This window comes from Nonomuraea sp. NPDC049480, from assembly GCF_044465905.1.
In the GTDB taxonomy this organism is placed as follows: Bacteria; Actinomycetota; Actinomycetes; order Streptosporangiales; family Streptosporangiaceae; genus Nonomuraea.
Genome location: NZ_JBITMD010000005.1, coordinates 334,094 through 389,426, shown reverse-complemented (window position 1 = coordinate 389,426; position 55,333 = coordinate 334,094). Strand labels below are relative to the sequence as shown.

The 55,333-nt window shown below is 72.0% G+C and carries 55 protein-coding genes and 1 riboswitch (1 of these 56 only partly in view); of the genes, 25 read left to right on the top strand and 30 right to left on the bottom strand.

The window, feature by feature from the left end; all coding sequences use genetic code 11:
* Window positions 1–226, bottom strand: the start of a protein-coding gene (locus ACIBX3_RS17900) for a lactonase family protein (RefSeq protein ID WP_397118134.1). It extends 677 nt beyond the left edge of the window; only the first 226 of its 903 coding nucleotides appear in the window; its start codon is at window positions 224–226; its stop codon lies beyond the left edge, outside the window.
* 31 nt (window positions 227–257) lie between these two features.
* Here ACIBX3_RS17900 and ACIBX3_RS17895 point away from each other — a divergent pair, with 31 nt between their 5' ends.
* Window positions 258–1,169 (top strand): GNAT family N-acetyltransferase, encoded by a 912-nt coding sequence (locus tag ACIBX3_RS17895; protein WP_397118132.1) that lies wholly within the window; start codon window positions 258–260, stop codon window positions 1,167–1,169.
* Here the strand turns inward: ACIBX3_RS17895 and ACIBX3_RS17890 are convergent.
* A complete protein-coding gene (locus ACIBX3_RS17890) occupies window positions 1,138–3,321 on the bottom strand; it encodes an MMPL family transporter (protein WP_397118130.1) in 2,184 nt (727 codons plus the stop codon). The two genes, ACIBX3_RS17895 and ACIBX3_RS17890, sit on opposite strands and share 32 nt — an antisense overlap.
* A gap of 94 nt (window positions 3,322–3,415) precedes the next feature.
* On the opposite strand from ACIBX3_RS17890, the gene ACIBX3_RS17885 reads away from it, so the two are divergent.
* Window positions 3,416–4,009: a TetR/AcrR family transcriptional regulator gene (locus tag ACIBX3_RS17885; RefSeq protein ID WP_397118128.1), complete on the top strand. Its 594-nt coding sequence runs from the start codon at window positions 3,416–3,418 to the stop codon at window positions 4,007–4,009.
* On the opposite strand, the gene ACIBX3_RS17880 is transcribed toward ACIBX3_RS17885, so the two are convergent.
* From ACIBX3_RS17880 to ACIBX3_RS17865, 4 genes are all read right to left on the bottom strand, one after another.
* The gene (locus ACIBX3_RS17880; protein WP_397118126.1) at window positions 4,006–5,028 is read right to left on the bottom strand and encodes an alkaline phosphatase PhoX; all 1,023 of its coding nucleotides are present in this window, start codon (window positions 5,026–5,028) and stop codon (window positions 4,006–4,008) included. The two genes, ACIBX3_RS17885 and ACIBX3_RS17880, sit on opposite strands and share 4 nt — an antisense overlap.
* A 134-nt stretch (window positions 5,029–5,162) precedes the next feature.
* Complete coding sequence (locus ACIBX3_RS17875; protein ID WP_397118124.1) at window positions 5,163–5,774, bottom strand: methyltransferase domain-containing protein; 612 nt, start codon at window positions 5,772–5,774, stop codon at window positions 5,163–5,165.
* On the bottom strand, window positions 5,771–6,412 hold the full coding sequence (locus tag ACIBX3_RS17870) for a TIGR04282 family arsenosugar biosynthesis glycosyltransferase (RefSeq protein WP_397118122.1): 642 nt from the start codon (window positions 6,410–6,412) through the stop codon (window positions 5,771–5,773). Before ACIBX3_RS17870 ends, ACIBX3_RS17875 begins: the two co-directional genes overlap by 4 nt.
* Before the next feature lie 152 nt (window positions 6,413–6,564).
* Window positions 6,565–7,032 (bottom strand): Dps family protein, encoded by a 468-nt coding sequence (locus ACIBX3_RS17865; protein ID WP_397118120.1) that lies wholly within the window; start codon window positions 7,030–7,032, stop codon window positions 6,565–6,567.
* A gap of 118 nt (window positions 7,033–7,150) precedes the next feature.
* Between ACIBX3_RS17865 and ACIBX3_RS17860 the strand changes: the two genes are divergently transcribed.
* Both ACIBX3_RS17860 and ACIBX3_RS17855 read left to right on the top strand, forming a co-directional pair.
* Window positions 7,151–7,996, top strand: coding sequence for a helix-turn-helix domain-containing protein (locus ACIBX3_RS17860; protein ID WP_397118118.1), 846 nt, complete (start codon window positions 7,151–7,153; stop codon window positions 7,994–7,996).
* The gene (locus tag ACIBX3_RS17855) at window positions 7,993–10,443 is read left to right on the top strand and encodes a VIT domain-containing protein (protein ID WP_397118116.1); all 2,451 of its coding nucleotides are present in this window, start codon (window positions 7,993–7,995) and stop codon (window positions 10,441–10,443) included. Before ACIBX3_RS17860 ends, ACIBX3_RS17855 begins: the two co-directional genes overlap by 4 nt.
* 156 nt (window positions 10,444–10,599) lie before the next feature.
* On the opposite strand, the gene ACIBX3_RS17850 is transcribed toward ACIBX3_RS17855, so the two are convergent.
* Window positions 10,600–10,863: a YciI family protein gene (locus tag ACIBX3_RS17850; RefSeq protein WP_397118114.1), complete on the bottom strand. Its 264-nt coding sequence runs from the start codon at window positions 10,861–10,863 to the stop codon at window positions 10,600–10,602.
* Between the two features lie 73 nt (window positions 10,864–10,936).
* On the opposite strand from ACIBX3_RS17850, the gene ACIBX3_RS17845 reads away from it, so the two are divergent.
* The 3 genes from ACIBX3_RS17845 to mmuM all read left to right on the top strand — a co-directional run bounded on the left by ACIBX3_RS17845 (window position 10,937) and on the right by mmuM (window position 13,349).
* Window positions 10,937–11,590, top strand: a complete 654-nt coding sequence (locus tag ACIBX3_RS17845; protein ID WP_397118112.1) for a Crp/Fnr family transcriptional regulator — start codon at window positions 10,937–10,939, stop codon at window positions 11,588–11,590.
* 62 nt (window positions 11,591–11,652) lie between these two features.
* The gene (otsB, locus tag ACIBX3_RS17840) at window positions 11,653–12,486 is read left to right on the top strand and encodes a trehalose-phosphatase (protein ID WP_397118110.1); all 834 of its coding nucleotides are present in this window, start codon (window positions 11,653–11,655) and stop codon (window positions 12,484–12,486) included.
* Window positions 12,483–13,349 (top strand): homocysteine S-methyltransferase, encoded by an 867-nt coding sequence (mmuM, locus tag ACIBX3_RS17835; protein WP_397118108.1) that lies wholly within the window; start codon window positions 12,483–12,485, stop codon window positions 13,347–13,349. Before otsB ends, mmuM begins: the two co-directional genes overlap by 4 nt.
* A 127-nt stretch (window positions 13,350–13,476) precedes the next feature.
* Here the strand turns inward: mmuM and ACIBX3_RS17830 are convergent, their stop codons facing one another.
* Window positions 13,477–13,905, bottom strand: a complete 429-nt coding sequence (locus tag ACIBX3_RS17830) for a DoxX family protein (RefSeq protein ID WP_397118106.1) — start codon at window positions 13,903–13,905, stop codon at window positions 13,477–13,479.
* A gap of 81 nt (window positions 13,906–13,986) precedes the next feature.
* Here ACIBX3_RS17830 and ACIBX3_RS17825 point away from each other — a divergent pair, with 81 nt between their 5' ends.
* A complete protein-coding gene (locus tag ACIBX3_RS17825) occupies window positions 13,987–14,445 on the top strand; it encodes a MarR family winged helix-turn-helix transcriptional regulator (RefSeq protein ID WP_397118104.1) in 459 nt (152 codons plus the stop codon).
* Here ACIBX3_RS17825 and ACIBX3_RS17820 read toward each other — a convergent pair.
* The gene (locus ACIBX3_RS17820) at window positions 14,442–15,149 is read right to left on the bottom strand and encodes a lysophospholipid acyltransferase family protein (protein WP_397118102.1); all 708 of its coding nucleotides are present in this window, start codon (window positions 15,147–15,149) and stop codon (window positions 14,442–14,444) included. The two genes, ACIBX3_RS17825 and ACIBX3_RS17820, sit on opposite strands and share 4 nt — an antisense overlap.
* 160 nt (window positions 15,150–15,309) lie before the next feature.
* Between ACIBX3_RS17820 and ACIBX3_RS17815 the strand changes: the two genes are divergently transcribed.
* Together ACIBX3_RS17815 and ACIBX3_RS17810 are read left to right on the top strand one after the other, a co-directional pair.
* Window positions 15,310–16,068 carry an alpha/beta hydrolase gene (locus ACIBX3_RS17815; RefSeq protein ID WP_397118100.1) on the top strand — a complete coding sequence of 253 codons (759 nt, stop codon included), beginning with the start codon at window positions 15,310–15,312 and terminating at the stop codon, window positions 16,066–16,068.
* A 46-nt stretch (window positions 16,069–16,114) separates the two neighbouring features.
* A complete protein-coding gene (locus ACIBX3_RS17810; protein WP_397118098.1) occupies window positions 16,115–16,576 on the top strand; it encodes a hypothetical protein in 462 nt (153 codons plus the stop codon).
* Window positions 16,577–16,579: 3 nt separating this feature from the next.
* On the opposite strand, the gene ACIBX3_RS17805 is transcribed toward ACIBX3_RS17810, so the two are convergent.
* Genes ACIBX3_RS17805 through ACIBX3_RS17775 form a run of 7 tightly spaced genes read right to left on the bottom strand, consistent with a single transcriptional unit; the run spans window position 16,580 to window position 22,269 of the window.
* Complete coding sequence (locus ACIBX3_RS17805) at window positions 16,580–17,725, bottom strand: hypothetical protein (protein WP_397118096.1); 1,146 nt, start codon at window positions 17,723–17,725, stop codon at window positions 16,580–16,582.
* Window positions 17,726–17,763: 38 nt separating this feature from the next.
* Window positions 17,764–18,459, bottom strand: a complete 696-nt coding sequence (locus ACIBX3_RS17800; protein WP_397118094.1) for an endonuclease/exonuclease/phosphatase family protein — start codon at window positions 18,457–18,459, stop codon at window positions 17,764–17,766.
* Window positions 18,460–18,465: 6 nt separating this feature from the next.
* A complete protein-coding gene (locus ACIBX3_RS17795; RefSeq protein ID WP_397118092.1) occupies window positions 18,466–19,398 on the bottom strand; it encodes an ROK family glucokinase in 933 nt (310 codons plus the stop codon).
* A 14-nt stretch (window positions 19,399–19,412) separates the two neighbouring features.
* Window positions 19,413–19,811, bottom strand: coding sequence for a hypothetical protein (locus ACIBX3_RS17790; protein WP_397118090.1), 399 nt, complete (start codon window positions 19,809–19,811; stop codon window positions 19,413–19,415).
* Window positions 19,812–19,848: 37 nt separating this feature from the next.
* Window positions 19,849–21,003: an ArsA family ATPase gene (locus ACIBX3_RS17785; protein ID WP_397118088.1), complete on the bottom strand. Its 1,155-nt coding sequence runs from the start codon at window positions 21,001–21,003 to the stop codon at window positions 19,849–19,851.
* 1 nt (window position 21,004) lies between these two features.
* Window positions 21,005–21,442, bottom strand: coding sequence for an SRPBCC family protein (locus ACIBX3_RS17780; protein WP_397118087.1), 438 nt, complete (start codon window positions 21,440–21,442; stop codon window positions 21,005–21,007).
* Window positions 21,443–21,501: 59 nt separating this feature from the next.
* Window positions 21,502–22,269, bottom strand: coding sequence for a metallophosphoesterase (locus tag ACIBX3_RS17775; RefSeq protein ID WP_397118085.1), 768 nt, complete (start codon window positions 22,267–22,269; stop codon window positions 21,502–21,504).
* Between the two features lie 208 nt (window positions 22,270–22,477).
* On the opposite strand from ACIBX3_RS17775, the gene ACIBX3_RS17770 reads away from it, so the two are divergent.
* Window positions 22,478–24,226 carry an AMP-dependent synthetase/ligase gene (locus ACIBX3_RS17770; RefSeq protein WP_397118083.1) on the top strand — a complete coding sequence of 583 codons (1,749 nt, stop codon included), beginning with the start codon at window positions 22,478–22,480 and terminating at the stop codon, window positions 24,224–24,226.
* A gap of 41 nt (window positions 24,227–24,267) precedes the next feature.
* Here the strand turns inward: ACIBX3_RS17770 and ACIBX3_RS17765 are convergent, their stop codons facing one another.
* A complete protein-coding gene (locus tag ACIBX3_RS17765; protein ID WP_397118081.1) occupies window positions 24,268–24,570 on the bottom strand; it encodes a hypothetical protein in 303 nt (100 codons plus the stop codon).
* Here ACIBX3_RS17765 and ACIBX3_RS17760 point away from each other — a divergent pair.
* Window positions 24,554–25,267: an aldo/keto reductase gene (locus ACIBX3_RS17760; protein ID WP_397118079.1), complete on the top strand. Its 714-nt coding sequence runs from the start codon at window positions 24,554–24,556 to the stop codon at window positions 25,265–25,267. The genes ACIBX3_RS17765 and ACIBX3_RS17760 overlap by 17 nt on opposite strands.
* Window positions 25,268–25,321: 54 nt before the next feature.
* Here the strand turns inward: ACIBX3_RS17760 and ACIBX3_RS17755 are convergent, their stop codons facing one another.
* Complete coding sequence (locus tag ACIBX3_RS17755) at window positions 25,322–26,095, bottom strand: DeoR/GlpR family DNA-binding transcription regulator (RefSeq protein WP_397118396.1); 774 nt, start codon at window positions 26,093–26,095, stop codon at window positions 25,322–25,324.
* A gap of 184 nt (window positions 26,096–26,279) precedes the next feature.
* Between ACIBX3_RS17755 and ACIBX3_RS17750 the strand changes: the two genes are divergently transcribed.
* Genes ACIBX3_RS17750 through ACIBX3_RS17740 form a run of 3 tightly spaced genes read left to right on the top strand, consistent with a single transcriptional unit; the run spans window position 26,280 to window position 29,355 of the window.
* On the top strand, window positions 26,280–27,566 hold the full coding sequence (locus ACIBX3_RS17750) for an ABC transporter substrate-binding protein (RefSeq protein ID WP_397118077.1): 1,287 nt from the start codon (window positions 26,280–26,282) through the stop codon (window positions 27,564–27,566).
* The gene (locus ACIBX3_RS17745; protein WP_397118075.1) at window positions 27,566–28,441 is read left to right on the top strand and encodes a carbohydrate ABC transporter permease; all 876 of its coding nucleotides are present in this window, start codon (window positions 27,566–27,568) and stop codon (window positions 28,439–28,441) included. The genes ACIBX3_RS17750 and ACIBX3_RS17745 overlap by 1 nt, the downstream gene beginning before the upstream one ends.
* The gene (locus ACIBX3_RS17740; protein WP_397118073.1) at window positions 28,438–29,355 is read left to right on the top strand and encodes a carbohydrate ABC transporter permease; all 918 of its coding nucleotides are present in this window, start codon (window positions 28,438–28,440) and stop codon (window positions 29,353–29,355) included. The genes ACIBX3_RS17745 and ACIBX3_RS17740 overlap by 4 nt, the downstream gene beginning before the upstream one ends.
* Here the strand turns inward: ACIBX3_RS17740 and ACIBX3_RS17735 are convergent.
* The 5 genes from ACIBX3_RS17735 to ACIBX3_RS17715 all read right to left on the bottom strand — a co-directional run bounded on the left by ACIBX3_RS17735 (window position 29,352) and on the right by ACIBX3_RS17715 (window position 34,467).
* A complete protein-coding gene (locus ACIBX3_RS17735) occupies window positions 29,352–30,446 on the bottom strand; it encodes a glycosyltransferase family 4 protein (protein ID WP_397118071.1) in 1,095 nt (364 codons plus the stop codon). The genes ACIBX3_RS17740 and ACIBX3_RS17735 overlap by 4 nt on opposite strands.
* A gap of 8 nt (window positions 30,447–30,454) precedes the next feature.
* Entirely contained in the window at window positions 30,455–31,831 is a 1,377-nt protein-coding gene (locus tag ACIBX3_RS17730; protein ID WP_397118069.1) for a M48 family metallopeptidase, read from the bottom strand.
* Window positions 31,832–31,844: 13 nt separating this feature from the next.
* The gene (locus tag ACIBX3_RS17725; protein ID WP_397118067.1) at window positions 31,845–32,645 is read right to left on the bottom strand and encodes a hypothetical protein; all 801 of its coding nucleotides are present in this window, start codon (window positions 32,643–32,645) and stop codon (window positions 31,845–31,847) included.
* 78 nt (window positions 32,646–32,723) lie between these two features.
* A complete protein-coding gene (locus tag ACIBX3_RS17720; protein WP_397118065.1) occupies window positions 32,724–33,233 on the bottom strand; it encodes a C40 family peptidase in 510 nt (169 codons plus the stop codon).
* A 73-nt stretch (window positions 33,234–33,306) separates the two neighbouring features.
* Window positions 33,307–33,467, bottom strand: a riboswitch (cyclic di-AMP (ydaO/yuaA leader).
* 286 nt (window positions 33,468–33,753) lie between these two features.
* Window positions 33,754–34,467, bottom strand: coding sequence for a class I SAM-dependent methyltransferase (locus ACIBX3_RS17715; protein WP_397118063.1), 714 nt, complete (start codon window positions 34,465–34,467; stop codon window positions 33,754–33,756).
* A gap of 70 nt (window positions 34,468–34,537) precedes the next feature.
* Here ACIBX3_RS17715 and ACIBX3_RS17710 point away from each other — a divergent pair, with 70 nt between their 5' ends.
* Window positions 34,538–35,464 carry a LysR family transcriptional regulator gene (locus ACIBX3_RS17710; protein ID WP_397118061.1) on the top strand — a complete coding sequence of 309 codons (927 nt, stop codon included), beginning with the start codon at window positions 34,538–34,540 and terminating at the stop codon, window positions 35,462–35,464.
* Between the two features lie 470 nt (window positions 35,465–35,934).
* Here ACIBX3_RS17710 and ACIBX3_RS17705 read toward each other — a convergent pair whose 3' ends face one another.
* Window positions 35,935–36,909, bottom strand: a complete 975-nt coding sequence (locus ACIBX3_RS17705; protein WP_397118060.1) for an NlpC/P60 family protein — start codon at window positions 36,907–36,909, stop codon at window positions 35,935–35,937.
* A 95-nt stretch (window positions 36,910–37,004) separates the two neighbouring features.
* Complete coding sequence (locus ACIBX3_RS17700; RefSeq protein ID WP_397118059.1) at window positions 37,005–38,327, bottom strand: NYN domain-containing protein; 1,323 nt, start codon at window positions 38,325–38,327, stop codon at window positions 37,005–37,007.
* A gap of 144 nt (window positions 38,328–38,471) precedes the next feature.
* On the opposite strand from ACIBX3_RS17700, the gene ACIBX3_RS17695 reads away from it, so the two are divergent.
* A complete protein-coding gene (locus tag ACIBX3_RS17695) occupies window positions 38,472–39,572 on the top strand; it encodes a phosphotransferase family protein (protein ID WP_397118057.1) in 1,101 nt (366 codons plus the stop codon).
* Here ACIBX3_RS17695 and ACIBX3_RS17690 read toward each other — a convergent pair.
* Window positions 39,523–40,203: a response regulator gene (locus ACIBX3_RS17690; protein WP_397118055.1), complete on the bottom strand. Its 681-nt coding sequence runs from the start codon at window positions 40,201–40,203 to the stop codon at window positions 39,523–39,525. The genes ACIBX3_RS17695 and ACIBX3_RS17690 overlap by 50 nt on opposite strands.
* A complete protein-coding gene (locus tag ACIBX3_RS17685) occupies window positions 40,200–41,426 on the bottom strand; it encodes a sensor histidine kinase (protein ID WP_397118053.1) in 1,227 nt (408 codons plus the stop codon). Before ACIBX3_RS17685 ends, ACIBX3_RS17690 begins: the two co-directional genes overlap by 4 nt.
* Before the next feature lie 109 nt (window positions 41,427–41,535).
* On the opposite strand from ACIBX3_RS17685, the gene ACIBX3_RS17680 reads away from it, so the two are divergent.
* The 6 genes from ACIBX3_RS17680 to ACIBX3_RS17655 all read left to right on the top strand — a co-directional run bounded on the left by ACIBX3_RS17680 (window position 41,536) and on the right by ACIBX3_RS17655 (window position 48,547).
* On the top strand, window positions 41,536–41,763 hold the full coding sequence (locus tag ACIBX3_RS17680; RefSeq protein WP_397118051.1) for a hypothetical protein: 228 nt from the start codon (window positions 41,536–41,538) through the stop codon (window positions 41,761–41,763).
* Entirely contained in the window at window positions 41,760–42,248 is a 489-nt protein-coding gene (locus ACIBX3_RS17675; protein WP_397118049.1) for a PH domain-containing protein, read from the top strand. The genes ACIBX3_RS17680 and ACIBX3_RS17675 overlap by 4 nt, the downstream gene beginning before the upstream one ends.
* The gene (locus ACIBX3_RS17670; protein WP_397118047.1) at window positions 42,245–43,864 is read left to right on the top strand and encodes a PH domain-containing protein; all 1,620 of its coding nucleotides are present in this window, start codon (window positions 42,245–42,247) and stop codon (window positions 43,862–43,864) included. The genes ACIBX3_RS17675 and ACIBX3_RS17670 overlap by 4 nt, the downstream gene beginning before the upstream one ends.
* A gap of 174 nt (window positions 43,865–44,038) precedes the next feature.
* A complete protein-coding gene (locus ACIBX3_RS17665) occupies window positions 44,039–44,707 on the top strand; it encodes an ABC transporter ATP-binding protein (RefSeq protein WP_397118045.1) in 669 nt (222 codons plus the stop codon).
* 22 nt (window positions 44,708–44,729) lie between these two features.
* Window positions 44,730–45,542 (top strand): ABC transporter ATP-binding protein, encoded by an 813-nt coding sequence (locus ACIBX3_RS17660; RefSeq protein WP_397118043.1) that lies wholly within the window; start codon window positions 44,730–44,732, stop codon window positions 45,540–45,542.
* A complete protein-coding gene (locus ACIBX3_RS17655) occupies window positions 45,539–48,547 on the top strand; it encodes an FtsX-like permease family protein (protein WP_397118041.1) in 3,009 nt (1,002 codons plus the stop codon). The genes ACIBX3_RS17660 and ACIBX3_RS17655 overlap by 4 nt, the downstream gene beginning before the upstream one ends.
* Here ACIBX3_RS17655 and ACIBX3_RS17650 read toward each other — a convergent pair.
* From ACIBX3_RS17650 to ACIBX3_RS17640, 3 genes are all read right to left on the bottom strand, one after another.
* Complete coding sequence (locus ACIBX3_RS17650; protein WP_397118039.1) at window positions 48,544–50,001, bottom strand: hypothetical protein; 1,458 nt, start codon at window positions 49,999–50,001, stop codon at window positions 48,544–48,546. The genes ACIBX3_RS17655 and ACIBX3_RS17650 overlap by 4 nt on opposite strands.
* Window positions 50,002–50,274: 273 nt before the next feature.
* Window positions 50,275–51,711, bottom strand: a complete 1,437-nt coding sequence (locus tag ACIBX3_RS17645) for a serine/threonine-protein kinase (RefSeq protein ID WP_397118037.1) — start codon at window positions 51,709–51,711, stop codon at window positions 50,275–50,277.
* On the bottom strand, window positions 51,701–53,203 hold the full coding sequence (locus tag ACIBX3_RS17640; protein WP_397118035.1) for a serine/threonine-protein kinase: 1,503 nt from the start codon (window positions 53,201–53,203) through the stop codon (window positions 51,701–51,703). The genes ACIBX3_RS17645 and ACIBX3_RS17640 overlap by 11 nt, the downstream gene beginning before the upstream one ends.
* A gap of 74 nt (window positions 53,204–53,277) precedes the next feature.
* On the opposite strand from ACIBX3_RS17640, the gene ACIBX3_RS17635 reads away from it, so the two are divergent.
* A complete protein-coding gene (locus tag ACIBX3_RS17635; protein ID WP_397118033.1) occupies window positions 53,278–55,002 on the top strand; it encodes a DEDD exonuclease domain-containing protein in 1,725 nt (574 codons plus the stop codon).
* Between the two features lie 17 nt (window positions 55,003–55,019).
* Window positions 55,020–55,307 carry an Lrp/AsnC family transcriptional regulator gene (locus ACIBX3_RS17630; RefSeq protein ID WP_397118031.1) on the top strand — a complete coding sequence of 96 codons (288 nt, stop codon included), beginning with the start codon at window positions 55,020–55,022 and terminating at the stop codon, window positions 55,305–55,307.
* Window positions 55,308–55,333: the final 26 nt, after the last annotated feature.

The following is a 55,333-nucleotide window of genomic DNA, read 5'->3' as shown; positions in this document are numbered from 1 at the left end:
CGGCCACGTGGCAGGGGCTGTGGCCCTCGCTGGGCCGCTCGTCCAGCGGCTCGAGCCCGTCGCGGGCGTCGTAGGCGGTCAGCCAGCCGCGCTCGAGCTCGCCGGCGGCGTACAGCACCGGCAGGGAGGGGTGGGCGGTCAGGAACGAGGGCGCGGCGACTCGGGTGAGGTCGCCGCCGATGGTGACGATGCCCGGGCCGTATCCGCCGATGCGCAGTTGCTTCACAGGGGCGATCCTCTCATGGTTGACTGGAGCAATGAGTTCGTTGACAGAAGCAAGGGTCTCCGAGGTCCGGGCCTTCAACCGGTTCTATACGAAGGTCATCGGGGTGCTCCAGGCGGGGATGCTGGACTCGCCGTACTCGCTGACCGAGGTGAGGGTGCTGTTCGAGCTCGCGCACGCCGAGCGGCTGGAGACCGGCGAGCTGCGCGCCCTGCTCGACCTGGACGCGGGTTACCTCAGCAGGATCCTGGCCCGCTTCGAGGGCGACGGGCTGGTCGAGCGCGAGCGGTCCGCGACCGACGCGCGCAAGCAGCTCGTACGCCTGACGCCCGCGGGCACGAGCACCTTCGCCGAGCTCGACCGGCGCTCGGCCGGCGAGATCGAGCGGCTGCTGTCCCGGCTGCCGGACGCGGACCAGGAGCGGCTGGTCGCCGGCATGGCGGCGATCCGCGGGCTGCTGGCCGCGCAGCCCGCGCGGGAGCCGTACGTGATCAGGCCTCCGCGCACCGGGGACCTGGGCTGGGTCGTCTACCGGCACGGCGAGCTCTACAGCCGCGAGTACGGCTGGGGGACGGCGTTCGAGCAGACCGTCGCCAAGATCGTCGGCGATCTCGACTTCTCCAAGGACGCCGGGTGGATCGCCGAGGTCGGCGGAGAGCGCGCCGGGTGCGTGTTCTACGTGCGCGAGGACGAGGTGACGGCCAAGCTGCGGATGCTGCTGGTCGAGCCCTCCGCGCGCGGCATGGGCATCGGGCGCCGGCTGGTGGAGGAGTGCCTGCGGCACGCGAAGGCGGAGGGCTGCAAGCGGATCACGCTGTGGACGCGCGGCAGCCTGGTGAGCGCGCGGCGCATCTACCAGGCAGCCGGATTCGAGCTGGTGTCGGAGGAGAAGGGGGCGGAGAACGGGATCGAGCTCACCGAGCAGTGGTGGGCACGCGATCTCTAGGACGCGGCCACCAGTTGAGCGGACCCGCCAGCCGCATCAGGCTCGGCACCAGCACCGCCCTGATCACGGTCGCGTCCACGAGCACGGCCACCGCCATGCCGACGCCCAGCATCTGCACGAACATCACCTCGGCGGTGGCGTACGCGGCGAAGGTGAGGGCCAGGATGCCGCCGGCCGCCGTGATCAAGGGTGCGCCCCGCTGCAGGCCGGCGGCCACCGCCTGTTCGGTGTCGCCGGTCCTGTCGTACTCCTCTTTGATGCGCGACAGCAGGAACACCTCGTAGTCCATCGACAGGCCGTAGGCCACGCAGAGCATGAGGATCGGGATGCTCGCGTCCAGCGTGCCGGTCGCGGTGAAGCCGAGCAGGCCGGACAGGTTGCCGTCCTGGAAGATCCAGACGAGGGCGCCGAACATGACGCCGAGGCTGAGGACGTTCAGCAGGGTCGCCTTGAGCGGGATGATCAGACTCCTGGTCATGAGGAACAACACCAGGAACGTCACGCCCAGCATGAGAGCCAGCACCAGCGGCAGCCGGTCCACGACCGAGGCGCGGTAGTCGGCCAGCTCGGCCGGATAGCCGCCGACCAGGACCTCGAACGGCGGCTCCACTGAGCGCACGGTCTCGACGAGCCGTACGGGGTCGTCGGCCAGGGCCGCGGCGGACGGGACCACCGACAGCCACGTGCCCTCCCCGCGGAACCTGGCCGGATCGCCGTCGCCGACGCGCCGCCCGTCGGCGTACGAGCCGGCGGCGGAGTCGACCTGGGCGACGCCCTGGAGCCTGGACAGGGCCGTGGCGTACGGCGCGGCCTCGGCCGTCACGGGACCTCGGGAGACCAGCTGGATGGCATCGGTCTCCTCGGCGGGGAACGACTGGCGAACGACCTCCTGGGTCTGCCGGGAGGACGCCTCCAGGGGCAGGACGCGGTCGTCGGCCACACCGAAGCGCAGGCCCAGGAACGGCGAGGCGAGCACCAGCAGCAGCGCGGTGGCCAGGCCGCCGGCCACCAGTGGCCGTCGCATCACCCGGGTGGCCATCCCGTGCCAGAACCCCCAATCGCGCTCCGGCCTCTCCGGCCTCTTGGGCAGCATCGTGCCGCCGGCGGTGGCGAGCACGGAGGGCAGCACCAGGACCGCCGCGACCAGGCCGCCGATGACGACGGCGATGCCCGCGTACGCGAAGGAGCGCAGGAAGTCGAACGGCAGCACGAACAGCACGGCCAGCGACGTGGCCACGGTGAGCCCGCTGAACAGAACGGTCCGGCCCGCGTGCTCCACCGCGCCCGCCACCGCAGCCGCCCGGTCCTTGCCGGCCCGCGTCTCCTCGCGGAAGCGCTGGATCACGAACAGGCAGTAGTCGATGCCGAGGCCGAGCCCCATGGCCAGGGTCAGGTTCAGGGCGAACGTGGAGATGTCGGCGAACGCCAGGGCGCCGTTCAGCAGCGCCAGCCCGATCACCATCGCGAAGAGCCCGGCCAGGATCGGCACCAGGGCCGCCATGGCGCGCCGCTGGTAGAGCCAGAGCAGCCCGAACGCCATCGGGAAGATGATCAGCTCCGCCCGGACGAAGTCCTGCCGGGACAGCGGCACGGTCTCCCTGAAGACCTCCTCCCCTCCCCCGGCCCGCACCTGGAGCAGGTCCGTGCCCCGGGAGATGTCGGGGACGAGCCTGGGCAACACCTGGGCACGCACGTGGTCGGCGTCGCCGGGGATGCGGACCACGATCAGCGCGTGCCTGCCGTCCTCGCTGCGCATCGTGGCCGGCTTGCCGCGGGTCCAGTAGGAGGCGGCCTCGGCGACGTCGCCGGCGCGGGCGATCCGCGCGGTGAGCTCCCTGCCCGCGGCCTCGACGGCCGGCTCGTCCACCGTGCCGGTCCGCGCGGTCACCAGGAAGATCATGTCGGGGCTTCCCGTGCCGAACCGCTCGGCGAGCGCGGCCTGCGCCCGGTCGGACTCCGAACCCGGCGCCTCGAACCTCGACAGCGACAGCCTCGGCACCGCGCCCGCCGCGAGCGCCCCGGCGGCGACCAGGGCGAGCAGGGCCAGGGCGAGGACGAGCCGGCGGCGGCGTACCAGGAGGAAACCGAGCCTGCGCAGCGGCGGGCCGGTCGTCGTCTCGTGGACGGGCCTGGCCCGGGTGTTGACGGTCATCGGACTCCCCGATCAAAACTCGGTAAACTACTCGTGTTTGCCTTCCCGGAACAGAAATACAAGTAAATGCTCGCATTTGTCAACGAGGTGACCCATGGCTGAACGCACGGTCCGCCGGCAGGCGCGCGGCCTGAAGCGCATGGCGGAGATCCTCGACGCCGCCGAACTCGTGATCGCCGAAATCGGCTACCCGGACATGACGACCAACCAGGTGGCCGCGCGGGCGGGGATGTCGCCGGGGTCGCTCTACCAGTTCTTCCGCAACAAGGAGGAGATCCTGGACGGGCTGGTGTCCCGCTACACCGACGACCGCCGGCAGTTCTGGGCCATGAAGCTGGCGGAGGTCACGCCGGACGTCCCGGTGGAGGTGCTGGTCGGACAGCTCGTGGACGAGAGCGTGCGGTTCAAGAGCCGGTCACCGGCCTACTGGTCGCTGCTCTACGGCTCCGCCACGGGCGACCGCTTCGCCGCGGCCTCGCAGCGGCTGCACGAGGACATCTCCCGGCAGCTCACGGCCATGCTGCGCCGCCTCCGGCCCGAGTTGCCGGAGGAGCGGGCCGAGCTCATGGGCACGATGACGCTGGCCATGGTGAAGACCGTGATGCCGATGATCACCACCGCCACGTCCGAGCGGAGCGCCGAGCTGGTGGACGAGCTGAAGCTCGTGCTCGTCCGCTATCTCGGCTAGGCGCGGAAGGGGCCGCTCACCTCGAACGTGTGACCCTCCGTGCGGCCACGCCTGGCCGAGAAGTAGAGCCGGTCGCCGCGCGGCGAGAACGCCAGCCCGGTCAGCTCGGCCCCCGCGTGCCCCTCCAGCCTGAGGAACGGCGTGACCGCCCGGTCAGGCGCGATGACGTCGATCTGCGTCGTCTCCCTGGCCACGTAGAGGTCGCCGGACGGCGCCGCGGTGATCGCCCGCACGCCCTCGCACAGCCGGTCGAGCGTGGAGGTCTGCGCGTCGTACGCCCACAGGCCGGTGCCGCCCTTGGTGGTGAAGTAGCAGACCCCGCCCGCGTAGTGGCAGGCGTCGCCGCCGTCGAAGCGGCGGGCGTCCTCGACCTGGTGGCGGGTCTCCTGCAGCAACGCGGCCGGCGACGGCACCACCCGCCAGCGGCCGGAGACGCACAGCACCTCCAGCGTGCCCTCGGTCAGGTCGCCCCAGTCGCCCGGCCGGAACCGGTAGAAGCAGCCGTCGGGCTCGTCCTCGGTCATGTAGACCACGCCGCGCTCGGGGTCGCAGGCGGCCGCCTCGTGTTTGAAGCGCCCCATGGCCAGGCGGGGCCGGGCGGCGCGGGCGCCGTAGGGGTCGCACTCGAAGACGCGGCCGCGGTGGCCGAGCTCGCACGACAGCCAGGTGTGCCACGGCGTGGCGCCGCCGGCGCAGTTGAGATCCGTGCCCGACAGGATGCGGTAGGCGTCGCCGATGCCGCCGTCGGCGCGGAAGCGCAGCGCGGACGCGCCGCCGAGCAGGGGCAGCTCGGAGTTGGACACGTAGATCCAGCCGTCGCCGTCGGGGAAGCAGGCGCCGCCGTCGGGCGCCGCGTGCCAGGTGAGCCCGGCGACCTTCTGGCCGGAGCGGGCCACGACCCGCCCGGTGAACCCCGAGGGCAGCGCGAGACCGTCGGCGCCCGGCAGGCCGAGCGGCCCGTACGGGCTGGCGCCGCCCGGCAAGAGCGGGCCCGTGCGGAGGAGAGTCTTGTGGGACATCGTGGGGCCTCCCTCTAGGTGCCACGCTAGTCGACCGCACCGACATGAATGGCAGGGACTCGCGACATCAAACTCTGCGCAAACCCCGTGGGCGCTCCTCGCCTCCGCCGGTCGCCGGTGACGCCGCGTGCGCGCTAGCGGAGGCAGGCGAACCAGCGGCCCGCCTCCTCATGACGGTCGGTGACCGTGAAGCCGCTCGCGCGGGCCACGGCGGGGGCGTCGGAGGCCGAGACGCCGGCCCAGCGGAACCAGGCGCCGGTGACGGCACCGTGGCGGAGCCGTACACGTTCGGTCGTGCTCGGTGTGCCCGGCGGGGCCAGCTCCGCGATCACCTCGCCGCCCGGGCGTACCAGCTCGCGCATCCTGCGCAGCAGGGCCACGGGGTCGCCGCCGATGCCGATGTTGCCGTCCGCCAGCAGCGCCGTCGCCCAGCGGCCGGCGCCCGGCACCCGGCCGAACACGTCCCGGCACAGGGCCAGGCCGCCCGCCTGCCGGGTCAGCCGTACGGCGTGCGGGGTCACGTCGATGCCGAGCGCCGCCACGCCCCTCTTCGTGAGGGCGACCGTCAGCCGTCCGGGGCCGGAGCCGACGTCCAGGGTGGGGCCCGCGCAGCGCGACAGCATGGCCTCGTCCCCGTCGATGGGCTCCAGCCAGCGCATGGCGTCGAGAGGGCGGCGGCGGCCGTCCTCGTACTCGATGTCGATCTCGGCTCCGGACAGCGACTCCGCGTAGAGATGTCCGATCACCTGGCGGCTCCGGCGCCGAGGCGGGCCAGGGTGGCGGCGAAGCGGGTGTGCGGCGCTTGCCCGGCGACCTCGCGGGCGTCGGCGGCGTCGTCCACGTCGGTGAGCAGCGGCATCGTGGCCACGGAGAGCCCGCGCAGGCGGCGTAGCTGGGCGGCGCCCGTGCCGGCGGTGGACATGGGCACGCCGAGGAGCAGCGCGGGGTCGGGGCGGCGCAGTCCGAGCAGCCAGAAGCCGCCGTCGGCGGCGGGGCCGAACACGGCGTCGTGCGCCTGGAGCGCGGTGGCCGCACGGGTCAGCAGGGCGGGGGTGAGCTGCGGCGTGTCCATGCCGACGAGCAGGACGGGGAGCCGGCGGCGGGCGTACACGTCCTCGAAGGCCCAGGCCAGTCGCTCGTCCAGGCCGCCGCCGCGCTGCGCGATCATCTCGAACCCGGCCGGGGCCACGCCGGGCACGGGGTCGTCGATCACCAGCACGCGGGCGGCCGCGGGGGTGGCGGCGACGGCGTCCAGGGTGTCGCGGAGTGCGTCGGCGGCCAGCTCGGCCGCCTCCTCCCGGGTGTACGGCGGCGTGAGGCGCGTCTTCACCCGGCCGGGGCGGGGCCGTTTGGCGAGCACGATGATCTGCGTGCGGTTGTCCATACCCCGGCACGCTAGATCCACAAGAGATGATCACCTCTTACGTGCCGCTTACGGCATGGCGGAACAGGGGTTCGCGGGCATGAGAAAGCCCGGGCCGTCCGCACGGCTCCGGGCTCCGTCGGCGCGCGGCCTGCCGGCGCCCGCCATTCTCGTCAGCGCTGGGCCTGGAACATCCAGTGCTGCTTGTCGATGTCCTGGGCCACGGCGATGAGCAGGTCCTGGCTCACCTTGTCGGCCTCGTCGGTGGCCTCGATGCGCTCGTACATGCGCTTGCTGATGCTGTCCAGAATGTCCGTCATCGTCGCGACGACCTTGCCGTCCTCCAGCCAGCCGCTCTCCGGCTGCGCGAGCTTGGTGGACTTGGCGATCGTGGCGGCGCGGCCGTCCGGGTTGGCGCCGAGGGCGACCGAGCGCTCGGCGATGGTGTCCATGTGCCTGCGGGCGAGCTCGGTGACCTCGTCGAGCTGGAGGTGGATCGGCCGGAAGTGGGAGCCGATGAGGTTCCAGTGCGCCTGCTTGGCGATCAGCGACAGGTCGACGAGATCGACCAGGGTGCTCTGCAGGACGTCCGCGACCTTGTTCCTGGCGTCTCCGGACAGCGGACCGGTAATCGTGGCCATGTCGTACTTTCCTCCCCGCTTGTCGGATTTATCCATCTATTTACAACTCAATCCCCGTGCCCAATCTTCCGGCCCCCTAACGTTGACAGTGTAATAGTGACAGTGTCATTGTGGAGGCATGAGCGACACCTGGACGATCGGCGAGCTGGCCGAGCACGCGGCCCGGGCGCTGCGTGCCGGCGCCCCGCCGGCCAACGGCCGGGTCCGCGACGTGCCCGGAGAGCGGCTGATCAGGTGGTATACGACGATCGGCCTCGTCGACCCGCCCCTGACCCGGCGCGGCCGCGTCGCCCGGTACGGGCGGCGGCACCTGCTGCAACTGGTGGCCATCAAGCGACTGCAGGCGGCGGGGCTGTCGATCGCCGAGATCCAGGCGGCCCTGGCGGGCGCCACGGACCGGATGCTGGAGGACGCGGCCGATGCGGCCGTTGCGGCGGACCCGGCGGGCACGGCCGGCCACCCGGAGACCGCGGCCACGCTCGACGCGCCGTATGGCGAGGGACAGCGGGGAAGCCCGCCCGCGCAGGACGACCGCACGGCGCCGGGCGATCTCGCGAGACCAGGTGGTCATGCGCGGCCGGGCGGCATCGGCGACCTGGCGGCATCGGACGGTCATGCGCGCGAGCGCTTCTGGGCCCAGCGACCCGGCACGGATGCCGGGCATCACGCCGCCGGGTCGGCGGCGGACGCCCGGGCAGCCGAACGCGTCCGAGGCGCCGCGACGCCCCACGACGGCACAGCTGGTCCGGCGGACGGGCGGGCGGCACCCGTCACGCGCGACGGGCACGCCGGGCCGCGGGGAGAGCGGGGCGACGCCGGTGCACTGGTCGCGGGTGTCAGGTTGGGTGATGGGGTGAGGCTCGTGTTGGACGTGGGGCGGACTCCGTCCGAAGCGGATGTTCATGCGGTGCTGGCGGCGGCAGGGCCGCTGCTCGCGGTGCTCGAAGATAGGGGACTGATATGAAGATCACTTCGCTGGAGCCCGCGCGGTGCCTGCCGGTGCCGGACGCCGGGTTCGGCGCGCTGCTGACCGAGCGCGGCAACCTGCCGCTGGAGAGCGTGGACGTGACAGCCGGCATCTCGGGGCTGATCGCCGGGGTCGAGGTCACACAGGGGTTCAGGAACCCGTTCGACGTCACGCTTGAGGCCACGTACGTCTTCCCGCTGCCCGACCGCGCGGCGGTGACCGGCTTCCGGATGGAAGCCGACGACCGGGTGATCGAGGGCGTGCTCAAGGAGCGCGCCCAGGCCAGGGCCGACTACGACCGGGCGCTGCGCGAGGGGAAGCGGGCGGCGATCGCCGAGGAGGACCGGCCGGACGTGTTCACGATCAGGGTGGGCAACATCCTGCCCGGTGAGCACGTATCGGTCCGGCTGACGATGAGCCAGCCGCTGCCGTACGAGGACGGCGCGGCCATGTTCCGGTTCCCGCTGGTGGTGGCGCCGCGCTACATCCCGGGCACCCCGATCGACGGCTCACCCGCGGGCGACGGCGTCGCGCCGGACACCGACGCCGTCCCGGACGCGTCCAGGATCAGCCCGCCCGTCCTGCTGCCCGGCTTCCCCAACCCGGTACGCCTGTCGCTCGCCGCGACCGTCGACGCCGCCGGGCTGGAGCTGCGCGAGCTGGCCTCCAGTCTGCACGTGGTCGAGGAGGAGGGCGCCACGGTGCGCCTGCGGCCGGGCGAACGGCTCGACCGGGACTTCATCCTGCGCATGTCGTACGAGACGTCCACGTCGTTGCAGCTCGACGGCCCGGCCGAGCAAGGGGGCACGTTCGCGCTCACCGTCGTGCCCCCGCCGCTGGAGTCCACGCGCACGCCGCGTGACCTGGTGCTGCTGCTCGACCGGTCGGGCAGCATGGGCGGCTGGAAGATGGTGGCCGCCCGCCGGGCCGCCGCGCGCATCGTCGACACGCTGACGCCGCAGGACCGGTTCGCGGTGCTGACGTTCGACTCAGTGGTGGAGCGGGCGTTCGAGGGGCTTGTGGAGGCGTCGGACCGCAACCGGTACCGCGCCGTCGAGCACCTCGCCCGGGTGGACGCCCGCGGCGGCACCGAACTGCTGGAGCCGCTGCGCCAGGCCGTCGCGCTCCTGGGCGCCCAGGCCGAGCGGGAGCGGGTCGTGGTCCTGGTCACCGACGGCCAGGTGGGCAACGAGGACCAGATCCTGGAGCAGGCGGGCGGCGCGCTGTCGGCCATGCGCGTGCACACGGTCGGCATCGACCGCGCTGTGAACGCCGGCTTCCTCGGGCGGCTCGCCGGGCTCGGCGCGGGCCGCTGCGAGCTGGTCGAGTCGGAGGACCGGCTCGACGCCGCCATGGACCACATCCACCGCAGGATCGGCGCGCCCCTGGTGACCGGCCTGTCGCTCAAGGGCCTGGAGGTCGAGCCGGACACGGTGACCCATCTCGGCTCGATCTTCCCCGGCGTGCCGCTGCGCGTGTACGGCCGCTACCGCGAGGGCTCCTCGCTGACCGTGCACGGCATGACCGCCGGCGGGCCGTGGGAGGAGCAGGTCACGGGCGTGACGGTGGACAATCCGGCCATCCGCGCCGTCTGGGCCCGCGCGCACCTGCGGGAGCTGGAGGACCGGTACGCCATGGGCGAGCACGACCTGGAGTCGCGCATCGTGCGCACGTCGCTGGACAACGGCGTGCTCTGCCGCTTCACGGCGTACGTGGCGGTCGACACCCGGAAGGTCGCGGAGGGCGGCCCCGAGCACCGCGTCATCCAGCCGGTGGAGCCGCCCAGCGGCTGGGAGCCGCCGCGGAGCCAGCCGATGATGGGCGGCGGATTCACGGCGCACGCGGCGCTGATGGCCTCGCCGGCGGCCGCACCGAGGATGCGGCCGCCGCAGTCCGGGTTCGGGGCGGCCGAGATGGAGCAGGGATTCGTGGCCGGTGCCGACCAGGGATTCGTCGCGGGCGGCGGGGCACCGGATGTCACCGGTCAGCAGCCGCCGATGCCCGCCCCCGGGGCTCCTGCCGGTGGCCCGCGCGGCCGTGGCCGCCCGGGCATGCCGCGGTTCGGGCCCGGCCCGCGGCCCGCGCACCGGCTGGAGTCGGTGAGGCCGCAGCTGGTGGCCGAGCTGGACCGGCTCAAGGCGCTGCCCGCGCCCGACCTGCTGTACCTGGCCGACCTGGGCTCGCGCCTGGGGGCGCTCACGGAGTACCTGGGCGGGAACGAGCAACTGGCGGCGCTGGCCCGGGAGCTGGAGGCGGCCGAGCTGCCGGGGGCGGACGCCCAGGCCCTGCACAACCGCGCCATCGAGGTCCTCACGGCCTTGATCGGCGGTTCTCCGGGACATGAGGGCCGGCCGGGTGATGGCCGCCCCGGCCCTGGCGGGCTCCCCGGCGGCGGTCCTTCTTCCGGCGGCGGCCGTCGCGGCCCCTTCTGGAAGCGCACGTGACGTCCGTCCGGAGATCCGGCTGAAACCCGCGGCTCCCCGCCCGCCCGCTCGGCGGAGGGCGGGGCCGCCGGCCCCGGGCCGGCGGTTCACTGCGCGGTGGCGGGGTTCCTGCGAACAGGCAGGCCACCGCGCAGTGGAGAGAGCAGTCCCCGTGGGTCACATGATCGTGATCCACTCCTTCAGCAGCACGATCTCGTAGCCGTTCACCTCCGTGTACGGGTCCCGCCGCAGGATCTCCCTCACCTCGGCCTCGTCCGCCACCTCGTAGACGTGCAGCGCCCCGCTGTCGTCCGCCCACGGCCCGGCGGTCACCAGCCGCCCCTCCTCCTTGAGCCGCCGCAGGTGGTCCCGGTGCGCGGGCCGGGCCGCCAGCCGCCGCGGGTCTCCATCGAAGGCCAGGTGCACCACGTATCTCGCCATGCCCGGCACGCTAGGGCGCGACAGGCGCGGGACTCAGCATCGCGGGGCACCGGCGGGGTGTATATCGGGATACATGACGTACACGCTGGCCGACCTGCCGATGTTCGGCGAGCTCGGCGAGGAGCGGCTGCGCGGGCTGGCGGCGCTGGCGCGGCGCCGCAGCTACCCGGCCGGGCAGGTGCTGTGCACCGAGGGCGACCCGGCCGATCAGCTGATCGTGCTGCTCGACGGCCGGGTGAAGGCCGGGCGGGTGAGCGCGGAGGGCCGGGAAGTGGTGCTGGCCGTGGAGGCGGCGCCGGTGGCGTTCGACAAGACGGCCCTCCTGGTGGACGGCCCGCATCGGGCCACGCGGACGGCCATGACGCCGGTGGAGGTCGCCTACCTGCCGCGCGCGACCGTGCTGGAGCTGGTCGCCGGCGAGCCGTCGGTCGCGGCGCGGCTGCTGCGTACGCTGGCCGCGACCGTACGCGACCTCGACGACCGGCTCACCGACGCGACGGTGCGGGACGTGCCCGCGCGGGTGGCCACCTGGCTGGTGCGCCGGTGCGCCGGCGGCCGGGTGCCGCTCCACGCCGGCCAGGCCGGGCTGGGCGCCGAGATCGGCGCGACGAGGGTGAGCGTCAACCGCGCCCTGCGCTCGTTCGAACGCCGCGGGATGATCGAGATCGGCGCCGGGGAGGTGATCGTCTTGGACCGTCCCGCCCTCGCCCGGCTGGCCGCCATCTGACCAAGACCGGATGCGGACGCGCGGCTGTCCGAGCCGGTCAGCGTGTTCTATCGTCACTGAGCATGGCGACCTCTCGCGCCCCGCTCCGCTTCGTCGAAGCGGTGTCCTCCACCGTTGCCGAGAGCCGCAGAGCCGGCTTCTTCTTCGACTTCGACGGCACGATCGCGCCGATCATGCGGGACCCCGGCGCGGTGTTCCCCGTGGCGGGCGCGGTGGAGCGGCTGCGGGCGCTGGCGGGCCTGGTGGGCAGGGTCGCCGTGGTGTCGGCCCGCCCGGCCGCGTTCCTGCGCGACAGGTTCTCGGGCGTTCCCCAGGTGCGCCTGTTCGGCCTGTACGGCATGCAGACCGTCGTCGACGGCCAGGTACGCACCGACGCGGAGGCCGAGCCGTGGGCCCCGGTCATCCGCCGCCTGGCCGCTGACGCCGCCCGCGACCTGCCCGGCGAGGTCCTGGTCGAGGACAAGGCGCTGCTGGTGGCGCTGCACTACCGCGCGGCTCCGGCGTTGCGCGGCGCGGTGGAGCGGTGGGCCAGCGCCAAGGCGGCGGAGCTGGGCCTGCGCGAGCAGCACGGCCGCATGGTGGTCGAGCTGCGGCCGCCGGTGGAGGGCGACAAGGGCACGGTCATCTCCCGCGAGACCGAGACGCTGACCCGTGCCTGGTATTTCGGCGACGATCTCTCCGACGGCCGGGCGTTCGACGCGTTGCGCTGCCGCGAGGAGCGGGATCCGGCGTTCATGGGCGTCAGGGTCGCGGTGGCCAACGGCGAGACCGGCGACGAGCTGGCGCGCCGGGCGGACTTCACGGTGGACTCCCCCGAGGACACACCGGTCCTGCTCGACCAGGTGATCAGCGCCTTCCCCGGCCACCCTCCGATGGCTCTTACCCTTGATGGGTGACCACACTTGTCCTGGACGGCGGCCTGTCCACCCATCTCGAACGGCTCGGCGCCGACCTCAGCGACGACCTCTGGTCGGCGCGGCTGCTGCTGGAGCGGCCGGAGCTGATCCGGCAGGCGCATGCCGACTACTTCACGGCCGGGGCCGACGTGGCCACGACCGCCAGCTACCAGGCCACGCTCCAGGGCTTCATGCGGCGCGGGCTGGACGCGGCGGAGGCCGAGTCCCTGATCAGGCTGTCGGTGCGGCTGGCCGGGCAGGCGCGGGACGAGGCCGGCCGCGGTCTGGTGGCCGCCTCCGTGGGCCCGTACGGCGCCTACCTCGCCAACGGCGCCGAGTACACCGGCGACTACGATCTCGACGAGGACGGCCTGTACGCCTGGCACCTGCCACGCTGGGAGATCCTCGCCTCGGCCGGCGCCGACCTGCTGGCCTGCGAGACGATCCCGTCCTACCCGGAGGCGCGGGCCCTGGCCCGGCTGCTGGAGCGCACGCCGGGGGTCAAGGCGTGGGTGAGCTTCTCCTGCCGGGACGGCGAGCGGCTCAACGACGGCACGCCGATCCGCGAGGCGGCGGCGCTGTTCGGAGGGAACCCGAAGGTGGTGGCCGTCGGCGCCAACTGCACCGCGCCGAGCCACCTCCCGTCGCTGATCGGGCACCTGGCCGACGGGCTGCCCGTCGTGGTCTACCCGAACTCGGGCGAGACCTGGGACGCCGGGCACCGCCGCTGGCTGGGGCTGGCCGATCCGCTGGAGTTCGGGCAGGCGGCCAAGGAGTGGCAGCGGGCGGGCGCGTCGCTGATCGGCGGCTGCTGCCGTACGACGCCGGAGCACATCACGCAGATCCGCGCCCACGTGTCCTGACCCCCACTCCTGCACGAGCAGCCCGCCGCCGGGCGCCCGGGCACGTCATCGCGCCCGCGTCACGACGACGGCCCCGCGCACGCCTGGCTGCAGGAGCGGGTGCGCGGGGCCGGCGGGGTCAGTCAGACTAGACGGACACCGTCTCCGAGCCGCGGCGGCGGCCCAGCACACGGTCGACCGCCAGCGCGCCGCCGCCGGTGAACCCGATGGCCAGGCTCGCCGCGGCGAGCGCCAGGACGAACTCGTAGCCGCCCTCGCCGGCGCTGAAGCCGCTGGCGGCGTGCACGAAGACGATCGCGCCGATCATGTCGAGGGCCAGCAGCGTGCCGACGATCGGCAGCGCGGCGCCGAGGATCAGCGCGAGGCCGCCCGCGACCTCCAGCACCGCCACGGCGGGAGCGGCCACGCCGGCCAGCGGAATGCCGGCGGACTCGAAGAACTTGGTCGTGCCCGCGATTCCCATGGTCGCGAACTTCTGGTAGCCGTGCACGAGGAAGATCACCCCGATGGCGATCCTCGCGAGCAGCAGGGCGACGGGACGCGCTTGGTCGACCATGTGACCTCCTTGACAGATTCGTTCAGATTTGAATGACAACTTTAGCGTGGAAGTTCAAATCCGAACAACCCGTAGGATGTGATGGTGGACACCCGATGGCTTGATGCGACGGAGATGGCGGCCTGGCGCGCCTTCCTGTCGGCCTCTCACCTGCTCGAGAGGCGCATTGAAGAGCAGCTCAAGTCGGCTGCCGGGCTGACCCATCCGCAGTACGAGATCCTGGTGCGGCTCGCCGACGCCCCCGGCAACCAGATGCGGATGACCGAGCTGGCCAGGGTCGTGGTGGTGTCGAAGAGCGCGCTGACGTACCAGATCACCCAGCTGGAGAAGGCGGGCCTGGTGGAGCGGGCCACGTGCCCGTCGGACGACCGGGGCGTGCTGGCGGTGATCACCCAGGCGGGCATACGGTGCCTGCAACGGGTGGCGCCAGGGCATGTGGAGGTCGTGCGGGCCTACCTCATCGACCAGCTCAGCCGCGAAGAGCTGCGCACGATGACGAGGGCCATGGAGAAGGCGGAGCAGGCCTTGAGGCCGTCCTAGGTCTTCGCCGCGGCGGCGCGGGCCGCGCGCTCCATCTCCACCCGGGCGCTGGCGGCGTACTTGTCGACGTATTCCTGCCCGGACAGCTCCATCAGCGCGTACATGATCTCGTCGGTCACCGCGCGCAGGACGAGGCGGTCGTCCTCCATGCCGTAGTAGCGGGAGAAGTCGAGCGGCTTGCCGAACTTGACGCCCGGCCGGATGCCCAGCTTGGGGAAGGGCCGGCCCGGCGGCATCATCTCGAAGGTGCTGACCATGGCCCACGGGATGACGGGCGCGCGGGATTCCAGCGCCAGCCGGGCCACGCCGGTCTTGCCCTTGTAGAGGCGGCCGTCGGGCGAGCGGGTGCCCTCGGGGTAGATGCCCAGGATGTTGCCCTCGCGCAGGATGCGCAGGCCGGTGCGCAGCGCCGCCTCGCTGGCCTTGCCGCCCGAGCGGTCGATGGGCACGGTGCCGACGCCGCTGAAGAACAGCCGGGTGAAGAAGCCCTTGATGCCGCGTCCGGTGAAGTAGTCGGACTTGCCGAGCGAGATGACCTTGCGCTTGAGGTGCAGCGGGCCGAAGAAGTGGTCGGCGAACGACAGGTGGTTGCCGGCCAGGATCACCGGCCCCTCCCTGGGCACGTTGTCCACGCCGTCGGCCCACGGCCTGAAGACGAGGTGGAGGATCGGCCCCAAGATGGCCTTGACCACCCAGTAGAACACCCCGGCACCTCTTCTCCTGCACGTTGTCGGCGGGCAGAGTCATCTTCCCATCCCGCGGGCCGTGCTCCTACACCAGCTCTCGCACAATCCCCCCCGAACGTGCGACGATCGGGCCGTTCCAGAGGAAATCGCTGGAATGAAACAGCATGGAGGAGCTGTTATGCCGCTCATGCCAGGCGCGGAGCCCTACCACCACGACGGAGGCCAGATCGGCGTGCTGTTGTGCCACGGGTTCACCGGCACGCCTCAGTCGTTACGGCCGTGGGGGGAGTTCCTGGCCGCGCGGGGGGTGAGCGTCTCGCTGCCCCGCCAGCCGGGGCACGGCACCCGGTGGCAGGAGATGAACCGGACGCGGTGGGAGGACTGGTACGCCGAGGTGGAGAAGGCGTTCGAGGACCTCCGGGGCCGCTGCGCGGAGGTGTTCGTGGCGGGGCTGTCGCTGGGCGGCTGCCTGGCGCTGCGGCTGGCCGAGGTGCACGGCCCGGCGATCAGGGGCGCCGTGCTGGTCAACCCGTCGATCGCCAACGACGTGCCGCTGCTGAAGCTCGCTCCGCTGCTGAAGTGGTTCGTGCCGTCCGTGCCCGGCGTCGCCAACGACGTCAAGAAGCCCGGCGTGACCGAGCTGGCGTATTCCCGCACCCCGGTGAAGGCGGCCGCGTCGCTGCCCGGGCTGTGGGCGCTGGTGCAGGCCGACCTGGCGAAGCTGACGCAGCCGCTGCTGGTCTTCCACAGCGTGGACGACCACGTGGTGAAGCCGACGAGTGTGGCGATCATTCGCCAGAAGGTCCCGCAGGCCACGATCGAGGAGCTTACCGATAGCTACCATGTTGCGACGCTCGACAACGATGCCGACAGGATCTTTGCCGGTAGCCTCGACTTCATCCGGACACATGCCTCGGTACCCTTGCAGAGGGACTGATCGCACCCAGGGGGAAGTCGCGATCGCTGTGGAGAGGCCCATCTAGGTGACGCCCCAGAGTGACGAGGACGAGGTCTGGCGGCAGATCGTCGCGTCCTTCAACGACACGGCCGAGCGCGACTCGGCCGACCAGCCATGGCCGGACAGCGAGAACGTCCCAGCCGAGCCCACCCGGCGGGTGGTCAAGCCGTCGGAGGAGCTCGAGGAGGACCTCGACGACCCCGAGGACAAGCACGACGACGGCGAGGAGGAGGGGGAAGAGGGGCACTACGTGCCCCCTCCTCCTCCCCCGCTGCCCAAGCTGGACCTGGCGACCAAGCTGGCCTGGGTGGCGCTGTTCGGCGGGCCCGCGTACCTTCTGGTCGCCGCGATGGCGAACTGGCACATGGAGGGGTGGGCGCTGTTCACCGCGGTGGCGGCGTTCATCGGCGGGTTCGTGGCGCTGGTGGTGCGCATGGGCGAAGGCCCGCCCAACGACTCCGGATGGGACGACGGGGCGGTTCTGTAGGGCTCAGGACTTGGCCTCGGTGGTCCTGGGGGCGAAGGACTCCACGACGTCGGTGTAGCGGTCGGCGGTGTCGACCGCGTGCCCGACGGCCCAGACCGCGCTCTTGCCCGCGAGGTAGGCCACGGCCTGCAGGCGGACGCTGCTCCGGTTGCTCTTCCCGCCGCCGCGGATGATCTCGCAGTCGCCCTTCTCGCAGCGCACCATGAACGGCTCGGCCGCTCGCTCCGGGTCGTAGCCGGCCATCCAGAAGCGGCCCTTGCCGTCGCCGGTGACGCCGTAGAGCCGGGCGTCGGAGTCTGGCAGGCGCTGCTCCTTCCAGCGCTTGCCGTTCCAGGTCAGCATGAGCGGGGAGATGTCGCCCGGACCGCGGTAGACGCCGCCGACCGCCACCGCCCGCTTGGCGCTGTCGGCCTGGATGTCGCGCAGGTAGCCGCCGGGGATGGAGGGCAGCGGCATGGACTTCCACGTGCCGCCGGAGTAGTGGACGACCAGCGGCTCGGTGCCGGTGTCACCGACGGCGAACCCGCCCGCCACCGCGTACAGCGCGCCCTTCTCCTTGATCTGCTGCACGTTCCAGGTGTTGCCCTGGCCGGTGAGGATGAGCCCCTGCTTGTCGCGGCTGCCGACCGCCACGACCTTGCCCGGCTTGGCGTCGACGCCGCCGAGCCAGTCGCCGGCCCGCAGCACCTGGTCGCCGGTCCGCAGCACCTGCGGCCTGACCCGGTCGAACCCGGTCACGTCGCCGTGCGCGATGTACGGCAGCCCGTCGTGCCCGTCGCCCACCGCCCACACCTCGGACGGCGCGGCGGCGGCCAGGCTGCGCAGGTTGCCGGCCGCCGTGGCGTCGCGGATGGCGACCTCGGACCATCGGGCACCGTTCCAGTGGCGGATCGTGCCGCGGTTCTTCCACACGTCCCAGATCTCCTGCTGGCCGACCGCCCACACGTCGGCGGAGGAGATCGCGAGCACGTCGGAGAGCGAGCCGTCGGCCTGGAGGCGCACGCTGGTCGACTGCTGCCACGCCTCTATCGTGGGGGGGCGGCGAGGATCGGCATGCGCGGCGGGCGCGACCTGCGGCAAGGCCGCCGACGTCGACAGGAACGCCGCCAAGAACAAGGAGAGCGCACGCCGCTGAGAGCGACGGGTCATGGTGCAAATGCTACGGGCTGACCGGCCCTTCTTGCCCGTTAGTGCCCAACTCGCAACTCCGCGACGACGGGAAGATGGTCGCTGGCCCCTGCCAGATCGGCGATTCCGGCGTCCACTCCCCCGCACGACACGACACGCGTGTCGCGCGCGGCGAACACCCCGTCGATGCGTACGGCGGGCCGCTCGGCGGGGAAGGTCAGCCCGTCCCCCTTCGGCGCCACCGCGTAGCAGTCGGCCAGCCGCCCGGCCAGGTAGCGCCAGGCCGGCTGGTGCGGCTGCTCGTTGACGTCGCCGCCGAGCACGATCGCCGCGCCGTACGGGGCGGCCGCGCGCTCCATCAGCGCCACCGCCTCGGCCGCGTGGTGCACTCTGGCCGGGTCGTTGAGGTCGAGATGGAGCGAGCCGACGGCCAGCCGCGCCCCCTCGGCCTCCACGACGGCGACCGCGAGCCCGCGCAGCTCCAGCCCGAGGAAGACCCGCAGCGCGTGGCTCTCGGCCCGCAGGACGCGCACGCGGGGGCCGGCGAGCACGGCCACGCCGCCCAGCCTGCCCGGGGTGGCCAGCCGCATCCCTGCCGCGGCGGCCAGCGCGCGGCGCCTGGCCCGCCAGCGGTAGAACCTGGGCGCCTCCTGCACGCACAGCACGTCGGCGCGCATGGCGGCGATGACCCCGGTCAGCGCGGGCACGCTGTCGCGCAGCCCGTGCAGGTTGTAGGTGCCGACCCTGATCGTCACGCGGTCCTAGCGCAGCCTGGCCAGGTCGGCCGCGCCCACCACCCCTGCCGAGGCGCCCAGCTCGGCCAGCCGGATCTCGGCGAGCGGCCGGTGCCCGTGTCCGGTGATCCGCTCGGCGTAGGCCTCGCGGGCACGGTCGATGAACAGGTCGGCGGCCCTTGACACGCCGCCTCCGACGATGAAGCAGCCGGGGTCCAGCACGGCCGCCAGGTCGGCCATGCCCTGGCCGAGCCAGTCGGCGAAGGAGGCGAAGGCGGCCAGTGAGACCTCGTCGCCCAGCCGCGCGGCCTCGGTGACCTCCTCGCCCTCGATCTTGCCTCCGGCGAGGCCGAGCAGGATCTCCGCCTGCTCCGGCCGGGCCGCGGCCAGCTCCCTGGCCTCCTTGACGAGGCCCTGGCCGCTGGCGTACTGCTCCCAGCAGCCGATGTTGCCGCAGCCGCACGGCCGCCCGCCGGGCTGGACCTGCATGTGGCCGAACTCCGCGCCCGCTCCCCAGCGGCCGCGGTAGAGCGTGCCGTCGAAGACGAGGCCGCCGCCGATGCCGGTGCCCAGCGTGATGCAGACCACGTGGGACTGGCCGCGCCCGGCGCCGAACCTGGTCTCGCCCCAGGCCATGGCGTTGGCGTCGTTCTCGATGACGACCGGCAGGCCGACGAGGCCGCTGATCTTCTTCTGCAGCGGCTCATCACGCCAGGCGAGGTTGGGGGCGAAGCGCACCATGGACCGGGTCTCGTCGATGAATCCGGCCGCGCCCACCCCGACGGCCTCGATGGCCCTGCCGGCGGACAGCTCGCGAACGACGTCGGCCACCGTCTCGGCCACCACGTCGGGGCGGTCGGCGGCGGTGGGCCGCAGCGTGTCGGCGACGATCTTCCCCTGGTCGTCGACCACACCCGCGGCGACCTTGGTCCCGCCGATGTCGACACCGATCGTGAGCATGCCCTTCGTTCTCCCTATCCCAGATCTATGTGTTCCACGTTGTCGTGGCGGTCACGATTGTCGCGCGTCCGCTGCTGCGTGCTCGGGGCGGGCTTGCTCAGCGTGTCCAACGCCTCGCGGACGGCGGCGAACAGCTCGCCGCCCGCGGCCATCAGGTGCCCGGTCACGTCGGAGCCCGACTCGCGCCGCGCCGCCATCGCCCGGCAGAGCGGGCAGGCCCGGCAGATGTACTCGTCGTGGGACTCGGAGACGGCCTCTTCCCACACGTCCCGCTCCCGGCGGCCGCCGCCGGTGAACGAGTTGAACACGGTCTTGCCGACCTGGCGCGTGGCGCGTCCCTGGATCGAATCGAACAGCTTGCGCGCCTCGTCGGCGACGGTCCCGATCGGATCTCTGTTGTTGCTCTCGGTCATCTGGCCCTCCCTGACGTATGGGGTCGCTCCTCCGGGGTCAGGACTCGTCCCCCGAGCTGAACGCTACCCGCAGCACGCCGTCCCGGAGCGCCGCTCCACTGATCCTCCTGCGCGCCAGGGCCACGGGCAGCGCCAGGATCCTCCGGTACGGTCCCGCGGTGACGATCAGCTCGTCGCCCTTGCGGGCCAGGTCCACGTCGTCGCGGTCGGCCCCCGGCAGGGCGAGGGCCAGCTCGTCCGCGCTCATCCGCAGCGGCGGCTCGACGGCGGGAGGCGCGAACGGATCGCTGTCTCCGTAGAGCCCGGCGCCCACCTCGGCCAGCGCCTTCTTGCCGACGGGCTCGGCGGGCAGGTAGGGGACGACGTGGATGGGCAGCGGCGCGAACGACTGCTCCGCCTCGGCCAGCAGTCGCGACTGCGCCGCCACCCACTGGGCGCGCCACTCGTCGGCGCCGTCCGCCGGGAAGACCCGGTTGGCGATCACGGCGTCGACGCGGTAGCCGTACAGGTTGAGCGAGGTGAGGGTGCGCCGGGCCTCGGCCAGCACCACCGACTCCGGGGTGAGCACGAGCCGCACGGAGGCGTGGTCGCCGGTGAGCAGCTCGCGCACCTCCATCAGGCCGCGGTGGAAGCGCTCACCCGCGTTCATGACGTCCTCGCCGGGCGCGCTGACGCCCGCGAGGCCGCGCACGAACGGCGAGACGAGGCGCACGAGCTTGCGGCCGACCGGCATGAGCCTGCTGACGTGCCAGTCGAGGGCCTCGGGCAGGGCCAGCAGGCGCAGCGTCTCGGCGGTGGGCGCGCAGTCGACGACGATCACGTCCCAGCGGCCCTCGCGGGCGTGCTCGCGCAGCTCCAGCAGGGCGATGACCTCCTCGGCGCCCGGCAGCACCGTGATCTCCTCGGAGGTGATCTCGTCGAGGCCCAGCTCGGTCAGTACGCCCCTGGCGTATTCCTGCAGCTCGCCCCAGTGCCGCTCCAGCGACTTCTGCGTGTCGACCTGGTGCAGGTGCAGGCCGGGAGCGACCTCGCCGGGCTCGACGGCGAGCGCGTCCGCCAGCGAGTGCGCGGTGTCGGTGGAGACGATGAGCGTCTTGAGCCCGCGGGCGGCGGCGAGCGTGGCGGTCGCGGCGGCGGCGGTGGTCTTGCCGACGCCGCCCTTGCCGGTGAAGAGCAGGACTCGCGGGCTCAACTCAGCGGCCTTCGACGCGCTTCTTGAGCCCCTTGAGCGCGGTGTCCACGATCACCTTCTCCGCCTTGCGCTTGATCATGCCGATCATGGGCACGCTCAGATCGACGGTGAGCTCGTACGTCACGTCGGTGCCACTGCCCCGGTCGGCGAGCCGGTAACTCCCTCTGAGGTCGGAGACCATCTTCCCCGGCTCGGCCACCTGCCAGCTGACGGCGTCGTCGCCCTGCCAGGTGTAGCTCAGGGTGTAGGTGTCGCTGATCATGGCAGCGTCGAGCATGAAGCGCACGGTCCGCGGTCTGCCGTCCTCGCCGGTGCTGAGGACCTCCGCGCTCTTGATCGATCCCGCCCAGTCCGGGTAGGCGGGGAAGTCCGCGATGACCGCCATGACATCGGCGCGACCGGCGTCGATGGTGGTGCTCGAAGTGGTGCGATCAGCCATGCGACCACCGTAGTGCACAATCCGCCGCTTGCGGTGGACCAGGGGATGCGGCGGCCGGTTCACCACTCGAGGACGAAGGGAACGCCCCTGCCGCGGAAATGGCCCACGTTCACGCATTCGGTGCGTCCGACGCGGGCGCGGCCGTGCAGCGGGTTGTGCACGTGGCCGAACAAGGCGTAGCGCGGCTGCGTCCGCCTGATCGCCTCCAGCGTGGCCTCGCTGCCGCGCTCGAACCGCCGGGCCACGACGTCGTAGAGCAGCTCGGGCACGGCGGGCGGGATGTGGCAGCACAGCACGTCCACCTCGCCGACCGCCTCGACCCTGGCGGCGTACTCCTCGTCGCTGATCTCGTACGGCGTGCGGTAGGGGGTCCTGAGACCCCCGCCCACGAACCCGAACCGCAGGCCGCCGATCTCCGCGGTCTCGCCGTCGAGCACCCGGTGTCCGGGGCGCAGGTAGTCGGGCCACAGGCGCGGGATGTCCACGTTGCCGTACGTCAAGTAGGCCGGGGTCGGCATGGCGGCGAAGAGGGTCGCGTACTGGGCGCGGACGTTGCGCTCGATGTGCTCGCGCGGGTCCCCGTCGAGGGTCGCCCACAGCGCCGCGGACATCGCCCTGGCCTCGTCGAACCGTTTGGCCGTGCGCAGCGCGATGAACTCGGCGGCCTTCTCCGCCCCGAACAGGTCGGCGAAGATGCCCTGCGCGTGGTCGTCGTAGTCGATGAAGAGGATCAGGTCGCCCAGGCAGATCAGCGCGTCCGCGCCCTCACCCGCCACGGCCAGGGCGTCGGCCCTGCCGTGCACGTCACTGACAACATGGACCCTCATGAGGGGATCCTAGGTGCAGTGGCTGCTAGCGTGATAAATGCCCTTCATCCGATGAGAAACCTGCTTGATGGACTGCCGCTACGGTCCGGACGCGGCACAGGAGCAGGGCGGCGGTCTCAGAAGGTTTCTTGTCGGTAGCCTCAGACGAAGCTACCAACGCGTAACTTTAGGCGGTAACGTCCAGGCGTCCCCGAAGAGGAGCTGATTCGTGCGCGAGTACACCGTCCCGGTCCTGGTCGACGTGCCTGCCTCGGCGAGCCTGGCCGACACGGTCTTCAGACGGGCCGAGCAGGAGCCCGGCGCCGTCGTCATGCGCCGCAAGAGCGACGGCGGGTGGCCGGTGGTCACCGCGTCCGAGTTCCGCGACCAGGTCGTCGAGATGGCCAAGGGGCTGATCGCGGCGGGCGTGGAGCACGGCGACAAGGTGGCGCTCATGTCGCGCACCCGATACGAGTGGACGCTGGTCGACTACGCGATCTGGTCCATCGGGGCGGTCACCGTGCCGATCTACGAGACCTCGTCGGTGGAGCAGGTCAGGTGGATCCTGTCCGACAGCGACGCCAAGGCGGTGTTCGTCGAGCTGGACACGCACGAGGAGACCGTGCGCGAGGCGTCGCCCGGGCTGAAGGCCGTCTGGCGGGTCGACGGCGCGCTGGAGACCGGCGACGTCGCGGACTCCGAGGTGGACCGGCGGCGCGAGCCGGTCGGCGGCGCCGACCTGGCCACGATCGTCTACACCTCCGGCACCACGGGACGCCCCAAGGGCTGCCGCATCACGCACGACAACCTGCTGTTCACCGCGCTCAACGTGCTACGGGGGCCGCTGGAGCCGCTGTTCGCCACCAAGGACCCGGCGGCGCTGCTGTTCCTGCCGCTCGCGCACATCTTCGCGCGGATGATCCAGGTGGTGCTGATCGAGGCGGGCGCGGTCATCGCGCACACGCCGAACATGAAGAACGTCGCCCCGGACCTGCAGGACTTCAAGCCGACGTTCCTGCTGGGCGTGCCGCGCGTGTTCGAGAAGGTCTACAACGGGGCCGAGCAGAAGGCCATCGCGGGCGGCAAGGGCAAGATCTTCGCCCGCGCCGTGGACGTGGCCGAGTCCTGGAGCCGCGCGGAGAGCTCCGGCGGCGCGCCGCTGGGCCTGCGGCTGCAGCGGGCCGTCTTCGACAAGCTCGTCTACTCCAAGCTGCGCGCCGCCACCGGCGGGCGGCTCTCGGCGGCGGTGTCCGGCGGCGGAGCGCTGGGCGAGCGGCTCGGCCACTTCTTCAGGGGCGTCGGCATCGAGGTCTTCGAGGGCTACGGCCTGACCGAGACCTCCGCGCCGTGCTCGGTCAACATGCCGGGCGCCAACAAGATCGGCACCGTGGGCAAGCCGCTGCCGGGCGTCACGCTGGGCATCGCCGACGACGGCGAGATCCTCGCCAAGGGCAGGAACGTCTTCGCCGGCTACTGGAAGAACGACGAGGCCACGGCCGAGGTGATCGACTCCGACGGCTGGTTCCACACCGGCGACGTGGGCGAGCTGGACGCCGACGGCTATCTGCGGATCACCGGCCGCAAGAAGGAGATCCTGGTCACGGCGGCGGGCAAGAACGTCGCGCCGGGGCCGCTGGAGGACGCGCTTCGCGCCCATCCGCTGATCTCCCAGGCCATGATCGTCGGCGACGGCCGCCCGTTCGTGGCCGCCCTGATCACCCTGGACCCGGAGGCCCTCCCGGCCGGGTCGCCGGTGAGCGAGCTGCGGTCGGACCCGAAGGTGCTGGCGGAGATCCAGACGGCGGTGGACCGGGCGAACCTGTCGGTGTCCAAGGCGGAGCAGATCAAGAAGTTCACGATCCTGGACGCGGACATCACGGAGGACAGCGGGCACCTGACGCCCACGCTGAAGGTCAAGCGCGGGGTGGTGCTGCGCGACTTCGCCAAGGAGATCGACGAGCTGTACGGCGGCCGCTAGACCGCCGCCCGTCGCAACGGCGCGGCACGACCGTCTCAGGGTCAGGCCGCGCCGGCGACGACGGCGGACCGTTCCGTGGCCGCCAGGATGGCGGCGAGGGCGTCCCTGGCCGCCTGAAGCCCGGTGAGCTGCTCGTCCAGGCCCGTGAGCCGATCGCGCAGGTGGCCGAGGGTGCAGACGTCGAGGGCGTCGCCGGAGCCGGACACGCACGGCAGCACGTCCTTGATGATCCTCGTCGGCAGCCCGGCGGCCAGCAGCGTGCGGATGCGCCGCACCACGACCGGAGCCGGCGCGATCGCGCTCCTGCGCAGGGCCGTGGAGCTGGGCGTGAATCTGATCGACACGGCCGACGCCTACGCGCTGGGAGCCAACGAGGAGCTGATCGCGGAGGCCCTGCACCCGTACGCGGACAACGTGACGGTGGCCACCAAGGTCGGCGTGGCACGCCCGTCCCCTGCCGAATGGGTGCCCCTGGGACACCCTGCCTACCTGCGCCAGCAGGCCGAGCCGGCCCTGCGGCGGCTGCGCGTGGACCGGATCGATCTGCTGCAGCTGCACAGGATCGACCCCGCCTACCCGCTCGCCGACCAGACCGGGGCGCTCAAGCAGCTCAAGGACGAGGGCAAGGTACGCCACGTCGGCCTGTCCGAGGTGGGCGTGGACGAACTGCGCCAGGCGGCGGAGATCACCCCGATCGCGACCGTGCAGAACATGTACAACCTGGCCACGCGCGGGCACGAGGCCGTCGTGGACCACGCCGCCGAGCACGGGATCGCGTTCCTGCCGTTCTTCCCGATCGCGGCGGGCACGCACGCGGGTCCCGGCAGCCCGCTGGCGGAGGTGGCGGCCGAGATCGGCGTCACGCCGGCGCAGGCGTCGCCGGCCTGGCTGCTGCGCCGCTCCCCCACGGTGATCCCGATCCCGGGCACCTCCTCGATCGCCCATCTGGAGGAGAACACGGCCGCGTTGTCGATCAAGCTGACCGACGACCAGTACGACCGCCTGTCGGCCGCCGCTCTCGTCATGTCCGCCGCCGGTTGATCGCCGCTCCGTCGGTGTCACGGTAGCCGCCGGCCTGGAGGCGTGAGCGCGGGGCTAGGCGATGACGAGCTCGCCGACGTGCTCGGCCAGCGCCTCCCTGGCGGGGGGCGGCAGCCCGGCGTCCGTGATGAGCACGTCGGCCTCGCCGAGCCTGGCGATGGTGCTGATGCCGACCATGCCCCACTTGGTGTGGTCGGCGAGCACGACGAGGCGGACCGCGGCCTCCACGAGCGCGCGGTCGGTCTCGGCCTCCATCATGTTCGGAGTGGTGAAACCGGCCCTGGCGGTCATGCCGTGCACGCCGAGGAACAACTGGTCCACGTTGAGCTGGCGGATCGACGACACCGCGACCGGCCCCACCAAGGCGTCGGAGGGGGTGCGGACGCCGCCGGTGAGGATCACCGTGTGGTCGGCGCGGCCGGAGCGCTGGAAGACGTCGGCGACGCGTACCGAGTTCGTCACGACGGTCAGGGCGGGGACGGCGGCCAGGCGGTGCGCGAGCGTCCATGTGGTGGTGCCCGCGGACAGCGCCACGGCGGTGCCGGGGCGGACCAGGGCGGCGGCGTGGCGGGCGATGGCCCGCTTCTCCTCCTCCTGGCGTACGGCCTTCACGGCGAAGCCCGGCTCGTCGGTCGATCCGGCGCCAGATCCGACAACGGTGGCGCCGCCGTGCACCTTGAACAGCAGACCGCGCTCGGCCAGGAGCTCCAGGTCGCGCCGGATGGTGATGTCGGAGACGCCGAACGCCCGCACCAGCTCGATCACCCGTACGCCGCCGTTCTGCCTGACGAGGTCAAGGATCGCCTGCTGACGTTGCGGGGCGAGCATCGCATCACCAATTCCCAACAGGTTCCGACACCTTCCCGATCGCATCATGACACGATCGCGGCGTCGCGACTGTGGCTGATTCGTCATGAATCCGGGCGTTGACAGTGCGAAATGTTGGCTTTTCGATGAATGAAGATGAGTGAACTCGGGGGAATCTGAAGGGTCCGGCTAGGAGGAACCCACCATGGACCATCGACTGCCGATATCCCGCCGCAATTTACTGTTCGGAGCCGCCGCCCTCGGCGTCCCGGCCGCGCTCGTCGGATGCGGATCCGACGCCCCCTCCGCCGCCCCCGGCGGCACCGCCTCAGGCAACCTCGGCACGATCACCCTCGGTTCCAACGCCTCCGACGAGATCCCCAAGAAGTCCCTGGAAACCCAGGTCAAGGCTTTCACCCAGGCCACGGTCAAGATCAACACGGTGGATCACAACACGTTCCAGGAGAACATCAACCGCTACCTGAGGGGCACGCCGGAGGACGTGTTCACCTGGTTCGCGGGCTACCGCATGCAGTTCTTCGCCGAGCAGGGGCTCGCCATCGAGATCTCGGACGTGTGGCGGGAGATCGGCGGCGACTACACGCAGGCGTTCAAGGACCAGTCGACGGGCATCGACGGCAAGCAGTATTTCGTGCCGTCCACGTACTATCCGTGGGCGGTCTTCTACCGCAAGAGCCTCTGGCAGGAGAAGGGGTACGAGCCGCCCGCGACGCTGGACGAGTTCACCGCGCTGGCCAAGAAGATGAAGGCCGACGGGATCATCCCGATCGCGTTCGCCGACAAGGACGGCTGGCCGGCGATGGGCACGTTCGACATCCTCAACATGCGGATGAACGGCTACGACTTCCACGTCTCCCTCATGCAGGGCAAGCAGTCGTGGACCGACCCGAAGGTCAGGCAGGTGTTCGACACCTGGCGGGGGCTGATGGAGTACCACCAGCCCGCGGCGCTGGGCCGCACCTGGCAGGAGGCCGGGCAGTCGCTGGCGCAGAAGAAGACGGGGATGTACCTGCTGGGCATGTTCGTCGCCCAGCAGTTCCCGGAGGCCGACCGGGACGACCTCGACTTCTTCACGTTCCCGGAGATCAACCCTGCGTACGGCACCGACTCGATCGACGCCCCCATCGACGGCTACATGATCTCCGCCAAGGCCAAGAACGTGGACGGCGCCAAGGCGCTGCTCAAGCACCTCGCCCAGGCCTCCTCGCAGAACATCGCCACCAAGCTGGACCCGGGCACCCTCGCCGCCAGCTCCAAGGCCGACACCTCCGGCTACAGCGCCCTGCAGAAGCGCGGCGCCGAGCTGGTGTCGAAGGCCACGCACATCGCGCAGTTCCTCGACCGCGACACGCGGCCGGACTTCGCCTCCACCGTGATGATCCCGTCGCTGCAGTCGTTCGTGAGCAAGCCGAACGAGATCGACTCCTTGCTGACGAGCATCGAGAAGCAGAAGGCCAACATCTTCCGCTGATGGCCGCCAAGACCCGTCGCTACTCCGCCCGCGACGTGACCATCCTGGTCATCGGGCTGGGGGTGGCCGTCATCGTCAACGTGGGCCTCATCTGGGGGCCCACGCTGGCCTCCGCCGGGCTGTCCGGCACCGACTGGAGCGGCATCGGGCCGATCGAGTGGATCGGCGGCCAGAACTACCACGACCTGGCCGCCGAATACCCGCCGTTCTGGTCGGCCGTCCGCAACAACGTGCTGTGGCTGGGCTTCCTCGGGCTGGTGGCGACGCCGTTCGGGCTGTTCTGCGCAGTGCTGCTGGACCGGCGGCTGCGGATGTCGCGGTTCTACCAGAGCGCGCTCTACATGCCGGTCGTGCTGTCGCTGGCCGTCGTCGGCTTCATCGCGCAGCTCGTCTACTCCTCCGACTACGGCGTGCTGAACGCGGTCACCGGGCTGACCGTGGACTGGCTCGGCGACAGCTCGATCAACATCTGGGTCGTCATGCTCGCGGCCGCCTGGCGGCACGTCGGGTACGTCATGATCATCTATTTGGCCGGGCTGAAGGCGGTCGATCCGGCGCTGAAGGAGGCGGCGGCCATCGACGGCGCCACCGAGCGGCAGGCGTTCTTCCGCGTGGTGTTCCCGACGCTGCGGCCGGTCAACGTGGTCGTGCTGGTCATCACCGTGATCGAGGCGCTGCGGGCGTTCGACATCGTCTACGCCATCAACAAGGGCAGAAACGGGCTCGAGCTGCTGTCGGTGCTGGTGACCGAGAACATCGTGGGCGAGGCCAGCCGGATCGGGTTCGGCTCGGCGATCGCGGTGATCCTGCTGGCGATCTCGCTGGCGTTCATCGTCACGTACCTGACGCAGATGTTCAGGGGGGAGGAGCGATGACACTGACCGCGCCCGCCTCCGCTCCCCCGGCGCAGACGCGGCAGGCGCCGTCGCGGCGGCGGATGCGGCCGCTGCGGATCCTGCTGCACTGCTTCCTGGCGCTGGTGGCGCTGGGGTGGCTGCTGCCGCTCGCGCTGGCGGTGTACGCGTCGCTGCGGCCGTACGACGAGACCGCCCGCCTGGGCTACTTCTCGCTGCCCGAGCACCTCACGCTCGACTACTACGGGCAGGCGTGGAGCCAGGCCGAGCTGCCCCGCTACTACCTCAACACGCTGATCATCGTGGTCCCCGGCGTGCTGATCACGTTGTTCATGGCATCGTTCACAGCCTTCGCGATCGCGCGGCTGCGCATCCCGGGGCGCAAGGCGCTGCTGATCGTGTTCACGGCGGGCAACCTGCTGCCGCCGCAGGTGCTCATCACACCGCTCTACACGCTCTACACGCTGATCCCGCTGCCCGCGTGGCTGTCGGACTCGCAGTCGCTCTACGACTCCTACCTGGGGCTGATCCTCATCCACGTGGCGTTCCAGTTCGGCTTCTGCGTGTTCGTCATGGCGAACTTCATGAGCACGATCCCCAAGGAGATCAGCGAGGCGGCGCTGGTGGACGGGGCCGGGGTGTGGAAACGTTACTGGCGGCTGACGCTGCCGCTGTGCCGTCCGGTGCTGGCGGCGCTGTCCACGTTGCAGTTCACCTGGATGTACAACGACTTCCTGTGGGCGCTGGTGCTGATGTCGTCGGGCGACAAGCTGCCCGTCACCTCGGCGCTGAACAACCTGCGCGGCCAGTTCTTCACCGACTACAACCTGCTGGCGGCCGGGTCGGTGCTGGTGGCGCTGCCGACGCTGATCGTGTTCCAGCTGCTGCACAAGCAGTTCGTCGCCGGGCTCACGCTGGGGGCGACGAAAGGCTAGGGGACCGCCAGAAGGGTGTGGAAGCGGGCCGCGACCTGCTCCCACGCCCACTCCCCCGCGATCCAGTGGCGCCCGTTCACGCCCATCTTGCGGGCCTTCGCCGGGTCGCTCAGCAGCTCGACGATCGCCTGCGCGATCTCCGCCTGGTCCTCGCCGTCCACGACGATCCCGGTCTCGCCCTGCTTGACGGCGTCGGGCGCGCCGCCGGACGCCCCGGCCACCACCGGCAGCCCCGTCGCGGACGCCTCCAGGAACACGATCCCGAGCCCCTCCACGTCCACCCCGCCCCACCGGGTACGGCACGGCATCGCGAACACGTCCGCGGCCGCGTAGTAGCCGGGCAGGGCGGCGGCCGGCACCGTGCCGGTGAACCTGATCGACTCGTGCCCGGCCGCCAGCCGTTCCAGCGTCCGCCGGTACGGTCCCCCGCCCACCAGCAGCAGCACGGCGTCGGGCACTGCCCGCAGCACGCGCGGCCAGGCCCTGATGAGCCGGTCCTGGCCTTTGCGCGGCACCAGCCGCGACACGCAGACCACGACCGGCCGGCCCGCCACGCCCAGCGCGGCCTTGGGCGCGCCGGGCCGGAACAGGCCGGTGTCCACGCCGGGCGCGAGGCGGACGAGCTTGGCCGGCGGGATGGCGGCGGACAGCCGCCGGCGGGTGTACTCGCCCAGGTACGTCACCACGTCGGCGTGCTCGCCGATCCGGCGCAGCACGGCGCGGAAGCCCGGCGCGCTCGCCCACGACGCCTCGTGGCCGTGGGTGAGCATCACCACCCTCCGCGCGCCCGCCCTGCGCAGTCGCGGCGCGAGCAGGCCGAGCGGGGCCGCCGCCCCGAACACGACGGTGTCCGCCCGGTGCTCGGCCACCAGCCGGGCCACCCGGCGCGCGACGGCCGGGGTGGGCAGGATGAGGCGCGTCGGGTGCCGCACCACCCGGTACGGCTGGTGCCGGTCGAACTCCTCGCAGCCCGGCCAGTCGGGGGCGTAGACGGCCACGCCCGGCGTGCGCAGCGCGAGCCCGTGCACGAACGACTGGATGCCGCCGGGCCTGGGCGGGAAGTCGTTCGTGACGACGACCACGTTGGTCACGGCACCTGTCACGGCACTGGTACGCCGTTCAGCTTCGCCCACGAGCGGGCCAGGGCGATGCGCTCGGGGCTGGAGGGATGGGAGGCATAGAGCACATATTCCACCGCATCCGGCGACAAGTCGGAAATATTGGTAACTGCCAGGCGTTTCTGCATCGCCACGAACGTGGCCGGGTCCCTGGTGAGCTCCAGCGCGTGCACGTCGGCCCTGGCCTCGATGTGGCGGCTGATCAGGTTCTGGGCCGGTCCCATGAGGAACGATCCCAGGCCCATCAGGCCGATGAGCGCGCCGACCGCGCGGGGGTCGGCGATCGAGGTGACACCGGCGCGGCGGCGTACCGGGCCGGACAGCAGGAACAGCAGGACCGCGCCGAGACCGGCGCCGAGACCGCCGATGAGCGTGCCGTAGAGCACGTCGTCGTATTTCGCGTGGCCCAGCTCGTGCGCCACCACCAGCTCGACCTCGGGCCGCGGGGCCTTGAGCAGGTTGTCGTAGACGACGATGCGGCGCGTGGCGCCGAAGCCGGACACGTACGCGTTGAGCGCGGTCGTACGGCGCGAGGCGTCGGCGACCAGCACGTCCTCGACCGGCACGCCGTCCCGCTCGGCCATGGCCAGCAGGCTCGTCCGCAGCGGTCCCTGCGGCATGGACGTGAAGTCGTTGAACAGCGGCTCGAACACCACCGGATACACGAACGACGCCACCACCGTCAGCGTGAACGCCCCCGCGGCGGCCGGGATCCACCAGCGCTTGACCCGGCGGGCCAGCGCGACGAGCGCGAACAGCATCAGGGAGAGCAGGACCACCTCCACACCCGTGCCCTTGAGCCGGTCGCCGGCCCAGGCCGCCCAGTCCTGGGTGGACAGGCCGTAGTCGCGCAGGATCATCTCGAACCACATGCCGATCGGCCACCGGATCAGCTCGGTGAGCGCGGTGATGACGAGGACGCCCAGGATCATCCGCACCCACCGGGGGCCCTTGAGCCATCCCACCGCCTCGGCGCCGATCGGGGTGGCCGCCAGGAGGCCCGCGATGATGAGCGTGAGGGCCAGAGAGAGGTAGCTCGGGAGGGTGGTGGCCGCGTCGAACGCCTGGGACCTGGCGATCTCGGCGGCGCTGAAGTCGCGGGCCGGGTCCGGCGGTCCGGTGGCGATCACCCGCCACGGGGTGCTGAAGGCGGCCACGGCCAGGATCACGGCCCCCAGCACCAGGAGCACGATCGCGGCCTGCCGCCGCAACCGGCTCTCGCCGGCGTTCGCGCCGTCCCCTGGGGCCACGTCTCCGCCCTCGGCCGGGTCGCTCGAGTCCGGATCCCCGGCGGGGTCGCTCGAGCCCGGATCCCCGGCCGCGGGCCCGGGCTTGCGGATTTCCTGTCGTTCGCTCATGCGCCTCCCCCTTTTACGCGAGCTGGTCTCGCACGTACGCGCGCCACCGTGCCGTCAGCGTGCCCACGGAGAGCCCCAGCGAGGCGAGCGCCCGATCGACGCCGGCCGCCTGGGCATCACGGTAGAGCCTCACCAGCGTCTCCTCACCGAAGCGGTCAGCGAGGAAGCGACACGCCAGCCAGGCCTCCTGGTACGCCCGTGCGAGCCGTACGGGGTCCCGGCCGTCCGCCGCGAAGGCCGCAGGTCCGGGCAATTCGCTCGGGAGCCGCCCGGCGTGCACCTCTTCGGCCAGTTCGGCGGCGGCGGTCCGCAGGGGGAGGCCGGCGTCCCGGTAGCCGACGTAGTCGGCGAAGCCCTCGTACAGCCAGATGGGCAGGCCGTCGGTGCCCGCCACGACGTGGGTGAGCTCGTGCGCGAGCACGACGTCCTTCCCCGTGGAGTTGAGCCGGGCGAAGACCTCGGGGACGACGATCACGCGGCCGCGGCCGGCCACCGCGGCCAGCCCGTCGAGCCGTTCCACCCCTGCCAGGCGGGCGGCCTCGCGGGCGGACTCGGGGACGACGACGAGCGGTCGCACGGGGACGCGGAGGACGTCCGAGACCCGGCGCCCGGCGGTGTCGGCGCGGCGCGCCAGGTCGCCGAGGGCGGGGGAGGCCCGGCGGCCGACGACCACGGACCGCGTTCCGCGGGCCACGACGGCTTCCTCGCGCCACAGATCGCGCGCTTCAGGGGGAAATCCGGGGATGGGGGCGCTGGCGGGGACGAGGAGCAGGAGAGCGGCCACCACGGCTCGTCGGCTCACCTGCTGGGACACGATGCCCGATCGTAGTCCGCCGCGCCGGAGGACCCCGGAAATGGGACCGCCCCGCCCGATTCCTCGGGCGGGGCAGTGTCACATGCCGGGACGGACCGCGCCGACGAACGACGACTTGCGCCATCCGCTCAGCTTGACGACTTGCACCCGTTTGCCGCTACTCGGCGAGTGCACCATCTTGCCCTTGCCGACATACATGCCCACATGGCCGAGCCCTCTGAAGAACAGCAGGTCGCCTGGCTGGAGATTCCTCCAGGAGACCTTGTTCCTGATGCGGGCGAACTGGCTGGCCGCCACGCGAGGGAGCGTCACCCCGGCCTTCTTCCAGGAGTACTGGGTCAGACCGGAGCAGTCGAACGAGCCGGGACCTTCGGCGCCGTAACGGTACGGGTCACCGACTTGACTCTTGGCCACGGCCACGGCCTTGCGGGCCTTCGATTGCTGCCGAGCGATCCTGAGGGCCTTGGCAGACTTCGCGGACTTGGCGGTGGAGGCCGCCTTCGCCGTGGTGGTCCTGGCCGAATCGCTCGTCGTTGCCGCCTCAGCCGTTGGGGCATGGAGGATCAGACCTCCGGCCGCCACGGTCATCGTGAGCGCTACACCACTCAGGGCAAGGCGGGACAGGCGGGGGTTGTGCAGAGAGGTAGACAGGATGTCTCCTTGGGACTTCCACGAATGCCTACCGGGTTAGCTGACGGATTCGGGCCTGGAAGTAGCCCTACGGCGCGTTGAGCGCCGATTCACCCCTGATCCCGGGGGAACGGGATCGTTGGTTCCCCGGCTCCGTGCCTCCTGGCTGCACGGACTCGGCGGGCCGCCGCCTGTTCAGGTGTTCTCAATGGGGATGCGCGGCGGCGACCGGCGGATCTGTATCTGTCTCACATCGGAGGTCCGATGTCGGTTCGCGGTGACATGGCTTGTCGCCGCGAGGCCAGAAGCTACGCCGAAACGTCAAGAATCAGCAAAGGGCGAGTCAGGTTGTAAAGATCAGACAGGGGGTCTTGTCAGATTTGAAACCCCTGCTGGAACACCAGGTTCCGTTACGCAAATGTGACTCTGCTCACAATTGCCGGACCACCCCTCTGTAAGGTCCCGATTGCCCCTTTTGTCACACCTTGCGCGCCGTCACCCTGAACCCCGTCGATGGGAGCGTTCCATCAGAGATCCGTTCCCGTTCGATGCGGTAAAGGTCATTGAGGAGCGCAATGCTGCCGTTTGTCACCTTTCCGCCGATATATCGCCACAAGTACGGTTCTCGCCTCAAGCTCGTGATCTCGAACCGCTCGGCAAGGGCGGCGATCATGCCGTCCGCCGGCGTGTGATCCACGTGCGCCGCGCGCCACCGCTCGGCCGGGTCGCCCCCGGGACCCTCCAGGGCGGGCGGGAAGTCCGCCACGCCTGCGGCAGACAGCAACGATCCGGTATCGTAGAACCAGACGGCCGCGGCCCGGTCGGCCCAGTCCCACGCGAACTCGTCCACGACCAGCAGCCCGTCCTTTTCCAGCAGGGCGGACACTCGATCCAGCGCCGCCTCCAGCGGATGCACGTGATGCAACGAGAGCGACATGACGATCACCTCGAACAACGATCCATCGTCGTAGCCGGGATAGCAGGCGATGTCGGCTCGTAGCGCGGGGACGCCGGCCGCCCGGGCCGCCTCGACGGCCTCCTGAGAGATGTCGATCGCGGTGACGTCATGGCCCCGTCTCATCAGCTCGGCGGCCAGCTCGCCGCGCCCGCACCCGGCGTCGAGCACCCGTCGTGGCCCCTGTGGGAGCACCTCGCTCAGCCATGTGTCCTGGTGGTTGTCCATCGTGTCCATAGATGGAGCATGACGGCGTCGAGCCATGCGCACCACTGCGGGTTGGGCATGTTACCCATAAGCTCGACGCATGCTTGATCTATGGTCGCTGAAGGTGCTGACAGAGGTCGGGAGGCTGGGTTCGTTCTCAGCCGCGGCCGAGGAACTGTCCATGACGCAGCCCGCCGTGTCCCGGCAGATCGCCACGCTGGAGCGTCAGACGGGGGTGCGGCTGTTCGAGCGGCTGCCGCGCGGGGTCCGGCCGACGGACGCGGGGCGGGCGGCGCTGGAGCAGGCCGGCGAGGTGCTCAGGGGAATGCGGCTGTTCGAGACACGCATGCGGGCCTTCGCGACGGCCGAGGCGGGCCGGGTCAGGGTGTCGGCGTTCCCGAGCGCCGCGACCACTTATCTGCCCGAGCGGTTCCGGTCGTTCGCGGGCCGGCATCCGGGCGTCGAGCTGTCCCTCACCGTCCGGTCCGGGGAGCACGACCCGTGCGCGGCCGTACTGGACGGCGATACGGACATCGCCTTGCTGACCTCGTGGGACGTGGCCGGTGCGACAGGTGTCGTTCTGACGCCGGTGCACGAGGACGAGCTGCTGGTCGCGCTGGCGGCCACTCATCCGCTGGCCCAAGGGAGCCGGGTGCGGCTCCGGGATCTGGCGGCGGAGCCGTGGATCGACGGCACCCACCCGGACTGCCTGGGGCCCATCTCGCAGTTGGCGTCGGCCCTGGGAGGGACGCCTCGGATCAGCCATGTGTGCGACGACTGGAACGGCCGGCAAGGCCTGGTGGCGGCCGGTGTGGGCGTGATGCTGTACCCGTCGATCGCCGGCTACTCCGCCGCCCGTCCCGACATCCGCCTCCTCCGCCCGTCCCCGTCCCTCCCTTCCCGCACCATCCTCGCCGCCGCCCTCCCCCCGACAGACCGCCCTCCAGCGGTCTCCGCCTTCCTCGCCGCCCTCACGACCCCCGAACCGACCGCCGCCCGGGTCCCGCCGCGCCGCCGCTCCCGGTAGCGCGTCCAGAGCCCCGGCCGCCGACCCTGTCAGGTGGTTGCCACGGCGGACGGCGGCACACGCGCGGGCGCAGGCCCGTCATTCACGCGACACGCGCACGACGGCCACCCACCCGGCGCTCGGGGCCACAGGCCTACGCCCGCCACAACCACCGCCCGGCGCCGAGGGACACGCCATACCGGCGGCTCCACCCAAACGCACACCCCACCGGCTCCTCGGCGCCAGGGCCGGGCAGGCCGGCGCGATGAAATGCTCACGCGAAGACGCTCACCCCCAGCCCTGCGGGGTGCGGCTCGGGGTGGGTCGTTGTGCGCGCGGAAGAGGTGTGGCGGGCGAAGGTGAGCCGGGGTCGGGAACGAGCGGGTGATGGGAACCGAAACCGGGCTGCGGGCGGGCCGAAACCCGGCCCCGCTGGAACCAGGCCGACCCGGCATGAAGGGCCCCGCCCCAACCGGCCGAACCGGGGGAGGCTACGGGCGGATGGCGCCCACGAGGCGGCGGCCGTACGCGGAGAGCTTGACGACCTTGACGACGTCACCAGTCTGAGGGGCGTGCACGATCTGCCCGTTGCCCGCATAGATGCTGACGTGCCCCAGCCCTTCGCTGAAGATCAGATCTCCGGGCTGCAGGTCGTTGATGTCCACCTTGCGGTTGGCTCCCCACGCCCACTGCTGCCACGTCGTACGGGGCAGCGACACACCCGCGGCCCGCCAGGCCGCCTGGGTCAGGCCGGAGCAGTCCCAGCCGCCCGGCCCCGTCCCCCCGTACACGTACGGCTTGCCGACCTGCGAGAACGCGAACCGCAGCACCGCCGCCCCGCTCCCCGACGCCGGCCCCGTGTACTTGAGCCCCACGCTGTTCGGGTTCCCGGGGTTGTAGGCGCCCAGTTTCTTCAGGAGCTTCTTCTGCTCGGCGATCAGCTTGAGGATCTCCGAGCGCTCCTTCTCCACCCCGTCCCGTTCCCGGTCCGCCGCCTCCAGCGCCTCCTGCGCCTTGTCGCGCTCGCCCTTCAGCCCGCGGTTCTCCCGGTCGAACGCGGCCAGCTTCTCGGCCCGCTCCTGCGTGATCTGCCCCGCCAGCGCCAGCCGCGCCAGGAGGTTCTCGGGGTGGTGCGCGCCGACGATCGAGGGGAGGGAGGTGACGTCGCCGCCGAGCCGGTAGTTGTCGACGGCCATGTTGATCACCTGGGAGCGCAGCTCGGCGACCGTCTCCAGCTTGCGCTTGTAGCTGTCGTTCAGCTTGGCGTAGGTGGTCTTGGCCTTCTTGTACCGCTCCGTCGCCGTGTTGTACTGGTCGACGACCTTGTCGGCCTTGTTGTTGAGCTTTTCCAGCTTGGCCTTCGCCTGGTTGATCGTGGGCTTGGGATCAGCGACGGCCGCTCCCGCGGGGGACACCACCAGCCCGAACGCGATTCCCGCGGCCACCGGTACCCAGCCAAACCTCACTGCGTCGCCTCCCAGGGAAAACATCTGGGGCGAAATAGTACAGAAGCGGCGGGTGAGGTCTCACCCCAACCACTCAAAACTGAGCAAGTCGTAATCTAGGCGCGGCCCAGGCGGCGCAGCAGCAAAGCAGACGGAACGGGTCTGGCTCCCATGCGCCTGACGGATTCGGCCACCTCGCGGTCCGAGGACACCACGGCGATGGCCCGGCCGGGCGGCTCCGCGCGGACGAGCTGGCGGATGAGATCGTCGGCGATCTCCCCCGGCGCGCTGAACAGCACTCGCACCCCGCGGGGCGCGACCACCTGGACGGGGGCGTTGAGCTCGGCGCCGTCGAACACCACGGTCACCTCGACCCTGGTCTGCGCGACCAGCCCGCCGAGCCCGGTCATCAGCCGGTTGCGCTGGTCGGCGAGCGTGAGCGTGCCGTAGCCGGACTTGGTGACGTTGTAGCCGTCGATGACCAGGTGCACCTGCGGCACCGCCAGCAGCTGGTCGAGCAGCTGCGGGTCGTCGTCGGCGAGGGCACGCGCGGGCACGGCGCGCACGCCGGGCCGCTCCCCCGTGCTGGCGGCGACCGAGTCGGCGGGCCGGCTGATCGTCGTGGGCAGGGCGAGCTCCCTGCGCAGCCCGGCCGAGGCGTCCTGCAGCGCGTCGAGCAGCACCCTGATGCGGGCGTCCTCGATGCTCCTGCCTTCGCGGGCGGCCCGGCGGGAGGCCTCCAGCTGCCGCTCCACGTCGGCCAGCCGCTCGCGCAGCCGCCGCAGCTCGGACTCGCCGGCGTTGCCCGCGGCCACGGCGGCCGACCTGGCCTCCTCGGCCGCGCGCTCCATCTCCTCGGCCCGCCCGACCGCGGCCTTGGCGCGCTCGCGTGCGTCATGGAGCTTGCGCCGCAGGTCGGAGTTTTCCGCGCGGGCGAGCTTGAGCTGCTCGCGCAGCCGGTCGGACTCCTCCTTGGCGGCGCTCTTCTGGGCGGCGAGCTGCTCGCGCAGCCGAGAGACCGCCTCCTCGCGCTCCGATCCCTCGGCCGCCACGGCGGACTGCTCCAGGTCGGTGCGGGCGACCTCGATCATCTCTTCCCAGCCGGGCGGCCGGGTGAGGTATGCCGCCGCGGCCACGAGCACCGGATCGGCGGCGGGCGGCACGTTGCCCTCGGCCAGCGAGGACACCAGCTCGGGCCATCCGGCGGCCACCGACTCGGCGACGATCTCGCGGAACTTCTTGTCGTTCTCCAGTTGCGCGGCGATGGGCGCGCTGCCGAGTTTGGCCCGTTTGCGCGGGTCGAACTTCGCGATGCCACGCAGCGGCGGCGGTATGGAGACAGCGGGCATCGTCCCGAGAACCTGAGCCGCCAGGTCGACGACGTTGAGCCGCACCTGCTCGGGAAGCGGGCGAGACAGGCCTTCACCCGCTGAACTCATCCCACTTGTCCCTTCGTGACATGCCCTTTCAGACAAGGGTACGGCTGCCGCGTACCTGACCGTAACGGCCACCCGCGTATGGACGAGCGCTTGGTTGGGGGTATACGACTGTGCCTGGGCAGGTGTTCACCCAGGAGGCCGACCGTGACCGACCAGCTGCGTACCTCCACCCGTGACCTGGAAGAACTCCGCGAGCGGGTAGCCGCCTGGCTCCGCGGCAGGGTCGGCGCCGACGCCGCGGTGTCCGAACTGTCCAGGCCGACGGCCAACGGCATGTCGAGCGAGACCCTGTTCTTCACCGCCACCTGGAGTGAGGGGAGAACGCGCTGCGTAGCGAGGCTCGCACCGGCGGAAGAAGCCGTTCCAGTCTTTCCCTCGTACGATTTGCGAACCCAATTCGAAACCATGCGTTTAGCCAGGGAGAAAGCTGGAATTCCAGCGCCCAGGCCTCTCTGGTTCGAGCCGGATCCCGGCCCGCTCGGCACGCCGTTCTTCGTCATGGAGCGGGCCGACGGCGAGGTGCCGCCGGACGTGATGCCGTACACGTTCGGCGGATGGCTGTGCGACGCGGCGCCCGAGGACCAGCGCAGGCTGCAGGACGCCGGCGTGGGGATCCTGGCGGCGCTGCACGAGGGGCCGTTCACGAAGGAAGAGCTGTCCGCGATCGGGACGCGGGGCCTGCGGGCGCACGTCGAGGCGCAGTACGCGTACTACGAGTGGGCGCACGGCCGGCGGCGCATCCCGCTGCTGGAGCGGGCCTTCGACCACCTGGAGTCGCACTGGCCCGAGGAGCCCGGGCCGGACGTGCTGTGCTGGGGCGACGCGCGGATCGGGAACATGATGTTCCAGGACTTCACGCCGGTCGCGGTGCTCGACTGGGAGATGGCCGCGGTGGGGCCGCGCGAGCTGGACCTGTCCTGGATGATCTTCCTGCACCGGTTCTTCCAGGACCTCACGGTCGCCATGGACCTCAAGGGCATGCCCGGCTTCATGCGCCGCGACGACGTCTGCCGGAAATATCAGGAGCTGACTGGCTACCAGCCTCGCGACATGGACTTCTACGAGCTGTACGCCGCCCTGCGCCACGGGATCATCATGGCCCGCGTCTGGCGGCGCCGGATCCACTTCGGCGAGCAGGCGGAGCCGGACGACCCCGACGACCTGGTGCTGCACCGGGCCACGATCGAGGAGTTGCTCAGCCGCTGGCGTCGTAGACCAGCAGCGCCACCTGCACCCGGTTGTTGAGGTCCAGTTTGGTCAGGATCCGCGACACGTGCGCCTTGACCGTGGGCACGCTCATGTACAGCTCCCGCCCGATCTCGGCGTTGGACCTGCCCTGCCCGACGGCCAGCGCCACCTCGCGCTCCCGCTCGCTGAGCCGGGCCAGCAGTTTCCTGGCCCGCTCCGTACGGTCCCCCGCCCCGCCGTCCGACACGTGTGTGATCAGCTGCCGCGTCACCGCCGGCGACAGGATCGGCTCGCCCGCGGCCACCTTCCTGATCGCCTCCACCAGGTCGGCCGGCGCGATGTCCTTCAGCAGGAACCCGGCCGCCCCCGCCCGCAGCGCCCGCAGCACCTGCGCGTCGGCGTGGAACGTGGTCAGCACCACCACCTCGGGCGGCGGCGCCCCGCGCGTCGATCGCGCCCGCAACGCCTCGGTGGCGGTGAGCCCGTCGACGCCCGGCATGCGGATGTCCATCAGCACCACGTCCGGCCGGTGCTCGGCCACCAGGGGCGGCACCTCGGACCCGTCGCCGGCCTCGGCCACGATCTCCATGTCGCCCGCGCCGCCCAGGATCATCGACAGCCCGGCCCGCACCATGGCGTCGTCGTCCACGATCAGCACCCTGATCGGCCCGCTGACCGATTCCCTCACACGTCCTCCCGAGTGATCTCCACCGGCCACGGCAACCAGGCGCGTACCACGAACTCCCCCTCCGGCGTCGGCCCGTGCTCCAGCCTGCCCCCGGCCAGCTCCGCCCGCTCCGTCAGCCCGATGAGCCCGGCCTTCGCCCCGGGGATGCGCAGGGGGTGGCGGGACCACAGCGGGTTGCGTACCTCTGCCGACAGCCCCTTGCCACGCGTCCCCCTCACGGTGACGATCGCCGGGGCGCCGCCCGCGTGCTTGCGGGCGTTGGTGAGCGCCTCCTGGACGATGCGGTAGAGGTTGCGGCCCAGCGCCTCGGGCGCCTCCTCCACCCCGAGGTCGAGGCGTACGTCCATGCCCGCCTGCCGGCACTCCTCGACCAGCGTGGGCAGGTCGGCGAGCGTGGGCTGCGGCCGGTCGGGAACGGTGTCGTCCTCGCCCGGCCGCGCATGCCGGAGCACGCCGATCACCTGACGCAGGTCCTGTAACGCGAGGTGGGCGTTGGTCCTGATGGCGCCGGCCGCCCGGGCGATCTCGTCGGAGGGCGCGTCGGGCCGGAACTCCAGAGCGCCCGCGTGCAGGCTGAGCATCGAGATGCGGTGCGCGAGCACGTCGTGCATCTCCCTGGCGATCCGCTCGCGTTCGAGCCGTTTGGCCTCCTCGGCGGCGCTGTCGGCGCGCTGCCTGAGCGACCAGATGAGCTGCCGCCGGGCCCTGATCACGATGCCCCATGCGTACACGGTCAGCACGAGGGCCGCGCCGATCACGCCCCACGCCACCGGGCCGATGTCCTCCTGTGGCCTGAGGGCGACGTACGGCACCAGGGTGATGAGGGCCAGCAGCGTGATCGGCCCGGAGACCTTGAACGGCCGGTGCACCGCCACGGTGAACAACGCCACGATGGACGCGCCGCCGACGAGCTCCAGATAGGACGACAGCACGGTGGTCACCAGCGCGAGCGCGACCGGCCAACGGCGCCGCAGCCAGACCGCGACGCACGCCAGGGCCCCCGTCACCTGCTCGATCACGATGAGCGGCTCCGGCTGCTTCTCGATCTCCTCCAGCCCCACGAGCGTGATGCCGCAGGCGATCAGGAACATCGTGACGTCGACGATCCAGTCACGCAGCGAGCGCCGCACCCGGCGGCCCTGCCGGCCGTCGCCGAGCAGCACGGACGGCAGCGCCCACCGGTATTCGGGGACGAGACCGTCCTCCCCTCGCACTGCCGTCACGTACACCGAGGTTAGGCCCTCCACCGGCGCGGCGACACCGACCAAAGTCGATGCCTGCCGAGACCTCCGGCCGACGCGGGCGCCGCCGGCCGGAAGGGACGCTTTCCCCATGGGACCGGTATTGAAGGTGTTCGGCTGGCTGCTGCTCCTGCAGGGCGTCGGCGGCCTGGTGAACACCCTGCTCGGATGGTGGCGGTGGGCCGAGGACCTGATCGTGGTCAACCACGTGGCATTCCTCGACGGGTACGAGGTGTTCGCCTCCATCGTGACAGGCGTGCTCGGCTTCGTGCTGCTGGCCGTGGCCGAGACGATGAAGAAGACGGAGGACGACGAGTGAGCGCGACGTTGCGGCCCCCGCGCAATCAGGCCGATCCGCGGGCGATCCCGTGGTGGACGGTGCAATGGCTGATCCTCATGGTGCCGGTGGCGGCCGGTGCCGTGGTGTCGTACTGGCTGTTCACGGATCGGGGCGTCTGGCTGGGGGGCGCGGTCGCGGTGTTCGCCCTGGGATGCCTGGTGATCGCGGTGGTGGCGCCGCGGGCCTACTACCGGGTGGAGCGGTGGGAGGTCACCGACGACGCCGTCTACACGCGCAAGGGGTGGCTGACGCACACCTGGAAGGTGGCACCGATGTCGCGGATCCAGCGGATCGACACCGCGCGGGGGCCGGTGCAGCGGCTGTTCGGGCTGGCCGACATCACCGTCACCACCGCCTCGTCGGCGGGCGCCGTCAAGATCGAGGCGCTGGATCACGAGCTGGCCACCGCCCTCGCCGAACGCCTCACCGCCCGCACCCAGGCGACCCCGGGGGATGCGACATGAACGGCTTCCCGGCGTACGACGCCGGCGGACGCGACGCCGGCGCGGGGGCGGGCTGGCAAGCGCTGGCCCGTCGCAGCCTGTGGGCCTCGGCGGCCAAGTCGCTGGCGCTCGTGGTGCCCGCGGTGATCGGCCTGGTCAGGTTCCTCACCGGCCGGGACTGGCCGGTCGGCGGTGTTGCGGCGGCGTGCGCGGGGGCGGCGCTGCTGATCATCGCCGGGGTGGAGGCGTACGACGTGGCCAGGCTCCGCGCGACGCGCTGGCGCCTGACCGCCGACCGGCTCGAACTGCGCTCCGGCATCGCCGTACGCCAGCGCCGCTCCATCCCGCGCGACCGGGTCCGGAGCGTGGACCTGCGGGCCGATCCGGTGCTGCGGGTGTTCGGCCTGACCGTCGTCAAGGTGGGCACGGGCGAGCACGCGGCCGAGGCCACCGAGCTCACCCTGGACCCGCTGACCAGGCACGACGCCGAAGCGCTCCGCCGTACGCTGCTGCTCGGGGACGCGACCGCCGCGCCACCGGAGGACGAGGGCGACGCGCCGCTGGCCGAGCTGCGGTGGTCGTGGATCAGGTACGCGCCGCTGTCGGTGTGGATGTTCACGGGCACGGCGGTCGCGCTGGGCGTCGCGTACAAGGCGCTCACCTTGATCGGCATCCAGGTGTTCACCACGGAGGTGGCCGAAGACCTGTGGAGCTGGGTCACGGCGCGGCCGCTGGTGACCGTCCCGCTGCTGCTCGTGGCGAACGCCGCCGTGGGGGTGCTGGGCGCCGTGCTGCTGTTCGCGGAGTCGTGGGGGCGTTACCGGCTGGAACGCGAGCCCGGCCGGCTCCGGCTGCGCCGGGGGCTGCTGACGACCCGGTCGCTGACGCTGGAGGAGCGCCGGCTGCGTGGGGTCGAGATCAGCGAGCCGCTGCTGCTCAGGCTGGGCGGCGGGGCTCGGGTCAAGGCCATCGCGACCGGCCTCGGCAAGGCCGCCGAGAACGAGACGGAGGACGTCGCCGTCCTCTCCCCGCCGCTGCCCCTTCCGCTGGCCCGCCGCCTCGCCGCCCAGATCGCGAACCCGGCCGCCCGCACGGACGCCGCGGGATCCGCCGAAGGCCACGTCAGGACGGACGTGGAAGCGGTTGCGGGCATGGGCGGGGCCGGGCTGGTGGCGCATCCGGCGGCGGCCAGACGGCGGCGGATCGTGCGGGCGCTGGTCACCGTCGTGGTGCTGACCGGCGTCGCGGCGGTGGCGTACGGGCTGGTGCCGTGGGTGTGGGCGCGGCCGTGGGTCTGGGCGGTGCCGGGCGTGGCGCTGCCGTTGGGGCTGTGGCTGGCGGTGGAGAGCGCCGGGAACCTCGGGCACGCGCTCGGCGGGCGGCATCTGATCACGAGACGGGGCGCCGTGGTGCGGCACACGGTGGCGCTCGACCGCGCCGGCATCTCGGGCTGGACGATCAGCGAGTCGTTCTTCCAGCGGCGCAACGGCCTGGTGACGGTCTCGGCCACCACCGCCGCCGGCAACGGCCACTACGACGTGGTGGACGTGGGCCGCGGCAACGGCCTGGAACTGGCCGCGCGCGCCGTGCCGGACCTGCTCGAACCCTTCCTGGACCGGCAGCCGCGGCCCAGGTGACGGAAAAGAAATGAGCCGCGTGATCCCCCTCGGCTTGCCCATGCCCCTGTACTGGACAAACCTGATCGCGCGGCTCAAGTGCTTGCAGTAATAACGGTATTTGTCCCACTTGCAACCCGGTTGCAGCCTCATTGACCGTTGACGTAGATCGCGGGACAGGGGGATGATCCGCGAGTGGCGCCGCCAGGACCGGCGCTCTCCTGCCACGCGCTCAGCTGCCGGGCAGGCGGGCGCACGATCATCCAAGACCTCACCCTCGAGCTGGCCCGAGCCGAGCGCGTGGCACTCATGGGCCCTTCGGGCTCCGGCAAGACGACGCTGCTCACGACGCTCGCCGGACTGCTCCCGCCCGCCTCGGGACGGGTCCTGGTCGGCGGCGTGCCCTTGGACGAGCAGCCCGGGCTGCGGGCCGGGCTGGCGCTGGTCTTCCAGTCGTACGGGCTGCTGAGCGTGCTCACCGCGGCCGAGAACGTCGAGGTCGCGCTGCGGGCGGCGGGCCTGCCCCCGCGCGAGGCCGTGCGCCTGGCGGCGGAGGCGCTGGTGCGGCTGCGGGTGTCGAAGTTCGCCGATCACCTGGTCGAGGAGCTGTCGGGCGGGCAGCAGCAGCGGGTGGCGGTGGCCAGAGCGCTGGCGTTGCGGCCCCGGGTGCTGCTGGCCGACGAGCCGACGGCCGAGCAGGACGCCACGCACCGCGCCCTCGTGCTGGACGAGTTGCTGGCGGTGACCGGCGAAGGCACCACGCTGGTGATCGCCACGCACGATCCCGAGGTGGCCGGGCGCTGCGACCGCGTGATCGAGTTGCGTGCCCTGGCCCATCGCCGGCAGCCGAGGAGCGTTCCGTGAGCCATGTCCCGGGGTGCGGCCCATGAGCGTCGTCAGGTGCGACGGGATCGTGCAGATCTACAAAGCCCAGGACGTCGAGGTCGTCGCGTTGCGCGACGTGGACCTGGTGATCGACGCGGGTGAGACGGTCGCCCTGCTCGGCCCGTCGGGCGCGGGCAAGTCGACGCTGCTGTGGCTGCTGGCCGGGCTGCTGCGCCCCAGCGCGGGCCGCCTGTGGCTGGACGGCACCGACCTGGCCCGGCTCAACCAGCGCAGGCTGGACCGATTACGGGCCGCGCACATCGGCATGGTGCTGCAGAACCCGGCGCGCAACCTCATCGGCTACCTGTCCGCCGCCCAGAACATCGCCTTCGCCCAGCGCGCGGTCAAGCGGGACCGGCGCCGCGCCCGCGACCTGCTCAGCCGGATGGGGCTGGAGGAGGCGGGCGACCGCCCGGCCGGGCGGATGTCGGGCGGCGAGCAGCAGCGCCTGGCCCTGGCCGTGGCGCTGGCCAACGCGCCCAAGCTGCTGCTGGCCGACGAGCCGACCAGCCAGCTCGACGAGGAGTCGGGCGCGCGGGTGGTCGGCCTCATCAAGCGGGCCGCTGAGGCCGAGGGCACCACGGCGGTCGTGGTCACGCACGACGCGGCCGTGAGCGAGGCGCTGAGCCGCACGGTGACGATCAGGGACGGCCGGGTGGGCGCGGAGGGCAGGCGCGGCGAGGACTTCGTCGTCGTCGGCAGGGAGGGCGCCGTGCAGGTGCCGCCCGAGTACCACCGCCTGCTGCCGCCCGGCTCCATGGCGAGGATCGAGGAGCTCGAGGACGGCATCGCGCTCAGGAGGGCCGAACCGTGATCCTGCGCGGCCTCTGGGAACGCCGCACTCTCTCGCTGGTCGTCCTGCTCATCGCGGTGGTGCCGATCGCCTCGGCGGCCGTGGGGCCCATCTATTCGGCGGCCGCCCGCACGACGATCGCGAGGGACGCGGTGGAGGCGGCGCCGCTGGAGGGGCGCGGCTGGCGCTACACCACGACCGAGGGCGGCATCGAGGCCAAGGTGGCCCGGTTCACCGCGGGCGCCGACTTCGTCAGCCGGCCGATCCTCGGGATGGAGATCACCAGCGGCGGGCAGGACGACCGGCGCGCGTACTCGCTGGTGTGGCAGGACGGGCAGTGCGAGCACCTGACGCTGGCCGCGGGCCGCTGCCCGAGCGCCGCCAAGGAGGTGATGGCCAGCCAGGCCACGGGGTTCGAGGTGGGCCAGACGATCGCGCTGACCTCGATCGTCAGCGGCGAGTTCGGCGTGTCCAGGCGGGAGCCCGAGCCGCTGGAGGTGGTCGGCGTCTACCGGCCGGGCCCTCCCGGTGACCCGTTCTGGTTCGGCAGGACGCTGTTCTCCCCCACGGGCGAGCCGAGCAGGGACAAGGCGGACGCCCTGTTCACCGTGCCGGAGACCCGGCTGGAGACGTACGTCGTCACGGGCGACGCCGGCTACGTGAGCCCGCGCGAGGCGGAGTCGGGCTGGACCGACTACGCCATCGTCTACATCGTCCCGGACCGGCTCGACGGGACCGACGTGGAGAAGCTGGCCGCGATGCAGGCCGCCGCCGAGGCCGCGGGCCGGGACACCAAGGCCATCGTGTTCTCGCGGGTGGCCGACATGCTCAAGGTCATGACCGCGAGCACCGGCTCGCTGGGCGTTCCGACGCTGCTGGTGATCGCGCAGCTCGTGGCGCTCGGCTGGATGCTGCTCTTCCAGACCGTGGGCGACCTGGTCAGGGCGCGCGGCGCGGAGATCGCGCTGGCCCGGCTGCGCGGTCACGGGCGGGCGCGGGTGTGGCTGTTCGCGCTGGCCGAGCCGCTGCTGCTGCTCGGCGCCGCCGTACCGCTCGGCCTGATGCTGGGACACGCGGCGGCGGGCGCGATGATCGGCGCGCTGCTGCCCGCGGGCATCCCGGTGTACTTCCCGCCGGAGGCGGCGCTGGCCGGGGTCGCGGCCATGTTGGGCGGCGTGCCGGCCGCCGCGGCGGCCGGCTGGCGTACGGCGACGCGGCCGGTCACCGAGGAGTGGCGGCGCACCCCGCGCAGGACGGCCCGCGGCTGGGTGCTCGACGCCGTGGTCCTGGCGGTCACCGCGCTGGGCCTGGTCGAGCTGCTGGCCACCGGCGTGATCACCGACGTGTCGGGGCAGAGCTCGGGGGCGATGGCGGTGCCCGGGCTGATAGCGCTGGGCGTGGCGCTGCTGGCCAGCCGGGCGCTGCCGGTGCTGACCAGGCGGTTGTTCGGGGTCACCAGGCGGCGCGGCGGGCTCGGGCCGTTCCTGGCGCTGCGGCAGGTGGCCAGGGGGCCGGTCACCGCGGGCAGCGTGATCGTGCTGGGATCGGCGTTCGGGCTGGCCACGTTCGCGGTGTCGGCGTGGACCGCCACGTCGGGCGACTACGCGGAGACGGCCAGGTTCCACAACGGCGCGACCACCGCGATCACCGTCCGGCCGGTCGAGCCCGGCAAGCTGATCGCCGCCGTGAACGCCGCCGACCCCGGCGGCAGGACGGCCGCGCCCGTGATCAAGGTTCCCGGCCCGCCGCAGCTGCTCGCCTCGGATCCGGCGCGGCTGGCCGCCGTGGGCGCGGCGTGGCGGCCCGGCCTGGCGGGCGGCAGGTCCCTGGCCGAGGCCGCTGCCATGCTGCGAGGGCCCACGGCGCCGCGGGTGTGGGCGCGCGGTGACAGGTTCCGCGCCGAGATCACGCACGACAAGGTGCCCAAGGGGTGGAGGGTCAAGCTGTCCGCCACGTTCCGCGTGCCCGGTCAGCTGCGGCCCGCGCAGCTCCCGCTCGGCGACCTGACCGGGCGCTCCGGCGTGCATGAGTGGAACCTGCCGCCGTCGTGCGAGCGGACCGCCTGCGAGCTGCGGGCCGTCCGCGGGGACATGGAGACCCCTGCGGCGTTCGAGGACCCCCCGGACGTGCGGGTGACCGTCACCGGCCTCGCCGTACGCGAGCAGGGCCGCTGGCGCTCCCTGGACCTGCCGCCGTGGCGCGTGGACGACGGCGAGGAGGAGCGCGAGGGCACATTCTGGATCACCATGGTCGAGAACGAGACGCTGCGTCCGGCCACCTACGACCCCGAGCCGGCGGCCGTGACCGTCGGGCCGGTCGGCAGGAGGGCGGTGCCGGGACTCGACAACGCCTTCGCCGGCCCCGTCCGGACGGCCGTCACGTCCGCCGCCGCTCCGGGGCTGACCGACGCCGGCGTCCTGGTGGATCTGGAGCACGCCGACAGGCACGCGTACGGGGTGCACGAGAAGGCCGAGTTCCAGGTGTGGACGAATCTGACCGGCACGGCCGCGCTGGAGCGGGCGCTGGAGCGGCAGGGGCTGTCGGTGGTGTCGCGGCGGCACGTGGCCGACCTGGCCGCGTCCTTCGCGGGACAAGGGCCGGGACTGGCGCTGTTGCTGCTGCTGGTGTCCGCGCTGGCGGCGGCCGCCCTGGCGCTCGGGCGCACCGTGCTCGCGCTCTACACGGCGGCCAGGAGACGCGCGTACGAGCTGGCCGCCCTGGAGGCGTCGGGCGCCAAGGTGGCGGCGCTGCGGGTCGCGCTCCTGCTGGAGCAGGTGATCACGGTGACCGCGGGCACGCTGGCCGGGCTGCTCGCGGGGCTGGCCGCGGCCGGGGTGGCGCTCGGCAGGATCCCGCAGTTCACCGAGGCGCCGGTCACGCCGCCGCTGCCGCACGAGGTGGCGGCGGCGCCCGTCGCGCTCGTCGTGGGCGCCGCCCTGCTGGTCAGCCTGCTGGCCGCCGTGGTCGTGTCGGAGCTGCTGCTGCGCGGGATCCGCGTGGAGCGGCTGCGCGACGCGCCCGCCTAGCTGCCCGCGGGCTGCTTGGCCAGCTCCGCCATGTACGCCCTGGCCAGGGAGAGCGCGCCGGCCATCGCTTCCTTCTGGGACATGAGCTGGACCTTGGGCGAGTTGGTCGGCTCGTCCTTCGGCCGCTGCTGGCCTGAGTAGTCGACCCGGACGACCACCGCGCCCTTACGCATCAGCACCGCGCCGGCGGAGTTCGACACCTCGCCGCGACCCCTGATCTGCAGGAACTGCTGGTACGCCTGGTCGCCCAATCCCTTGACGTCGGCCACCTCGCCCCAGGTGATGCCGCCGATCGAGGACTCGGCCACGTTCTTGTCGCCGCCGCGCTCGCTCGCGAAGTAGCTCTTCGCCGCGGTCTCGTCGGCCGCGCCCGCCCGGTTGCTGAACCGGTGCACGGTCATCAGCGCGCTGCGGATCTTCGTGGTCCCCTCGCTGTCACCGGGCAGTTCGCGGTTGAGCCAGCGGCACTCGGTCTGGTTGTCGTCGCCGGCCGCGGTGCCGCGCGCCCGCTTGGCGGGCTCGGGCACGAGCCGCGTGGCCACCTCGGTGATGGCCTCGCAGTCGGCGGGGAAGGTGGCCAGGATGCTCGGGGAGGGCGTCGGCTGGACGCTCGGCGAGACCGTGGCCTGCCGCGACGGCTCCGCCTGGGCCAGCACGTCGGGGTTCTTCGCCTGCCAGGCGGCCGCGCCCTTGGCGAAGTGCGCGATCAGGCCGCTCACCTCGCGGATCGCGTTTTCCTCGGTGATCGCCTGCGTGGTCTCGTTGGACAGCGTCTGCGCGTCCTTGCGCTGCTGGCCGGCCTGGAACCTGACCTCGATCGTCATGTCGTTGACGCGCGCGTAGGCCCGGCCGAAGGCGTACCAGAGCAGCTTCCCGTCGCGGGACCAGGTGTATTGGGCGTAGGCGCCGTCGCCCACGCCCGGGATGTCCTTGACCGGGGAGACGTACCTCTTCTCGTCGGGATCCAGGGACGGCGTGGCGGTCGCGCCGTACTTGCCGCCGCGGTAGCCGACCTCGTACGAGCCCTGGGCTATCGACCTGCCGGTTTTGGCTCCCTCGCCCTTCCACTGATCGATCCTGACGTCGATCTCCCGGTCGCGCCAGAATTCGCCGAACGAGATGCGCCGGTTCTGCCAGTTGCACGAGAACGAGACCGTGGCGTCGCCGTCCCTGGACGACCTGGCGACGGTCGCGTCGGGAACGAGCCGGTCGGCCTCCTCCTTGGGCAGCATGGCGCAGACGTCGGGGCCCTTGGCGCCGCCGGCCGCGGGCTGGGACGACGCCGGCTTGCCGGTCTGGGCCGGGGGCCGCGCGGCGGAGACCTTGCCGTATACGAGGTAGGCGCCCACACCGGCGGCGGCGATCACCACGACCAGCGCGGCCGCCAGCGCGGGCAGCAGCCAGGCGGGCCGTCGCGGCGGCTGAGGCGGCGGCATCTGCGGCACGGTGGGCATGGTCGGGGGCATGGACGGCCGCACGGGCGGAGGCATGGGCGGAGGCATGGGCGGAGGCACGGGCGGAGGCATCGGCGGAGGCATCGGCGGAGGCATCGGCGGCCGCATGGACGGTGGCATGGGCGGTGGCTCGGACTGCCTTCCTGGCGCCTGCTGGTAAGGGTTCGCCGGAGGCTCGTAATCGCTACCGGGATTCACGGGGGACTCCTGGGGTTGCCCTGACTTGCGGGGAAACATGCTAGTCACACCCCTTGCAAGGTGCTTGCAGCTCATTCACTTCTGCAGGGCCGCGGACACCAGGCGGGCGGCGTCGATGGCCGTGTCATTGTCCGCCGGCTTCTCCTGCACCTGTTCCCGGTGCCAGACCACTTCGCCCAGCAGGTTACTCGTCCGGAGGAGCACGACGCCGGCGGATCGGCCGTCCTCCTTGGAGTTGATGTAGCGGGTGAAGGTGTTCTGGATGATCGCCGACTCCCCCACCTTCGGCACGTCGGCGACCGGGCCGCGGCTGTCACGCCCCTCGATGCCCTCCCCCGTGGCCCTGGTGGCCTTCTCGCTGGCGAAGCGGCGCTGCGCCACCGCAGGGCCGCCGAGGTCGCCGTCGGGCTTCTCCGCCCAGACGCGGACGATCAGACGGCGGCCCGGCGGCTCGTCGATGACCCATTGGCACTCGCCCGGCCGGGTCCGCTTCCGCTGCGGAGTGCCCTTCATGAACCGGGCGGCCTGGTCGTCGCTGAGGAGCGTGCACGGGTCGGGCGCCGTGGCGAACCTGCCGGTCTCCGGCTCGCCACGGAGCGCGGCCGTGGCGTACCAGCCGCCCGCGCCCACCATGACGACGGCGGCGAGCGCCGCGGGCACGAGCCACCACCGGCGGCGCCGCCCCGGCGCGGAACCGGGGGAGGCGGCCAGGGCGCTCAGCGCCTGGCGGATCTGCGGCGCGGTGGGCCGGGCCGCGGGGTCCTTGGCGAGCATGGCCATGAGCAGGCCGCCGAGGTGGCGCCCCGCCCGCGCCGGGAACGGCGGCTCGTGCAGCAGCACCGCCGCCGCCACCGCGGCGGGCAGCGCCCGCTCGAACGGCGCCCGCCCCTCCACCGCGGTGTACAGGCTCGCGCCGAGCGACCACAGGTCGGACGCCGGGGTGGACGGCTGCTCGTTGAGCCGCTCGGGAGCCATGTAGCCGGGCGAGCCGGCGCTGCCGAACCTGTCGCCCTGCCCGCTCATCGGGGCCGCGATGCCGAAGTCGGTGAGCATGGCCGAGCCGTCGTAGTCGAGCAGGATGTTGGCCGGCTTGACGTCCTGGTGCAGCATGCCGTGCGCGTGCGCGACCTCCAGCGCCGACAGCACCGCCAGCCCCACGCGGGCCGCGAACTCGGGCGGCAGCGGCCCCCGCTCCTTGATCAGCTTGTCGAGCGAGTGGCCGGTGACCAGGTCCATGATGATCCACGGCTGGTGGCCCTCGAGCAGCACGTCGTGCACCAGCACGATGGCCGGGTCGCGCAGCCGGCCGGCGGACCTGGCCTCGTGGATGGCCCGGTCGGTGAACTGCGCGCGCTCGTACGGGCTGAGCCCTTCGGGCACGCGCACCTGCTTGACGGCGACCTGCCGGTCGAGCATCTCGTCGATGGCGCGCCACACGGTGCCCGCGCCTCCCTGCCCGAGGCGCTCGATCAGCCGGTAGCGGCCGGCCAGCAGGTAGAGGTCATCCGGCATTGCGCAACGCCTGTTCGGTCGCCTGCGCGGCTCTCAGCGCCGACTGCTTGATGTCCTCGTCGGACGGCCGCTCGGCGAGAGTCGTGTATTGGACGAGCACCACGAGGTTGGCCAGCCGGTAGAAGACGTGCGCGGAGTGCATCCGCCCCGTGGGCCCCTTCAGCTCGAAGCCGAACGCCTCCTCCCCCAGGCCGTCGATCCGGTGCAGCGGCGTGCGAAGGGCCTTCTGATCGGCCTTCACACCGATCTCCGGCCACGACCACTCAAGGTCGGCGTACTTGCCCCACGTGCGCTTCTGGTTCTCGAACAGCCTGTGGGCCGAGACCGGGGTCATCGACCACGGGTCCACCGTGTCGGAGTCCTTCTGCACCTGCAGGCCCACGCCCGTGCCGGAGATCGGCCAGCCGCACTCGGGGCCCTCCTCGTCGGAGCTGGGCAGCCCCTTGGGCGGGCTCGAGGTGCGCAGCAGCCTGCCCGCCTCCTCGGCGCTGAGCAGCGTGCACACGTCCATCGGCGCGGTGAACGCCGTGGGCGTCCCGCCGTCCATGCTCCTCACGACGAAGAAGCCGGCCGTGGCCACCGCGACCGCGAGCGCCGCGGCCACGGAGATCCACAGCACCGCCCGGCCGCGTTTCCTGACCGTGCCGGGCGCGGTCACGTCGTGACTGGCGGGCAGCTGCGGCGCGGGGCCGCCGGCGGCGACCTGCCGGAGCGCGGGCACGACCACGCGCGGGTCGGGGCGGGCCGCCGGATGCTGGGCCATCATGGCGGCGATCACCGGCCCGAGCGGGCCCGGCGCGACGGGCGCGGGAGACAGGAGCGTGGCGCGTACGCGCTGGGCCGCCGACCCCTCGTACGCGGGCACTCCCGTCACGGCGACGTAGAGCGTGGCCCCGAGCGACCACAGGTCGCTGGCCGGGCCGCCGGGCTCGCCGTCCAGCCGCTCCGGCGCGATGAACCCGGGCGAGCCGATCATCAGCCCCTGCTCGGTGAGCGTGGCCTGGCCCTCCTGCCGGGCGATGCCGAAGTCGGTGAGCACCACCCGGCCGCTGTCGGTCAGGAACACGTTGCCCGGCTTGACGTCGCGGTGCTGTAACCCCTGCGCGTGCGCGACGGACAGCGCCTCCAGCACGTCCGCGCCTATCCGCGCGGCATGGTGAGGCGGCATGGGCCCGAACTCGCGCACCGTCTCGGCGAGCGTGCGGCCCCGCAGCAGCTCCATCACCAGCCACGGGCGCTCGTGCTCGACGACCACGTCGTGCAGCGCCACGATGCCCGGGTGGCGCAGCCGCGCGGTGGCCTGCGCCTCGCGCACGGCCCGCTTCACCGAGTCCGCCTGCTCCTTGGGCGGCATGCCCTCGGGCAGCGTGAGCTCCTTGACCGCGACATCGCGATCAAGCATCTCGTCCCTTGCCAGCCACACCTTCCCCATGCCACCCGCGCCCAGCGGGTGCGACAGGGAGTAGCGGCCGGCGAGTCTTCCCGCCGACATAAGGGAAGGGTAACTAAGGATCAAGAGGGATGGTTATTCGATCCTGTCGGTCGGTCTCTCTATGGTCTTGGTTCGTGGACGCGGTACAAGGCACTCTCGACGAACTCGGCACTCCGCTCAGCGAGGTCACGTTCGTCGTGTTCGACCTGGAGACGACCGGCGGCGCCCCCTCGGATGACGCCATCACCGAGATCGGCGCGGTGAAGGTGCGGGCGGGCGAGGTGCTGGGCGAGTTCTCCACGCTGGTCGACCCCGGCGGGCCGATACCTCCGTTCATCTCCGTGCTGACCGGGATCACCGATGCCATGGTCGTGGCGGCGCCGCGGATCGAGGCGGTGCTGCCGAGCTTCCTGGAGTTCATCCGTGGGGCCACGCTGGTGGCGCACAACGCCGGGTTCGACACCCGCTTCATCAAGGCCGCCTGCGCCGCGCACGGCTATCCCCCGCCCGCCAACCCCGTCGTCGACACGGTCGACCTGGCCCGGCGCGTGCTGACCCGCGACGAGACGCCCAACGCCAAGCTGGCGACGCTGGCCAGGTTCTTCCGCAGCCCGGTCGAGCCGTGCCACCGGGCCCTGCAGGACGCCAGGGCCACCGTGGACGTGCTGCACGGGCTGATCGAGCGGGCCGGCTCGTTCCAGGTCCACACGCTCGAAGAGCTCAAGTCGTTCGTCCGCGCCCCCACGCCCGAGCAGCAGCGCAAGCGCCACCTGGCCGAGTCCGTGCCGCACGCGCCCGGCGTCTACCTCTTCGAGGACGAGCGCGGCGAGGTCCTCTACATCGGCAAGAGCACCAACCTGCGCAACCGCGTGCGCTCCTACTTCACCGCCAGCGAGACCCGGCCGCGCATCCGCGAGATGATCGGCATCGCCGAGCGGGTTCGCCACATCGTCTGCACCACCGGCCTGGAGGCCGAGGTCAGGGAGTTGCGCCTGATCGGCGGCGCCAAGCCCCGCTACAACCGCCGCTCCCGCTTCCCGGAGAAGGTCGTCTGGCTCAAGCTCACCGCCGAGCCCTTCCCCCGCCTGTCGATCGTGCGCGACTTGAAGGACGACGAGGCCACCTATCTCGGCCCGTTCACCAGCGCCCGCCTGGCCGACGACGCCCGCATCGCGCTGCACGAGGCGGTCCCGCTGCGCCAGTGCATCCAGCCGATCAGCCTGCGGACCCGGCGCGCGGCCTGCGTGCTGCACGAGATGGGCCGCTGCGGCGCGCCGTGCGAGGGCAAGGAGAGCCCGGAGGAATACGCGATCCACGCCGAGAACGCCCGCCGCGCCATGACGCTCGACGCCACGCCCGTCTTCACCGCGGTGTCGGCCCGCATGGAGCGCCTGTCGGTGGAGCAGCGCTACGAGGAGGCGTCCGTCGACCGCGACCGGCTGGCGGCGTTCGTCCGCACGGCGGCCCGCATGCAGCGGCTGACCGCCATCACCCGCATCCCGCAGCTGGTCGCCGCCAGCCCGGCGTTCGGCGGCGGCTGGGACATCCACGTGGTCCGCTACGGCCGGCTCGCCGCGGCCGGCGTCATGCCGAAGGGCACCCACCCGACCTCTTTCGTGGCCTCGCTGACGGCCACGGCGGAGGTCGTCATCCCCGGCCCCGGCCCGGTCCACGCCGCCAGCGCCGAGGAGACCGAGTGCATCCTGCGCTGGCTGGAGTCGCCGGGCGTGCGGCTGGTGGAGGTCGACGGGGAGTGGAGCCTGCCCGCCTGGGGCGCCGCCCGCCACAAGGCCCGCATCGATCTCGCCTACCGCCATCTCGATCAGGGTCGCGGCCGGGAGGGACGGCCGTGGCAGTGACCCGATACAGTTGCTCCATGGTCACGGCTATCGTCCACATCAATGCCGAGGTTGACCGGATCACGGAGGTCGCCGAGACGATCGCCGAGATCGACGGGGTCAGCGAGGTCTACTCCATCACCGGCGAATACGACTTGCTGGCCATGGTCCGGGTGCCGGTCTACGAGCGCATAGCGGAGATCGTCCCGGGGCGGATCAACAAGGTCGACGGCGTGCTGCACACGGAGACGCACATCGCGTTCCGGGCCTACTCCAAGCACGACCTGGACGCGGCCTTCTCCATCGGCTTCCCCGAGGCCGACTGACCTTCACCGGGGGCGGGCGGCCGCCG

Coding starts and splice junctions, on each gene's coding strand:
- ACIBX3_RS17895 (WP_397118132.1), top strand. CDS start 258: ATGAGTTCGTTGACAGAAGCAAGGGTCTCCGAGGTCCGGGCCTTCAAC.
- ACIBX3_RS17890 (WP_397118130.1), bottom strand. CDS start 3,321: ATGACCGTCAACACCCGGGCCAGGCCCGTCCACGAGACGACGACCGGC.
- ACIBX3_RS17885 (WP_397118128.1), top strand. CDS start 3,416: ATGGCTGAACGCACGGTCCGCCGGCAGGCGCGCGGCCTGAAGCGCATG.
- ACIBX3_RS17880 (WP_397118126.1), bottom strand. CDS start 5,028: ATGTCCCACAAGACTCTCCTCCGCACGGGCCCGCTCTTGCCGGGCGGC.
- ACIBX3_RS17870 (WP_397118122.1), bottom strand. CDS start 6,412: ATGGACAACCGCACGCAGATCATCGTGCTCGCCAAACGGCCCCGCCCC.
- ACIBX3_RS17865 (WP_397118120.1), bottom strand. CDS start 7,032: ATGGCCACGATTACCGGTCCGCTGTCCGGAGACGCCAGGAACAAGGTC.
- ACIBX3_RS17860 (WP_397118118.1), top strand. CDS start 7,151: ATGAGCGACACCTGGACGATCGGCGAGCTGGCCGAGCACGCGGCCCGG.
- ACIBX3_RS17855 (WP_397118116.1), top strand. CDS start 7,993: ATGAAGATCACTTCGCTGGAGCCCGCGCGGTGCCTGCCGGTGCCGGAC.
- ACIBX3_RS17850 (WP_397118114.1), bottom strand. CDS start 10,863: ATGGCGAGATACGTGGTGCACCTGGCCTTCGATGGAGACCCGCGGCGG.
- ACIBX3_RS17845 (WP_397118112.1), top strand. CDS start 10,937: ATGACGTACACGCTGGCCGACCTGCCGATGTTCGGCGAGCTCGGCGAG.
- otsB (WP_397118110.1), top strand. CDS start 11,653: ATGGCGACCTCTCGCGCCCCGCTCCGCTTCGTCGAAGCGGTGTCCTCC.
- ACIBX3_RS17830 (WP_397118106.1), bottom strand. CDS start 13,905: ATGGTCGACCAAGCGCGTCCCGTCGCCCTGCTGCTCGCGAGGATCGCC.
- ACIBX3_RS17825 (WP_397118104.1), top strand. CDS start 13,987: ATGGTGGACACCCGATGGCTTGATGCGACGGAGATGGCGGCCTGGCGC.
- ACIBX3_RS17815 (WP_397118100.1), top strand. CDS start 15,310: ATGCCGCTCATGCCAGGCGCGGAGCCCTACCACCACGACGGAGGCCAG.
- ACIBX3_RS17805 (WP_397118096.1), bottom strand. CDS start 17,725: ATGACCCGTCGCTCTCAGCGGCGTGCGCTCTCCTTGTTCTTGGCGGCG.
- ACIBX3_RS17795 (WP_397118092.1), bottom strand. CDS start 19,398: ATGCTCACGATCGGTGTCGACATCGGCGGGACCAAGGTCGCCGCGGGT.
- ACIBX3_RS17790 (WP_397118090.1), bottom strand. CDS start 19,811: ATGACCGAGAGCAACAACAGAGATCCGATCGGGACCGTCGCCGACGAG.
- ACIBX3_RS17780 (WP_397118087.1), bottom strand. CDS start 21,442: ATGGCTGATCGCACCACTTCGAGCACCACCATCGACGCCGGTCGCGCC.
- ACIBX3_RS17775 (WP_397118085.1), bottom strand. CDS start 22,269: ATGAGGGTCCATGTTGTCAGTGACGTGCACGGCAGGGCCGACGCCCTG.
- ACIBX3_RS17755 (WP_397118396.1), bottom strand. CDS start 26,095: ATGCTCGCCCCGCAACGTCAGCAGGCGATCCTTGACCTCGTCAGGCAG.
- ACIBX3_RS17750 (WP_397118077.1), top strand. CDS start 26,280: ATGGACCATCGACTGCCGATATCCCGCCGCAATTTACTGTTCGGAGCC.
- ACIBX3_RS17745 (WP_397118075.1), top strand. CDS start 27,566: ATGGCCGCCAAGACCCGTCGCTACTCCGCCCGCGACGTGACCATCCTG.
- ACIBX3_RS17740 (WP_397118073.1), top strand. CDS start 28,438: ATGACACTGACCGCGCCCGCCTCCGCTCCCCCGGCGCAGACGCGGCAG.
- ACIBX3_RS17730 (WP_397118069.1), bottom strand. CDS start 31,831: ATGAGCGAACGACAGGAAATCCGCAAGCCCGGGCCCGCGGCCGGGGAT.
- ACIBX3_RS17720 (WP_397118065.1), bottom strand. CDS start 33,233: ATGACCGTGGCGGCCGGAGGTCTGATCCTCCATGCCCCAACGGCTGAG.
- ACIBX3_RS17715 (WP_397118063.1), bottom strand. CDS start 34,467: ATGGACACGATGGACAACCACCAGGACACATGGCTGAGCGAGGTGCTC.
- ACIBX3_RS17710 (WP_397118061.1), top strand. CDS start 34,538: ATGCTTGATCTATGGTCGCTGAAGGTGCTGACAGAGGTCGGGAGGCTG.
- ACIBX3_RS17700 (WP_397118059.1), bottom strand. CDS start 38,327: ATGAGTTCAGCGGGTGAAGGCCTGTCTCGCCCGCTTCCCGAGCAGGTG.
- ACIBX3_RS17680 (WP_397118051.1), top strand. CDS start 41,536: ATGGGACCGGTATTGAAGGTGTTCGGCTGGCTGCTGCTCCTGCAGGGC.
- ACIBX3_RS17670 (WP_397118047.1), top strand. CDS start 42,245: ATGAACGGCTTCCCGGCGTACGACGCCGGCGGACGCGACGCCGGCGCG.
- ACIBX3_RS17660 (WP_397118043.1), top strand. CDS start 44,730: ATGAGCGTCGTCAGGTGCGACGGGATCGTGCAGATCTACAAAGCCCAG.
- ACIBX3_RS17650 (WP_397118039.1), bottom strand. CDS start 50,001: ATGCCCACCGTGCCGCAGATGCCGCCGCCTCAGCCGCCGCGACGGCCC.
- ACIBX3_RS17645 (WP_397118037.1), bottom strand. CDS start 51,711: ATGCCGGATGACCTCTACCTGCTGGCCGGCCGCTACCGGCTGATCGAG.
- ACIBX3_RS17640 (WP_397118035.1), bottom strand. CDS start 53,203: ATGTCGGCGGGAAGACTCGCCGGCCGCTACTCCCTGTCGCACCCGCTG.
- ACIBX3_RS17630 (WP_397118031.1), top strand. CDS start 55,020: ATGGTCACGGCTATCGTCCACATCAATGCCGAGGTTGACCGGATCACG.